The 47,988-nt window shown below is 46.5% G+C and carries 60 protein-coding genes and 1 pseudogene; 18 read left to right on the top strand and 43 right to left on the bottom strand.

Features of this window, described 5'->3' with window-relative positions; translation table 11 throughout:
* Window positions 1-104: 104 nt before the first annotated feature.
* From ACFSKO_RS16485 to ACFSKO_RS16330, 32 genes are all read right to left on the bottom strand, one after another.
* Window positions 105-353 (bottom strand): hypothetical protein, encoded by a 249-nt coding sequence (locus tag ACFSKO_RS16485; protein ID WP_380253647.1) that lies wholly within the window; start codon window positions 351-353, stop codon window positions 105-107.
* Between the two features lie 17 nt (window positions 354-370).
* Window positions 371-1,807, bottom strand: a complete 1,437-nt coding sequence (locus ACFSKO_RS16480; RefSeq protein ID WP_380253645.1) for a hypothetical protein — start codon at window positions 1,805-1,807, stop codon at window positions 371-373.
* A 98-nt stretch (window positions 1,808-1,905) separates the two neighbouring features.
* Window positions 1,906-3,717 carry a hypothetical protein gene (locus ACFSKO_RS16475; RefSeq protein ID WP_380253643.1) on the bottom strand — a complete coding sequence of 604 codons (1,812 nt, stop codon included), beginning with the start codon at window positions 3,715-3,717 and terminating at the stop codon, window positions 1,906-1,908.
* A gap of 504 nt (window positions 3,718-4,221) precedes the next feature.
* The gene (locus ACFSKO_RS16470; protein ID WP_380253641.1) at window positions 4,222-4,548 is read right to left on the bottom strand and encodes a hypothetical protein; all 327 of its coding nucleotides are present in this window, start codon (window positions 4,546-4,548) and stop codon (window positions 4,222-4,224) included.
* A gap of 3 nt (window positions 4,549-4,551) precedes the next feature.
* Window positions 4,552-4,800 carry a hypothetical protein gene (locus ACFSKO_RS16465; protein ID WP_380253639.1) on the bottom strand — a complete coding sequence of 83 codons (249 nt, stop codon included), beginning with the start codon at window positions 4,798-4,800 and terminating at the stop codon, window positions 4,552-4,554.
* Between the two features lie 13 nt (window positions 4,801-4,813).
* Window positions 4,814-6,130, bottom strand: a complete 1,317-nt coding sequence (locus ACFSKO_RS16460; RefSeq protein ID WP_380253637.1) for a hypothetical protein — start codon at window positions 6,128-6,130, stop codon at window positions 4,814-4,816.
* Window positions 6,131-6,141: 11 nt separating this feature from the next.
* Window positions 6,142-6,936 carry a hypothetical protein gene (locus ACFSKO_RS16455; RefSeq protein ID WP_380253635.1) on the bottom strand — a complete coding sequence of 265 codons (795 nt, stop codon included), beginning with the start codon at window positions 6,934-6,936 and terminating at the stop codon, window positions 6,142-6,144.
* Between the two features lie 26 nt (window positions 6,937-6,962).
* On the bottom strand, window positions 6,963-7,325 hold the full coding sequence (locus ACFSKO_RS16450) for a hypothetical protein (protein ID WP_380253633.1): 363 nt from the start codon (window positions 7,323-7,325) through the stop codon (window positions 6,963-6,965).
* Window positions 7,322-7,447, bottom strand: a complete 126-nt coding sequence (locus ACFSKO_RS16445) for a hypothetical protein (protein ID WP_380253631.1) — start codon at window positions 7,445-7,447, stop codon at window positions 7,322-7,324. Before ACFSKO_RS16445 ends, ACFSKO_RS16450 begins: the two co-directional genes overlap by 4 nt.
* Complete coding sequence (locus ACFSKO_RS16440) at window positions 7,447-8,901, bottom strand: hypothetical protein (protein WP_380253629.1); 1,455 nt, start codon at window positions 8,899-8,901, stop codon at window positions 7,447-7,449. Before ACFSKO_RS16440 ends, ACFSKO_RS16445 begins: the two co-directional genes overlap by 1 nt.
* Window positions 8,898-9,770, bottom strand: a complete 873-nt coding sequence (locus ACFSKO_RS16435; protein WP_380253627.1) for a hypothetical protein — start codon at window positions 9,768-9,770, stop codon at window positions 8,898-8,900. Before ACFSKO_RS16435 ends, ACFSKO_RS16440 begins: the two co-directional genes overlap by 4 nt.
* Window positions 9,734-10,111 carry a hypothetical protein gene (locus ACFSKO_RS16430; protein WP_380253625.1) on the bottom strand — a complete coding sequence of 126 codons (378 nt, stop codon included), beginning with the start codon at window positions 10,109-10,111 and terminating at the stop codon, window positions 9,734-9,736. The genes ACFSKO_RS16435 and ACFSKO_RS16430 overlap by 37 nt, the downstream gene beginning before the upstream one ends.
* Window position 10,112: 1 nt before the next feature.
* The gene (locus tag ACFSKO_RS16425; RefSeq protein WP_380253623.1) at window positions 10,113-10,742 is read right to left on the bottom strand and encodes a phage adaptor protein; all 630 of its coding nucleotides are present in this window, start codon (window positions 10,740-10,742) and stop codon (window positions 10,113-10,115) included.
* Window positions 10,742-11,068, bottom strand: a complete 327-nt coding sequence (locus tag ACFSKO_RS16420) for a hypothetical protein (protein ID WP_380253621.1) — start codon at window positions 11,066-11,068, stop codon at window positions 10,742-10,744. The genes ACFSKO_RS16425 and ACFSKO_RS16420 overlap by 1 nt, the downstream gene beginning before the upstream one ends.
* 15 nt (window positions 11,069-11,083) lie before the next feature.
* The gene (locus ACFSKO_RS16415; protein WP_380253619.1) at window positions 11,084-11,341 is read right to left on the bottom strand and encodes a hypothetical protein; all 258 of its coding nucleotides are present in this window, start codon (window positions 11,339-11,341) and stop codon (window positions 11,084-11,086) included.
* A 75-nt stretch (window positions 11,342-11,416) separates the two neighbouring features.
* Window positions 11,417-12,376 (bottom strand): DUF5309 domain-containing protein, encoded by a 960-nt coding sequence (locus tag ACFSKO_RS16410; RefSeq protein ID WP_380253617.1) that lies wholly within the window; start codon window positions 12,374-12,376, stop codon window positions 11,417-11,419.
* 11 nt (window positions 12,377-12,387) lie between these two features.
* Window positions 12,388-13,344, bottom strand: a complete 957-nt coding sequence (locus ACFSKO_RS16405; protein ID WP_380253615.1) for a hypothetical protein — start codon at window positions 13,342-13,344, stop codon at window positions 12,388-12,390.
* A 96-nt stretch (window positions 13,345-13,440) separates the two neighbouring features.
* Window positions 13,441-13,719, bottom strand: coding sequence for a hypothetical protein (locus tag ACFSKO_RS16400; RefSeq protein WP_380253613.1), 279 nt, complete (start codon window positions 13,717-13,719; stop codon window positions 13,441-13,443).
* On the bottom strand, window positions 13,716-14,558 hold the full coding sequence (locus tag ACFSKO_RS16395) for a hypothetical protein (protein ID WP_380253611.1): 843 nt from the start codon (window positions 14,556-14,558) through the stop codon (window positions 13,716-13,718). The genes ACFSKO_RS16400 and ACFSKO_RS16395 overlap by 4 nt, the downstream gene beginning before the upstream one ends.
* A gap of 2 nt (window positions 14,559-14,560) precedes the next feature.
* Entirely contained in the window at window positions 14,561-16,501 is a 1,941-nt protein-coding gene (locus ACFSKO_RS16390; protein WP_380253609.1) for a portal protein, read from the bottom strand.
* Entirely contained in the window at window positions 16,502-17,821 is a 1,320-nt protein-coding gene (locus ACFSKO_RS16385; RefSeq protein WP_380253607.1) for a hypothetical protein, read from the bottom strand.
* A complete protein-coding gene (locus tag ACFSKO_RS16380) occupies window positions 17,796-18,161 on the bottom strand; it encodes a hypothetical protein (protein WP_380253605.1) in 366 nt (121 codons plus the stop codon). Before ACFSKO_RS16380 ends, ACFSKO_RS16385 begins: the two co-directional genes overlap by 26 nt.
* Before the next feature lie 146 nt (window positions 18,162-18,307).
* Window positions 18,308-18,784 carry a hypothetical protein gene (locus tag ACFSKO_RS16375; RefSeq protein ID WP_380253603.1) on the bottom strand — a complete coding sequence of 159 codons (477 nt, stop codon included), beginning with the start codon at window positions 18,782-18,784 and terminating at the stop codon, window positions 18,308-18,310.
* 6 nt (window positions 18,785-18,790) lie between these two features.
* Window positions 18,791-19,096, bottom strand: coding sequence for a hypothetical protein (locus ACFSKO_RS16370; protein ID WP_380253601.1), 306 nt, complete (start codon window positions 19,094-19,096; stop codon window positions 18,791-18,793).
* A 22-nt stretch (window positions 19,097-19,118) separates the two neighbouring features.
* Window positions 19,119-19,976 carry a YdaU family protein gene (locus ACFSKO_RS16365; protein WP_380253599.1) on the bottom strand — a complete coding sequence of 286 codons (858 nt, stop codon included), beginning with the start codon at window positions 19,974-19,976 and terminating at the stop codon, window positions 19,119-19,121.
* Entirely contained in the window at window positions 19,977-20,429 is a 453-nt protein-coding gene (locus ACFSKO_RS16360) for a hypothetical protein (protein ID WP_380253597.1), read from the bottom strand. It lies immediately after the preceding gene.
* Complete coding sequence (locus ACFSKO_RS16355) at window positions 20,429-20,644, bottom strand: hypothetical protein (protein WP_380253595.1); 216 nt, start codon at window positions 20,642-20,644, stop codon at window positions 20,429-20,431. Before ACFSKO_RS16355 ends, ACFSKO_RS16360 begins: the two co-directional genes overlap by 1 nt.
* Window positions 20,644-20,862, bottom strand: a complete 219-nt coding sequence (locus ACFSKO_RS16350) for a hypothetical protein (protein WP_380253593.1) — start codon at window positions 20,860-20,862, stop codon at window positions 20,644-20,646. Before ACFSKO_RS16350 ends, ACFSKO_RS16355 begins: the two co-directional genes overlap by 1 nt.
* Window positions 20,859-21,218, bottom strand: a complete 360-nt coding sequence (locus ACFSKO_RS16345; RefSeq protein WP_380253591.1) for a RusA family crossover junction endodeoxyribonuclease — start codon at window positions 21,216-21,218, stop codon at window positions 20,859-20,861. Before ACFSKO_RS16345 ends, ACFSKO_RS16350 begins: the two co-directional genes overlap by 4 nt.
* Window positions 21,215-22,624 (bottom strand): DNA (cytosine-5-)-methyltransferase, encoded by a 1,410-nt coding sequence (gene dcm, locus ACFSKO_RS16340; protein ID WP_380253589.1) that lies wholly within the window; start codon window positions 22,622-22,624, stop codon window positions 21,215-21,217. The genes ACFSKO_RS16345 and dcm overlap by 4 nt, the downstream gene beginning before the upstream one ends.
* A complete protein-coding gene (locus ACFSKO_RS16335; protein WP_380253587.1) occupies window positions 22,624-22,968 on the bottom strand; it encodes a DUF2312 domain-containing protein in 345 nt (114 codons plus the stop codon). The genes dcm and ACFSKO_RS16335 overlap by 1 nt, the downstream gene beginning before the upstream one ends.
* Before the next feature lie 104 nt (window positions 22,969-23,072).
* A complete protein-coding gene (locus ACFSKO_RS16330; protein WP_380253585.1) occupies window positions 23,073-23,543 on the bottom strand; it encodes a hypothetical protein in 471 nt (156 codons plus the stop codon).
* An 87-nt stretch (window positions 23,544-23,630) separates the two neighbouring features.
* Between ACFSKO_RS16330 and ACFSKO_RS16325 the strand changes: the two genes are divergently transcribed.
* The gene (locus ACFSKO_RS16325; RefSeq protein ID WP_380253583.1) at window positions 23,631-23,840 is read left to right on the top strand and encodes a hypothetical protein; all 210 of its coding nucleotides are present in this window, start codon (window positions 23,631-23,633) and stop codon (window positions 23,838-23,840) included.
* Between the two features lie 10 nt (window positions 23,841-23,850).
* On the opposite strand, the gene ACFSKO_RS16320 is transcribed toward ACFSKO_RS16325, so the two are convergent.
* Window positions 23,851-24,027 (bottom strand): hypothetical protein, encoded by a 177-nt coding sequence (locus ACFSKO_RS16320; RefSeq protein ID WP_380253581.1) that lies wholly within the window; start codon window positions 24,025-24,027, stop codon window positions 23,851-23,853.
* Between the two features lie 31 nt (window positions 24,028-24,058).
* On the bottom strand, window positions 24,059-24,307 hold the full coding sequence (locus ACFSKO_RS16315; protein WP_380253579.1) for a hypothetical protein: 249 nt from the start codon (window positions 24,305-24,307) through the stop codon (window positions 24,059-24,061).
* A 119-nt stretch (window positions 24,308-24,426) separates the two neighbouring features.
* Here ACFSKO_RS16315 and ACFSKO_RS16310 point away from each other — a divergent pair, with 119 nt between their 5' ends.
* Window positions 24,427-25,134 (top strand): S24 family peptidase, encoded by a 708-nt coding sequence (locus ACFSKO_RS16310; protein WP_380253577.1) that lies wholly within the window; start codon window positions 24,427-24,429, stop codon window positions 25,132-25,134.
* Between the two features lie 284 nt (window positions 25,135-25,418).
* Window positions 25,419-25,901, top strand: a complete 483-nt coding sequence (locus ACFSKO_RS16305) for a hypothetical protein (RefSeq protein ID WP_380253575.1) — start codon at window positions 25,419-25,421, stop codon at window positions 25,899-25,901.
* A 205-nt stretch (window positions 25,902-26,106) separates the two neighbouring features.
* Here ACFSKO_RS16305 and ACFSKO_RS16300 read toward each other — a convergent pair whose 3' ends face one another.
* A complete protein-coding gene (locus ACFSKO_RS16300) occupies window positions 26,107-26,655 on the bottom strand; it encodes an HNH endonuclease (RefSeq protein ID WP_380253573.1) in 549 nt (182 codons plus the stop codon).
* Between the two features lie 184 nt (window positions 26,656-26,839).
* On the opposite strand from ACFSKO_RS16300, the gene ACFSKO_RS16295 reads away from it, so the two are divergent.
* The 13 genes and pseudogenes from ACFSKO_RS16295 to ACFSKO_RS16235 all read left to right on the top strand — a co-directional run bounded on the left by ACFSKO_RS16295 (window position 26,840) and on the right by ACFSKO_RS16235 (window position 35,501).
* Window positions 26,840-27,199 carry a hypothetical protein gene (locus ACFSKO_RS16295; protein WP_380253571.1) on the top strand — a complete coding sequence of 120 codons (360 nt, stop codon included), beginning with the start codon at window positions 26,840-26,842 and terminating at the stop codon, window positions 27,197-27,199.
* A gap of 157 nt (window positions 27,200-27,356) precedes the next feature.
* A pseudogene (locus ACFSKO_RS16290) lies at window positions 27,357-27,671 on the top strand (pentapeptide repeat-containing protein); the annotation flags it as partial.
* Between the two features lie 105 nt (window positions 27,672-27,776).
* Window positions 27,777-28,037 (top strand): hypothetical protein, encoded by a 261-nt coding sequence (locus ACFSKO_RS16285; protein ID WP_380254464.1) that lies wholly within the window; start codon window positions 27,777-27,779, stop codon window positions 28,035-28,037.
* Window positions 28,030-28,386, top strand: coding sequence for a hypothetical protein (locus ACFSKO_RS16280; RefSeq protein WP_380253569.1), 357 nt, complete (start codon window positions 28,030-28,032; stop codon window positions 28,384-28,386). The genes ACFSKO_RS16285 and ACFSKO_RS16280 overlap by 8 nt, the downstream gene beginning before the upstream one ends.
* 12 nt (window positions 28,387-28,398) lie before the next feature.
* On the top strand, window positions 28,399-29,109 hold the full coding sequence (locus tag ACFSKO_RS16275; RefSeq protein ID WP_380253567.1) for a hypothetical protein: 711 nt from the start codon (window positions 28,399-28,401) through the stop codon (window positions 29,107-29,109).
* 2 nt (window positions 29,110-29,111) lie between these two features.
* Window positions 29,112-30,020 carry a recombinase family protein gene (locus ACFSKO_RS16270; RefSeq protein ID WP_380253565.1) on the top strand — a complete coding sequence of 303 codons (909 nt, stop codon included), beginning with the start codon at window positions 29,112-29,114 and terminating at the stop codon, window positions 30,018-30,020.
* Between the two features lie 136 nt (window positions 30,021-30,156).
* Window positions 30,157-31,164, top strand: a complete 1,008-nt coding sequence (locus ACFSKO_RS16265) for a hypothetical protein (RefSeq protein ID WP_380253563.1) — start codon at window positions 30,157-30,159, stop codon at window positions 31,162-31,164.
* Between the two features lie 178 nt (window positions 31,165-31,342).
* A complete protein-coding gene (locus ACFSKO_RS16260) occupies window positions 31,343-31,627 on the top strand; it encodes a hypothetical protein (protein WP_380253561.1) in 285 nt (94 codons plus the stop codon).
* On the top strand, window positions 31,620-31,871 hold the full coding sequence (locus ACFSKO_RS16255) for a hypothetical protein (protein ID WP_380253559.1): 252 nt from the start codon (window positions 31,620-31,622) through the stop codon (window positions 31,869-31,871). Before ACFSKO_RS16260 ends, ACFSKO_RS16255 begins: the two co-directional genes overlap by 8 nt.
* Window positions 31,868-32,197 (top strand): hypothetical protein, encoded by a 330-nt coding sequence (locus tag ACFSKO_RS16250; RefSeq protein ID WP_380253557.1) that lies wholly within the window; start codon window positions 31,868-31,870, stop codon window positions 32,195-32,197. Before ACFSKO_RS16255 ends, ACFSKO_RS16250 begins: the two co-directional genes overlap by 4 nt.
* Complete coding sequence (locus tag ACFSKO_RS16245; protein WP_380253555.1) at window positions 32,198-32,446, top strand: helix-turn-helix transcriptional regulator; 249 nt, start codon at window positions 32,198-32,200, stop codon at window positions 32,444-32,446.
* Window positions 32,446-33,444 carry a tyrosine-type recombinase/integrase gene (locus tag ACFSKO_RS16240; RefSeq protein WP_380253553.1) on the top strand — a complete coding sequence of 333 codons (999 nt, stop codon included), beginning with the start codon at window positions 32,446-32,448 and terminating at the stop codon, window positions 33,442-33,444. Before ACFSKO_RS16245 ends, ACFSKO_RS16240 begins: the two co-directional genes overlap by 1 nt.
* A 452-nt stretch (window positions 33,445-33,896) precedes the next feature.
* Window positions 33,897-35,501: a sensor histidine kinase gene (locus tag ACFSKO_RS16235; protein WP_380253551.1), complete on the top strand. Its 1,605-nt coding sequence runs from the start codon at window positions 33,897-33,899 to the stop codon at window positions 35,499-35,501.
* 38 nt (window positions 35,502-35,539) lie between these two features.
* Here ACFSKO_RS16235 and ACFSKO_RS16230 read toward each other — a convergent pair whose 3' ends face one another.
* Together ACFSKO_RS16230 and ACFSKO_RS16225 are read right to left on the bottom strand one after the other, a co-directional pair.
* Window positions 35,540-36,358, bottom strand: coding sequence for a hypothetical protein (locus ACFSKO_RS16230; RefSeq protein WP_380253549.1), 819 nt, complete (start codon window positions 36,356-36,358; stop codon window positions 35,540-35,542).
* 25 nt (window positions 36,359-36,383) lie between these two features.
* A complete protein-coding gene (locus ACFSKO_RS16225; RefSeq protein WP_380253547.1) occupies window positions 36,384-37,112 on the bottom strand; it encodes a hypothetical protein in 729 nt (242 codons plus the stop codon).
* A 292-nt stretch (window positions 37,113-37,404) separates the two neighbouring features.
* On the opposite strand from ACFSKO_RS16225, the gene ACFSKO_RS16220 reads away from it, so the two are divergent.
* Both ACFSKO_RS16220 and ACFSKO_RS16215 read left to right on the top strand, forming a co-directional pair.
* Entirely contained in the window at window positions 37,405-37,632 is a 228-nt protein-coding gene (locus ACFSKO_RS16220) for a YjbQ family protein (protein ID WP_380253545.1), read from the top strand.
* 44 nt (window positions 37,633-37,676) lie between these two features.
* Window positions 37,677-38,924: a BaiN/RdsA family NAD(P)/FAD-dependent oxidoreductase gene (locus tag ACFSKO_RS16215; RefSeq protein WP_380253543.1), complete on the top strand. Its 1,248-nt coding sequence runs from the start codon at window positions 37,677-37,679 to the stop codon at window positions 38,922-38,924.
* Window positions 38,925-39,008: 84 nt separating this feature from the next.
* Here the strand turns inward: ACFSKO_RS16215 and ACFSKO_RS16210 are convergent, their stop codons facing one another.
* The 6 genes from ACFSKO_RS16210 to ACFSKO_RS16185 all read right to left on the bottom strand — a co-directional run bounded on the left by ACFSKO_RS16210 (window position 39,009) and on the right by ACFSKO_RS16185 (window position 47,857).
* Window positions 39,009-40,187 carry an iron-containing alcohol dehydrogenase gene (locus ACFSKO_RS16210; RefSeq protein WP_380253541.1) on the bottom strand — a complete coding sequence of 393 codons (1,179 nt, stop codon included), beginning with the start codon at window positions 40,185-40,187 and terminating at the stop codon, window positions 39,009-39,011.
* A gap of 209 nt (window positions 40,188-40,396) precedes the next feature.
* Window positions 40,397-42,856, bottom strand: coding sequence for a GcvT family protein (locus tag ACFSKO_RS16205; protein ID WP_380253539.1), 2,460 nt, complete (start codon window positions 42,854-42,856; stop codon window positions 40,397-40,399).
* Window positions 42,853-43,740, bottom strand: coding sequence for a phosphotransferase (locus ACFSKO_RS16200; RefSeq protein ID WP_380253537.1), 888 nt, complete (start codon window positions 43,738-43,740; stop codon window positions 42,853-42,855). The genes ACFSKO_RS16205 and ACFSKO_RS16200 overlap by 4 nt, the downstream gene beginning before the upstream one ends.
* A 9-nt stretch (window positions 43,741-43,749) precedes the next feature.
* Window positions 43,750-45,630 carry an ABC transporter permease gene (locus ACFSKO_RS16195; protein WP_380253535.1) on the bottom strand — a complete coding sequence of 627 codons (1,881 nt, stop codon included), beginning with the start codon at window positions 45,628-45,630 and terminating at the stop codon, window positions 43,750-43,752.
* Between the two features lie 125 nt (window positions 45,631-45,755).
* Window positions 45,756-46,787, bottom strand: a complete 1,032-nt coding sequence (locus tag ACFSKO_RS16190; RefSeq protein WP_380253533.1) for a quaternary amine ABC transporter ATP-binding protein — start codon at window positions 46,785-46,787, stop codon at window positions 45,756-45,758.
* A gap of 110 nt (window positions 46,788-46,897) precedes the next feature.
* Complete coding sequence (locus ACFSKO_RS16185) at window positions 46,898-47,857, bottom strand: ABC transporter substrate-binding protein (RefSeq protein ID WP_380253531.1); 960 nt, start codon at window positions 47,855-47,857, stop codon at window positions 46,898-46,900.
* Window positions 47,858-47,988 lie beyond the last annotated feature (131 nt).

Genomic DNA, 47,988 nt, shown 5'->3' with positions numbered 1-47,988 from the left:
GACGACGACCGCAACACCCATATTAAAATAGGTTAGCCATAGAGGCGTTGATATAGCGGCCACGCCAATAAACTTGTCCATAGTTCCCCCTTTTAGGTGTTCGATCATGCTGGAGCCTGCCCCGACAAAATTGCCGATTTACGCTCTTCAGTAAGAACCCCCGCCAGAACGAGCGCTTCCATTCCAACAACCAAATCGGGATGATCTAGCTGTACATCATCAGCGAGAGAGAGTTTGTAGAGCCACATATTTAAAGCTGGTGAATTAACCGCCGCAGCCATAATCTCATTTTGCTCTTCTGGCTTAATCAACTTCATAAAATCCCGACGGGTTAAACCGAGGTCTTTCTTCATTCGTTGTGCGCCCATATCTAAGCCCTCCACTGGAACGACACGCCATGAATGCGTTGTTCCTTGTCGTTGAATGTTTGGAACTTGTACTTCATAGAAGTCCCAGAAGGTTGAGCTGAGATATCAACGCCAACCGCAGAGAGCATTCGTCCCGCTGTCATTGTGTTAACCTCAACAAGCGTTACTTCTGTCCATGTTGTGCCGCCATCCCTGCTGACGTATCCCTTGAGATCAGTATTCAGCGTTACCGCGTCAACGTCCTCTTGCCAGACATAGAGATCAGCGGTTGAGGGGGTAGCATCCGCCGTGAATGCAGTAGATTGGAGGGTGATGTTTGTTCCGGCTGTTGATTCGTAGAACACCAACTCCGCACAGCGGGTCTCGTTAGGGCTTCCTATTTCAATTTTGGCTCTATGACTGCTGTAAGCTGTTGAGGTCGTAATTCCTGTTGAGTAATCCTTCGAAATCCCTGCGGCATTAGCAAAAGTGTCTGTATGAAGATCGACAATCTGCGCCGCAAATGCATCGTTAGAACCTTGCAGAGTGACGGTTATAGTTTCTGTCCCTTGGTCAAACCCATAATCTGACGTTCCATAAATTGTGTACTGCGCAATTGTCTTCGGGCTACTCCACGTCTTCCCGATGTAGCCGGTTGTAATGTTTGTCCCTGCTCTAGCACTTGCAATCGTCCCCTGAACAGTTACACCATCAAAAGCAGACGACAACCCCCCAAGGTCTGTCATGTTACCTATAGGTGTGCCTGTGCCACCTGCGATCACAGTTACAACCTTATTCGTGTAATAATCCCCGCTAGAGTCGTAGATTTCGCTAACGCTTGCGCCTGTGTCTATATCGCTATCATCCGTGAAAACGTCAGTAATCCCGTTGTCATTATCTTGACGATCAAGGCTATGTTGTGAGGCTTGCGTGAAGTCTAGGCGGGCAAGTGTGCTTCTTGCTTCTGCATCAACAGCATTGATCGTCAAGCCAGAGGCAAGTTTAGCGGCCGTAACCGCACCGTCTACAATCTCGGCAGTATCTACTGTATCCTTGGTAGCGAGTCCGCCCTGTTCAAGCACGAGAGGGTCAATACCAAGGGACACGACAGTAGGCGCAACCAGTGAGCCGCTATCAAGCACAACCGTCACAGTTGTTAAGCTGGTGTAGGCCGAAACAGTGATGACGCCGAATTTCTCAGTCGTATCCAGTAACCGAACTCTGCGCCCAACGGTATAATCTGCGGTCTGATCGCCTGTAACACTGAACTTGTCAGCCGCTACATAGGTAGGAGTATGCCCCCAATTGAACCAGCAGCCCTCCTCCGCCTGAGTGCGAACGTCGGCCATGATTTGACGCATAACATCATTAACCGCACCCGGCGTCATGCCTTCAGGCGCGCCGTTTGGCGGGGCGCCGTTGTTATTGGCCGGAGTTGTGGAATAGTTTTCAATGCCCATGTCAATTTCCCATAAAAAAAGCCCCGCCTAAAAAGGCAGAGCTTGAACGGAGTTTTCCGAGGTTGATATTAGCGGTTTTTAGGTGATCTGCAGTGTGATTAGCGAATGGATGCCTTTGGGTTCAAAATAGGTTCGGTTTGAGGGCTCAACTCTCCAACACTGTCTGCCCCAATGATGCCCCCTAATATCCCGCGCATTGGGATTTTACTCTTCGCAGGATGGGCGAGTTGGTTTTTAAAGTAAGCCTGCGCGGGCCCTGTGTTGTATATAGACTGTGCTAATTTTGGCCCTCCTAAGCTTGCTGCCATCACAGGAAGAACAGCGTACGGGTTCGCCCCTGCAACCAAAGCGCCACCACCAATACCATTGCCGCCAGTTAATATCCCGTTGATAAAGTTACGGCTTGCGGTGCCGCTATCTGGCGGAACAGTCGATCCTAGATACCCGGCTACACGCGAAAGGTTGTTTAAATCACCCCGCCCTCTGGCATACCCTTTTTTATCCGCAGATTTCACAGCCGTTTTTAAACCGGAAAGAGGTATATTCCCTGCCGCCTGATCAGCTTGCGTACCTTTGCCCAAGGCGTCCTCTATGATTGTTAGATTCCTATATCTATTACGAACATCTTTCCACGCCTCTTTAAGCCCCGGTCCTCCTGATCGGTCTAGCGCCTCGTCTAGTGCGTCAGCAAACTTTTTAAGCCCCTCTTTCGTATGTGGGTCTATCGCCTTTCTTGCTCTCGCCTTCAACGCGCTGGACAATTCCTGATAAGCCTTACCTGATATCTGTGGATTATTGCCCATTTCAGAAGCTAGTTTGGAAAAATCCGCCAAATATGACTTTATAATTCCCGCTTGGTCTGGCGTTGCTCGGCTTATGTATTCCTTATTAATATTGGCCACATCATCAAGCATTTTCTGGTCAGGCTTAATCACCGTTTGAGATGCGAGATTATCAAACTCCTTACCTATCGAAATGCGAGCTTGATCAATAACCTCCGGCCTTGCGTCGTCGGCATAAATGCCAGCCTTCTCAAGTATAGCTTTGTTGAGTTGAGTTCTTTGATCTGCAAATATGGCGCTTTGGGACTTCCCAGTAAACGGCGTCTTAGTAAGGACACTTTCAAAGGTGCGCAAAGCGTTGGACCCTGTTTCCTGTCCCGGCGTAAGTTTGATGCCGATATCTTTTGCGCCTTGGACAAGGTTCTTCTCATTGACAGATAACTGACTTGCAAAGGGCGTTATCATCTTTCTCCCTGCCGCTTTTACCAAGGCAGGAGACCCTCCAGCTAAAAGGGCCGCGCCCAGACCGACCGCACTGTTTTCAGTTGCGTCACCCGTACCGTTGCCAACCGCTCCAGCAGTCGCTTGCAGTATGGGTGCCGCAGTAACGGCCTTTGCTGATCTATTTATTAGCCCGCCCGCTTTTGAAGCCTTCGCAACAGCAGCACCAGGCACGATAAACGACCCGGCATCAGCAACGCCACGCCCTGCACCTTGGGCAAATCTCTCGGTCGCATTCTGCGGCTCACTTGACCCTAGATTGTAATCACCCGCAAATGGTGCGCTGACGGCATCAGCGTAAGAGCGAAAGCCCTGCTTTATCTTCTCAGGAAAGTACCCTTGCGGATGCGCCGGAAGTCCTACGGCGTCCATGCCTCTAGATACAAGATCAGGTAACGCGCCTATTGTCTCGGCTGCACTATCCACAAAGCCTTTGGCCGCAAGTTCGGCTGGTCGCATAGACTGCTCGAAGCCTGAGAGTTGGGGTTGCGGGGCGGTGGGTGTTTGAGGTTGGGCTTGAGTTGCCCGAGAAAGCAATTCCTCAACAACAGCCCTCTTATCTGGACTAAGATCCTGTCGAGACTGAAGCTCTTTAAGGACTGATATCTTTTCTGGTGTTAGTTCCATAATTTACCTCATAAAAAAAGACCACCCCGCAGGATGGCCTTAATTACTTTCTGGACTCTAGCTTAACCTTGTCGCAATCTATGCGCGTAAGGCGAAGGACTCTGTTTGAGCAGAATAATCTCCGCTTTATGCACCCCTTACTCAAATAAGGGGACGAACAAGGACCATTCTAGAAAAAGCCCTTGTGAGGCCGATTGCTCCCAAAGGCGGTTAAACCTTTGGACTAGGATGTCTCCGCTTTCCTTTATGGATCACGGCGCGTCGTGACTCTGGAGTCCGAAACATGACTTTAGAAGTCACTGTACATATTGACGTGGCGCTATGCCTTAAATGGCTAGTAATTCTCGCCAGTATGCTGGTTTTATAATCAGGGTGGGTGTCGTTAACAGCGGCACCCATTTACCCGCAACAACGGTATTATATTACCTCTATTTTGTAAAGGTACTATATTACCTCATAAAAAGGCCCCCGGATGGGAGCCTTAAATCTTGAACAACCGCATACTTACCTGGTTGTTATCCTGAATACCTGCATCGCCCCATAACTCTCAAGGCGCCCAATTCCACATTCATAGTCTCCACGCAAAACCATCGGGTCATCATTGTGACTGGCCAACCGCCTTATTACCGCCCTGCATTCTGAGGCATCAGATAACCCGGAGACCTCTTGGTGTTTAGACAAATTGCTAGCATCAGGGTAATAGAAAGCAACAACTTCTTCCCAAGGAGCCGCATCATCTTCAAAAAGAAAATTCGCCAAATCTTTTTTAGGAGAGCCTAGAAGCGCCCATAAGGCTATGAAGGTTAGCCCAAATACCGTTGATTTATTCAATGATTACCCCTCCCCCTCTTCCTTCTTCGTCCACGGAGGGATGATGCCCCATTCTAAACACCTTTCCATTGAGAACTCTGGCACAACACCCCTTTGCCTTAATTCATGAAAAGCTGCCCAATTAATACTCGGGTCAAAGTCCCCCTTGCATTCCCTTACGAGATTCACTTCAATCCTGTCGGTTACCTTATCTGATAAATCGACAACCTCACCGGAGGTCAGAACTATTACGGCTGCAAAAAGAATATTCATATACCTTACTTAACTACGGGATTAGCTGTATCAACTCAGAGGTGCTCATTTTCTTCAAATCAACGCTACCATCTCCCGTATCGGTTGTCACCTGTGGCGCACCTGCATCAGCTCTAGGACCGAAATTAACCTGATCCTGAGATATTCCTTTAGTAGCTACAGTAAGGATAGTTTCTAACCGCCTGCGCATCTGCCTAAGTTTATTTGCTGCCGTTTCCGCATCATCAGTAACGCCCGGAAGGTATTGCATGACCTCTTGCGTAGCTTCAGATTCACTTTTACCCGCACCAGTCAACATTCTGACAATGGCTTCGGAGCCTGACCTAATCTCTCGAGCCATGCTCCCGGCCTCATCACGACCAAGCATTACGCCAAACCCTTGATCCCATAAACCAGTTACGGCACCATTCTCAACCTTCTTAATGAAATCATCATCAAGGATACCAACCGCATCTAAGGCAAGGCCAACCTTACCAGCTGATTCGCCTGTGATTTTAATGTTCTCTGGCGCAGCAGCCTGAGCCACATCAACGCCACCGCTACCTCCGTATTGCTGTTGCGGGTTAGTAGATACTTGCTGTGTCTGCTGTGACGCTTGGTTAAAAGTAGGCTTCTTGTATGCCGACATATTCGGAGTTACTGAATACATAGAGCCTGTTTGCGGATCAAAATGCGTCTTCGGTGATCCAACATCATTGTAAGCCGCAGCGTATTGAGGGCTACTAGGGTCGCCATGTAAAAGAATATTCTGCATTTGAGCTGGCAAGCTGTTGCCCGCAAAAGTCTGATTAAGGCCGTTCGCTTCGGCTTCTAATTTTGCGTACTCAAGATCAGTCTTGGCCGCATCCTGCCCTTGCTGATACCCAAACTTGTCCGCAGCAAGTCCATAATTACGATCACTTTCAAGTACAGCCCGCTTCCTCTCCTCTTCTTTAAGGGCCGCATCCTTTGTGTACTTATCCATATCCCAACCAAACACTTTACGTTTGTGCGCCATGTCTTCGTCATACTTTGCCTTCTGCCAGCCAAAAGCTTCTTCTCGATCCTGCTGGCTCTGCAACCCCTGAACCTGATCAAAAGCGCTATTTTGCACACCTTGCAAGTTCTGCCCGAGGCCCGCCATGGCTTTGCCGGAATTACCGGGATCATATGATTTAGCGCCCGCCGCAGACAATGCTCCGCCGATAGTCAGAAGTGTATTTGTCATTTGCTGCTGCTTAATCTTGTCCACGGGAGAAGCGGCGCCGGGCGTAAACATCTTAGCCAATGGGTTTGACTTGTAATAATCATCAAGCAAGCCGGGCTGTCCCGGTATATCGTTACCAAACATATCTTTACCCCTTACCCAAACAGGCTTGCAAAGCCGGAAGCGATACCAAGTCCCGACGATGCGTTGCCTAAAAATGATTGCGTTGGGTTACTGTAAACTGGCTGTGACGAGTTTGAGGTTCCGCCAAATGAGCCGCCAGCAACAAGCGTCATGTATTCGCGCAGTTTATTGGCATCCTTGTTTTGTTCGAAGTTATAACGGTTAACCTGATCGCCGAGTTCCGCTTGTGATTGACCCTCACGAGCCGCACCTACTCGGGCAAGCTGGTTTGCATCGTTGTAGCGTGACTGAGCCAACTCTGGAGCCATAGCGCTAAACTGTGTCTGGCGGTTACGTTCATCACCGTAGTTCTGATATGCCATTTTTCCCGACAAGTCAGAAAGGCTATTGCTGACTGTCTGTTCTGCTGTGTTTCGAGCATCAGCATAGGCGTTTGAGCCTAAGCGTCCTGCCTTCGCAAATGAGCTATCAATGCCCGGCGCAATCTGCTTATTGAAATTGTCAATCATGGGCTGTGCGGCTGAATTGAACGCCTGTTGCATGTAGGGGTTACCCTCAGCAAGATAGTCACCGTTGACCGTCTTTTCCGCTTGTTCCAACCCTGCATTCTGAAGACTTGATCCATCCATAGCCATTTGTCGGGTATTACTTAACGCCTGTTGAGTTTCAGGAGAAAAGCCGACTACCGTAGAGCCGGGGTAATAGTTCGGATTATCACCGTTTAGGATCTCTTCAGCTTTTTGAAAGCCTGTCTCGAGGTAAGGCGATTGTTTGTCCCAAGGCGAGTTTGAAGTTGATTGCTGCACGTATTCAGTCTTTCCGCCGCCGCCGCTCATGATAAAGCCTTTCTCAATACAACTGATTGTTTCTTAAAATCTTTGTGAATGCGCTCCCAACCGGGGCGACCGTCTATCTCGATAAATTTACACCCGATGCTTTGCGCCCACGCTTCAAGTTCTGGCTGCATGGCTAAAAGCTCCGTCATGTCACCGCCCGCTAGAAACACCCGGCACCCTTTTGAACAGGGGTAAGACACAATCTCTGTAATTGCTGCCGATTTCTCACTGGTCCAAAATTGAAAAGAGCCGGAAATAATTCCAGCCCTGATATCATCCGTTGTGTGAGTGTTGCCCCCTCGATCAAGCGCGGGCTGTAACCATTGCCGAGCCTTCTCCCATTGGACATTTGTGATCATGGTGCCTCCAGTGCTTCAATACGGGCTTCCAGTTCTTGCACCCTTTGGATGAGGGCTTGCAGAGCTTGCGTTTGCTGTTCAGGAGTTGACCGCTTATTGACCTGCTTTAAGGGTGTCGCCATTATCTGCGCCCTCCCTGTTTCGCTTTGTAATCAATGCCTACTGCGTGGTCCCAATCTTCGCCCGCAGGAATACGCAACTTTGCCCGGTGGTATCTTCCTTCATCCCTTGCCGGACAAAACCCAATAGCGTTTTGAGCTTGATAAGGCCCATAACTCACAGCGTCATTTTGGCGGTCACGCTTTGCAACGCAGACTTCAAGCCCTGAACAAACACCATCAACCAAAGGCCAGCACTCCGAAGTTAAAGCCCTGCGCCCTGGGTAAATCTGTGCCTCGCCTGTCTCAATCGCTGCTTCCAAATTTGGACCCGTAAACGAGCATAGCTTTCTTGATCGAACGGCCCCAACAAAAGGAGTACCACCGCGCCATGTTCGGCTATCAAGTGATGCTGGAATGTCATCGAGACTTCCGGCTACCGTGTCGAGTTCTTCAAGCGTATAGCCAGCAGAAGCCAACCCGCCGATAATCTCATGGTCAAAAGCGGCATACGACCAACGATTAAGAAGTTCGTTGTAGATAAGGCATTCGCTAGGCTCACCACCGCTGCCGCCTGTTGGGTAACTGAAATAAATCAGCCCGCGCTCAACATCAAAAGTTGCACTCATCCGGTGAGAGTATTGAGCATCAAAGCGTTTAAAGAACCAATCGTTGACCTTTTGCTCTCCTATCGGGTGCGACTGCTGCCCATCAAAAAGCCTGAACCCATCATCAGCGAGGTAATAAGTCCCTCGGCGTGAGCGGATAACAGAGCCCGGCTCAAGGCACCCCTTACCGCCTTCAATCTCATCAAAGGTATAGATCAGCCCCCCACCGACGTATTCCATCCGGTAAAGACTGCGCTCCATAAGGATCACGCCATACTCACCGCCCGTTATGCCCCTGATACGACCGCCATTAGCAAGGTTCTGAAAGCCCGCCTGCGTCGTCACGCTATCAACAAAGTCAGTTACATCAGTAAGGCTCGACCACTCAACGCGGTAATCTGCGGCTTCAGTGCTTGCAACAACCAACTGAGTGCCAACAATAGCAAGGTAACGCCCTTTAGGGGCTGAGGCTGAGAGATCCGAAAACTTAGCACTTACACCTATCTGATAGGCTTGAGTTTCATCAAAGAAGTTGGCCGCAATCACCAAATCCCCGTGAGTAACAAACGAAGTACGCTCTTTATCTGCTGTCGTGTAACCACCTGTCTTACTCACATCATCCAGAGCCGCCGCTGAGAGCCTGTAAATCTTCCCGGCATCACAAGCAAAAGCAAAAGTATTTGCGCTATCATCTTGCCCCCAAATCATTCCACGGCAATAACTATCAAGCATCCCTGAGCTAACATCTGTCAGACTCTTGAAAGGTTGGTAAGACTTTGCAGCCGGGGTCACGTTTTTTGCTTCTGAACAGCCCGCCGACCCAAAGGCTGGCTGATCTGGTAGAAACTCACCAAAAGGAACTATTGTCATGCCCACCCCGTCACTTTGTTGCTTTGTGCCGCCCAGGTATCGCCGTTCACCGCTTCAGGGGTCCAAACGCCACCGGAGCCGGGATGTTCTGTCCAGTCGGTCGAGTTGTCGTTTTTTGCGTTCCAATCCGTACTTAAGCCCGCGCCACCATGCCAACCGATGAGAGTTAAGGCTAAACCACCTTTTATGGCTGACACTGCTTGCAGTGAGTTGGCACTCAGCGCCCATTTGATGGAAACAGCCGGACTGCTTGTCGCTGTATTGGATTGCAGCACATCAACAGAGATAGGGATATTGACGGGTAAAATAATTGCGTTGCTGTAAGCTGATTCCGAGTTGATTGGATTAACAGACAGCAACCAATCAACAAATAAATCAGGCGCGCTTACGCGAGATACGGATTTAACGCTATCAACGCCAAGCGCCCAACTAACGTCTACTTCCAAACTGTTTATGGTTGTCTCAGACGACACGTTATTGACGCCAAGATCCCACTTAGCACCGATCGCCGGACTGCTTGTCGTCGCGCCAGATACCAAACTGCCAGCGTAAATAGAAACACCAACCCCTAGCGTTGGGCTTGAGATTTCAGATTGACTAGCAAGGTAGCCAACAGCAAGGGCCCACTTAACATCTATTGTGGAACTGCTTATTTCCGTAAGTGTGCTTAGCGCATTACCGTGTATCGCCTCTCTATAGGTGAGGATCGGCCCGATAAGGTTATCTAAGGAGTAAGGGATATCTTCGAGCGAAGAGTAGAAAGCGTCTAGGTCTTCAAGATTTAAGCGGCCAATTTCCGTTTGTGATGTAGGCGAGTTTACGACAAGCGCGGTCACAAGACGGTCGGCGTCTTGTTGTCGATTGTCCACTCAGGGATATCAACCGACCCGCCAGAGGTGATTGCTTGTGATGTGGTTGTTGTCACAATGATCAATTCCGAGGTGCTTGTATCAACAAGAGCAATGTGCGTCGCTGTGCCGGTGGCGTCGACAGGAACGGAACTTTTAGCCGCAACCGTAAGCCGCCTGTCATCGCCGCTTGATGAAAGCGTAAAGTCGCCAGATACCATAGCAACATCAGCAAGGGCATTTGCGCCCACAGCCGTAGCATAGGATTCAGGTTGAGCGTTACACACGACCATCTTATCTGCGTTGTTTTTTGCGTAATTTGGAGAAGCATCGAGCCAGTTGTTTGAGGCATAAGCACCCATTTTATAGCACCCTTATATCTACTTTGGTTGATAGTTGGCCTGCGTTCCAAGCCTCGCGGTCATCTGCGCCTTTTACGGCCTGTATTGCCCTGTCCAGCATTGAGCCCCACATCGTTATGCGTTCGTCATTCATTAGAAACGTTTCTGCCTCTAGCATTGCACCGTAGAGATACAAATCAGGGTTATTTGTTATGATTTCGTTTGTCGTTACAGTGTCGCTCATAGGCGTCAAACGCCCGTAATAAGTGAGCTTTAATGTCGTTACGGATTGCGGCACTGGCGCAAGCTGGATTTCACCTCCAATGATTGCGTAATAAGCCGGAACGCCCCCACCAGAGTTAGCCGACCTGTTTTCTTCAAGCTGCTGCGGGGTGAGCAATTCAAGTACCCGCTGTGGGCTGGTTTCAAGTACCAGTGTTCGCGCTTCAAGAAAGTCGGAAGGTTTAGCTACTGCGCCCTCTCCCACCACCGTAGCCGCATTAGAAGTCTTTTCCATTGCCCGGATACGCAACTCACGATTAAGGCGTACTTCGGCCAAAGCAAGGAACACGGGAGTCTCATTTTCAAGATCCGAACGAGCAAGATACGACGCAACAGCAGCCTTGAGGCCGGGATAGGTCGAGAGGTCCATTAGACTGTGCCTTCTTTGGTGCGAAAGTAACGGTTGTCGGGGTCGTTGAGGAATTTGCGAAGGCGGGCGGGATCAGCAACTTCGCCATTTATACCAATAACACCCGTCTTCATAAGTTCGTGTATCTTAACCATTGGGATAGAGGCGACTTTGTGCATACCGTCGCCATAACGCCCCGTATCTTCGTTACGAATGGCCTTATTCTCAGTTAAAACACTTTCCACGTCTTGGATTGTCTCAATATCAAACCCATTACCATCGTCATGCGAATGAAAGTACTGCGACACGCCCGTGAAAGGGTCGTGGGACAGAAGACGCTTTGCCATATCTGCCACCTGCTATTATTCAGATTTAGGTTCTTTTGGCGCTCTGTCCGTTACTTGACCAAGACCTTCCAGCTGAATAAATTCTTCTTCGGAAAGCTTGATCTTTTCGCTTGGAGCCGCGCATTTTTCGCCGTTGCTATAAAAGACCCGCTTAACCGCTGCCGTGGTTTTTGCATTGCCTAGCGTGCTACAGACAAAAGCTTCCACCAGATTATCAGCGGCGGGTTGCTTCTGTGTCGCGCCTTTATCAGCGGCGGGTTGCTTCTGTGTCATAGTATTTTCCTTGTTTGTAAAAGAAAAGGGCCAGCCCAAAGGCCAGCCCTTATTGACCTTAAGCCTTTAAAAGGCTTAGGAGGTTGTGAGATCTGCAATCTTGCCGAATGCTTTCTCGTTTTTCACGCAAAGCGTAAGCTCGGTGAGAAGTTGACGCTTTTCACTGTCGCCCGTTTTGGCAAGCTTATTCCGCTTCATTGGGCGTAGAGTACGGACTTCAGCCATAGACGTATCGATGACCAGTCCTGTGCGCTCTCGATGGAAACGAGAAGGGATAACTGCGATATTGCCGAAATCAGACACATAAACATCAGCCGCGCCGATGATCGTTGCCATTTTGTTTGAGTTGACGTTGTGGCGTGTCTCAGCAATCCCGGTGAAAGCGGAAAATTTACCCTTATTCACAGGCCCAAGAAACAAGCGATCAGGGGTGCCGCCATTTGCAAAGCAGTCTTGCATTACGCTTTTAAGCTGGCTCTCAGCTAACGCGCGTTGCGTGCCGTCTGTCGGTGCTGCGACATTACCTGAACCAAACCCGCCGTCGGCATAACCTGTACCGCCTGAAACGTTTGTTTCAATCCAACTTTCAAGACCGCCCAACTTGCGGGCAGTAGATGAATTGCCCTCAACTGAGGCGTTGTTAGAAAGAAGGGCTGCTTCAATGTCGCGGTTGATTTCCTTACCTTTTTTCATCGTTTGGTAATTCAATTCAGACTTACGGCCCGCTTTATCAACGGCCTCTTGTGTTCCAGAAACCTGAACCACCTTTGTAAAAATCTGTGTGCGATTACCAACGCGAACAGTCGCCGTGTGACTTGCATTACCCGCGTCATCACCATCAACAGCCGCATTATCTGCGTTAGCCGTTGCAAGGTCGTCCTGCTGCCATTCTTCAAAGGTTGCTTTCGCTTTACCTTTCTTAATAGAAGAACGGAACGGGGTTTCTGTTGGTGCAATATTTGAGATAATGTCAGACAGGCTTTCGCGGTTGCCTACACCATCGTAACTGTCAAAAGTACCAGTTGGCTGTGCCATGGTTTCAATCCTTAATCATCAAGGAAGTCGAGAGCCGCTAGGGCCGCATCCTCGCTTCCGGTTTTACGAAGTTTGCTCATAGCGTCGCGTTGCTGTCTTGATCGGTTATTGGCTCCACCCTTAGAGGCACCTGGCTTCAATGACGAAGGGGCTTTCCTTACCTTCTTCGTCACCTTGGCATTATTAGCCTTAAGTTCGTCGAACTGCCGTGCTTTATCCAAAATTGACAGAGCAACAGGATCATTTAACTGACTGAGCCTTTCTTGGGTTATACCTTGCGATTCTGCATACCCGACGATCTTTTTTTGACCCTCAAGCGCCTTCTCTTTGGTGTCCCAATCGGGGAAAAGTTCAGGAATTCTAGCTTGCATTTGCGCCATTATTTGCGCCTGCGTAGCTTGCTGGTCCTGCTGGTATTTATGGTTCTGCTGTCCTAAACCCTGTTTGATTTGGTTTAGTTGCATCACCCTTTGATCCCATGCGGCTTTCGCCTGAACATGAGCCATTGGATCTGTCGCGGCGAGTTCTTGCCAGTCCGGTTCTTGACCTATAGCCAGCTCCTCAATCTTGCTGAGTAGTTGACCTACAACACTCCGCTCTTGGTGCGCTTGCTGCGTGAACTGCGCCTTGTTCTGCGCCAGTTCTTGAGCTTTGCGCGTGTAATCAGATTGCCTTTGATAACCAGAAATAAGCTCCGCTTGGTTGACCTTGATTTCCTCACCATCGACTTTGACAGTGTAAGTAACATCAGGTTCCTGCTCGCCTTCTTCCATACCATCGTCGTCGCCCTGATCGTCGGCGTCTTCAGAGGGGTCGCCCTCTTCGTCACCTTCGGACTCTTCGTCCACGGCTTCAGGCTTATCGCCATCCGCATCCGTATCCGCCTCTTGATGATTTTCGGGTATACCTTGAGGGCTTTCGTCCTCGTCGGTGTCCGGCATATCAGCTAGTGCGTTGAGGGTATCCATTTCAGAATACTCCTCGCCGACAGTCCCTTGACCAGGGTTGTTGTCGAAATCGTCCATTGAAAAGCTCCAATAAAAAAGGCCACCTAAGCGACCCGGTTAAAAGAATAAGTTCTTTTTCTCTTTTTTGTATTTCATCACCTTCTCGTCGACCGCCCCTTTTTGGAGAACGGCCCGCAGGTGTTCTTCGAATAACTTTCCGCAGTGATGACAACGCGCCCAATGCTGCAACTCGTCAGCTTTTGACGGGCATGCGGTTGTAAGCCCAAGAGCGTAAAACTCTTGTATTTTCGCTAGTGCCTCGATCAGCAATGGATTGCTTAGAAGTTTATCGGCTTCTTTTGCCCGGTCAGCGGTTTCGATTTCTTCTTCGCTCATAGGCTTGACGCCCCCGGTACTGAGAACGGCCCAGAGAACCACGACGGGTTCCAAGCTTGCTGCGCATAATACTCATCAAGCAAGCCCTTGTACTGAGGATCGCCCGTTGGCGCTTGGTCAAGCAAGCCTTGCGGGCGATAATACATACCATCGGGCGTTTGCGCTTGTTGATTTGGCGTGGGTGTTGTCGCTTGTGTCGGCGGGGCATATCCATTTGTCTGGCTTGGTGCGGGCTGAGTTATTCCAGAAATCCCGCCATTACCGCCATCTGGTCCGCCGTAAGAAGCGTTCCCACCGCCGCCGTACCCACCGCCTCCTGCTCCCATACCAGAAACATTACTCCCGGAAGGTGTTGGCCCAAATCCATCGAAAACATTGCCGCCTAAGTCTATTTCAGCAGGGCGATTAAACGCTTCTGACGCAACATTAGCTGCCATACCAAGGCCCGGAACCCCAAAGGCCATGCCAGCCAAATTACCAACGCCGACAGCAGGATCAAACCCCCAACCCGCATTAGGACCAGAGCCGACAGAAGGTGTTTGCTCGTTAAATCCGAACATCCCTGCGGCAAGGTTCCCTAGATTTTCGAGAAATGAATTATCGACATTGTTGTAATCGTTTAGGGCTCGGCTATAATCCTCTGCGCCTGAAGCCGCTGATTGTCCGGTATTTGTATTGTTGCCACCGAGAGTGAAGCCACCTGCATTTAAGGACGAAGCAGCTTGAGTGTATGCGTCGATTTGGCTCTGGCTTGGCTTATCGGTGCCGCCGCTTCTTGAGGGGCCTGTAGCGCCCCCGCTATCAAAGCCCCCAGATCCGTCATACGCGCCCTTTGCCATAACTAAAATCCGTTCCTGTTTATGTTACCGTTGCTCGCTTGTCCGAGTGCCATTTTTTCGCGCTCAAGCTGAAACTCCATAGCCATCTCTTCTTTACGTAAAACGAACTCTTGCTGCATCTTTTCGCGTTCTATTTGGAGTTTGCCTTGCACCTCAATCATTTTAGGGTCAGGTGGCGGCTTCTTTTCGCCCTCTTGCTCTTTCATCTGATTGAGAATTTCCTCACTTACCTCACCAAAGAAAGCCTCGTCGTTCTTAAAGCCTGCTTCGTTGATCATTTTACCGAGGGTGTGACGGATCTTATCAAGGCCGACAATTGGGTTATTCATGCCCAACATTTGCATGGCCTCTTTCTGCTCCTTAAGGATCAAGCCAAGAGTTTGAAGCTTCTCTTGTCTCAAACCAGAGCCAAGCCCTACATCAATAGAGCAGTCCATTTCGGCGTTCCAATAGCGCGGGTCAACATCTACCCATTTATTACGAAGGCGAACAGTGCGCGGCTTGTCCTGGTGCGTTACGATTACCCGCAACATTTTCTTGAAGTGTGATTTAATACCCCAAGCCAGAACACGTGAAATCATTTCAAGACGTGATTGAGAACCGGCTGAGGCTTGCGCTACCGCTGCGGCTGTTACGTTCTGAAGAATGTCAGGGTTTAACCCTTGAGAGTTACGGGAAATCCCTGTCCGCTCTTCCTTCATCTTGTCGATGTACTCAAGCATTGGGAAGGTTGCCGAGGCCGTGAAAGGCGTTGCAATCTCGCGAACACCACCTAGTCCTTTTTTAACTCTAACAATTCCCCCAATGCGGGAGTTAAGAACATCATCCATATTGACGATCTTATCCACATCGATCTCTTTCATTGGGCTGTTAGCCAGATACAGATTATCGAGCATTTGCCTTTGCAAGACCGTTCTCAGACGTTGAATGTCCTGCATCTGATCGGCAACAGCTTCACCAATGACCTTATGTGATTGCCAAGACGGTGAGGTAAGGCTGTAGGGATGCTGGTCAACGGCCTCGTTCTCCAAGATCGTGTAGGCATTGCCGCCGCACACAACGCGCCTTAATTCTGCAATGCCGTCTTGGTCGTAGTCCATGCGAAGATAAGCCTCGTAAACCGTAATCTCTCTGCGACTTGGATCTGGACTGTCTGAATCGTGATCGCCACCTTGAAAACTGTTATCGTGCCGTACATCGTTCGTGTCGTCACCGTTATCTTCGCCGCTTGGGATATCATCCAGTTTTGCTTTCGGGTAACCCTCGGCAATTAAGTCAGAGTATGTAGCGGTCCTGCGTTGGCCTACGCAATTAGCCTTGTCCAAATCATTGCGACACTCAGGAGAGACAAAGAACTCATCAGGCGGGATAACATCTGTTGCAAGTCGCCCATCTGTCCAAGTGCGCTTGATCTTGATTGACCATAAGCCTTCATGATCTTGAGCCTGTTCCAGAACTTTTATCTCGTCATCGGCGGCAACTTCCATAAGCTGCGCCTCATCTAAACCCTGATACTCTGCCTCTTCTGTTTTCTCCTCCTGCTGCCACCACGCCTTAAAAATCCCGGTCTTCTCCATCAAAGCGTCTTTGAAGGCCACATAAAGCTGTTCATCGCCCTTGTTGTCATTCACGAAACAATGATGGACATAATCGGTTGCCTGTTCGCAGAACTCCTCATCTTCTTGCTGTTGCGGCTGATACTCACCAATTTTACCCGCAGCCAGATAGGGCCGCATAAGCTCAGGCATCATAGCCTCAACAGTATCCCGCACATCAGTTGCTACAATCTTTGAACGCCCATCGACCTCATCGCCGTAAGGGTCGGCCCGATAAGCCTTTAACGCCTTTTGGCGTTCAGGGTTCACATCATCTTGGATATAACTCTCCGCCCGCTGGATCTCATACTTAACAGCGGACTGAAGCTCTGCGTCATCCATTGACATTTAATATATTCCGTTGTTTGAGTAATTTAGGGCGCCGCCATGCATTGCGCGGTCTACTGGTTCGGCTACGGCCATGTATCTGAAGCTATCCGCAGGGTTTGAGGCCCAATCATGCAAAGGGCGTAGCATGAATACCTTATTTTTTTCATCCCATTTTCGGCGATAATTTGAGAGGGCATTAACAAGTCGTTCGCATTTGGTTTCATCAATATACAAACGGTTAAACATCGTCCTCGCCGCCTGTATCCCATCATCAACAGCCAAGCGTGGAAGTACTTCGATTTCACTAGGTAGCAAGTCCTCTAAAACTTCTTTCCGGCTTAACCCTGTACCAAGCTCTCTTGAGTCCGCATCGTGTGGTAAGAAGTGAGTACCGTATACATAACCCTTGCCCGCTAACTCTTTGGCATAATGGTCGAGAGCCATTCCAGAGGCCTCATAGAAATCTATAATTCGCCTCTCCAGACCAACCTCTTGGAAGAAGATAATTACGGTAGTGTCACCTATGCCTAGATCCCAAGCTGTATGAACAGGGTGTCGCTTGTCATAATGAACACGACAAAGCCGCCCTTCTTTCCTCATCTCGGCAAGCTCACCAGTGTAGTAAGCCCCAAGGATCGCAGCATCAAAGCTGCACAAATACTCTTGGTGAAACATTGAGCGCCCAAAATCTATTCCGAATTCATCCTTATACTCTTGCTCAACCTCCATGAGTTTTTCAGAAGAAAAAACGTTTGTGTCGTGGGCAGAGAGAACCTGCGAGAACCACTTTTCATTCTTCCTCGCGCTATCCAGCATTCTCTTACAATGATTGTTACCCCTTGGTGTCGTAATAAAAGCGGCCCACCCGTCATTCTCATCAAGGATTGGCCGGATATACGCCCATGAATTAGGGTCTGCTAAAGCCCACTCTGAGAAGATCACGCCAGCAGGAGGCGCGCCAACAAGAGCGTTATAGTTATCTGACCCGATCACTTGCCAGGTTGAACCATTCTTAAACTTGATCAGCATCTCGGCCTCACGCTTCGTTGCAATCAAGTCCCTATGAAATGCCTCATCAATTCTTCGTTTGCCCGTATGCGGGTTCACAGCATCCCATATTGCCCGACGCGCTTGGGTTTGTAGTGGCAACATATGCCAATAACCACCGATACGCTCATGAGCTGCTACCGCCGCCCTGTGCAAACAAACATCATCTTTACCCGCTCGACGGTGCCAAATTCCTATTGCACGCTTCACGCCACGCTCTAAAGCACACCACAACTCACGCTGATAATCACGCGGCTCCCAATTGTTAGGTATCCGTATCGGTGTCGCCATATCTCACAATCTGAATTACCTGAGGCCCACCGTCTTCGCCTGTGTTTTCAGTTCTGGTGGAGAATTCTTTTTTGACCTTCCGTTCTAGGTACTTCAAAGCTAAATCAGGGTCTTTTTCAAGAGCATCAACAACCGACTTTCTGGCCTTAAAAACGGGCGATTGTTTTAGAAGCTCTTTCCGCTCCGAAAAATCTTCGTTGGCTTTACAATAATCATAAAGGGTTGATTCGCCGATATCAGCAGCTAAGCAAGCTTCTTTGTCAGTGCAACCAATCTTAAAAGCGTCTTCTAGCTTTCGGAGTACGTCCGCTGTTATTTTCTTCGGTCTACCCTTACCCATCTTCCGCAGTCCTTCCGGTTGTTGCGGCAACAAAAAAGGCCCCACTCAAACGAGAAGGGCCTTAGTCGCATTAATCCGAGAACGAGTTTAACTTATTAAAAAACAAAACGCAAGATGTGGTATCAATTTAAATTAAAAACACAATATCAGCCAATTCCTCGCACCTCAGCAAGCTTATCCAAAGCCCTTTGATACCCCTTAGCTTCACCGACCATATTCCGTGCCGTCCAGGCTATATTGTCCTTATCCTGAACGTGGCACATAACCTTAAGTAACCGCCAATCACAGAGATTTATCTTTCGCATGGTTTTGTTAAGTAAGGTTTTGTCGCGGTCCTCTTCGTCGGTCACCTCATACTCTGCAGAGGACGCAGTTGAGTACCCTGCAACGCCCTCAGAACGATAAACCTTCTCCATTAAATCAGTGAGCCACAAACCCACCTCTTTCCTGCGCTTGGCCTCGTTACCTGTTCCGAGATAACCATTTACGAACAACTGCTCAATAAGCGTAGGATACTCAACCGCTGCGCCTTTGCCGACAGTAAACCCGTTTGCACCGTAATGGTCTTTGATAATCATCCCGCCTCTTTTTCTGCGCTCTATCGTTCCTAAATCCTCAGCCATCCACCCTCACCCCTCCGCTTTCGTCAAATCGCCAAAGCTGCTCATCTGGCCTCGTTGGTGGCTTGATTTCACAATGCTCAACTGTTCTTCCATTTCCCGAGTTAGGATTTTCCGCACTTGATCAACTTCGTTCAGATGAACCAGTAGTTCGGACCACGTAGGCCACCACTTGTCTTTTCCCGCCTGCTTCAAAGCGTAAGCTGTGCAATCAGCCGCATAAGCTCCAAGCTCCTCGGCGTAGGTGTCTAATTGGATTTCTACCATTCCAGCCTGCTCGCTTCTGGTTGCCGTTAGCGCTCTGAGCTTCATCAAGCCTTTGATGATTTCCACTTGGCTAAGGGGTGTGGTCGATGATTTCAGGATGCCCAATGCTTCCGTTAGCTGCCCCGTCGTAGGTTTCCCACGGATTGTCACTTTCTCGATCACGTCCACTATCCCGCCGTTCTTCGGAAAGAGCGTCTTTCGCTTCAGCCCTATTGAGCACCCGAGAGTACGCTGCAAGGACGTCATTACCGCCCGGTCGTTGTCCTGAGGACTTGCTGCCAAAAGACGCGCTACGATTTTCACATTTTTTGATGACCCAACGTTTCCAAGTTCCGATCCACCCTGGGCGCTTGGTACTCTGGTCAAGCCAGTAGAGTTTGAATTCTTCCGCTGTGGTTCTGATCTCATCATCGGTCATTCCTTTTTCTCGGGCGTACTTGATGCAATCGGTGCAAAGCTTCCAATCTTCCGGTAGTCGGTAAGTTTTAGGCTTTGATTTTTCGGGATCTTTTTTGTTATCTTTTTTATCTAACTTGTTAGATTGTGGTTGTGGTTGTGGTTGCTTAAGCCCGGCTTCCATTTTGCTTCCGTTTTGCTTAGGCTTTGCTTGACCACCTTTTCGGCCCGCCGTTGATCTTTTTTCGTACATTTCTAATGACTTAGATATTTCTTCATCAATTCGGCTGTGGTGTAATTTCCCATCTTTTTGTTCGAAAAAACTCTCAACTTTTGGACGAATTTTCTTCCATTTTGTTTTAGTTTTTCTCACAATTTTTGATAAAATCGCATCATCATCAGGCAATGGCTCACCCTTAACCCAGTACTCAGAGATAAGTAAAAGGTAGGCCCCATGCTCTTCTGTAGATAGCTGCATCGTGTCTCTGAGGTAGTCGCCCCAAAACATCGGCATGAACGCACGGTTAGACATCTACGCCGCCCCCGTAACATACTCAGCATCGCCGCCAGACTTCCAAGCGAGAGACGACTTACATGTCTTACAAACCCGCTCACCTATCCACTCGCTTACAAACTTCTCGCGGCAATTAAGACAGCTTCTGGTCTTCTTTTGACCTGGATAGATTTTAGCCTTTGGTTTGGAATTAACAGGGTTTTTACCACTCACATTCGCGGGCTTTTTCTCGACGCGCTCCCGATCCACCAGAACATGAATAACGATGGTTTCAGGCTTCTTGTGCGACCCCTCAGTGCGAATTAATCCGTTTCTTTTGAGTTCGTGAATATGATTGCACCAAACCACCTTCCCCATCCCGAATGACGTTCTCGCCGTGTGGTAATTGATCTTCGGATACTGATAGTCACAAAGGTTCATAAAGACCTTGTAGCTAGATGGTCTTAATTGGATTTTGGTTTTATCCGTCATCACTTAACCTCATCCATCTCAAGCACCTTGCAACCAAACTGAATTGACACTGTGTCGTCGCTCCAAGCGCGCCAATCTGGATCCAGTTCAAGGCGAACATCGAAAATAACTTTCTCGCCCTTCATTAACCGCTTAGCGACACCGTTGCGCCCTCTGGTAATGTCCAGAGCTGCGTATCCGCTGCTTTTGATTTTGGTCTTGGTTTTATCGGTCATCACCCGCCCCTCTCTTTACCAAACAACTGTTGAAACTTGCTCATCCAGCCAACCGACTTGATAAGCCCCTCATCATTTGAGCGGTTATACTCTCTCAGGGCGTCGTGGGTGGCTTCTCTGAGTGGCGGGTATGTCTCGTGTTGCCGACGTTTATCGCCAGCCTCTAGGGCTTTGCGGTGCCGTCTGTGAAAATCGTTCCAATCGTTGCGCTGTTTCATTTCTCGCCACTCCCCACTATCCAAACAATTGTGTCTTCGCGGTCTTCGTACTCGATATCAACACCGCGCATTTTTCGGTCGTCGTCGGTTGCACCGATGGAAACAAGCACGTCAGAGATCGGCTTAACCAGGTTGTCGATATCGGCTTTTGTTACGTGCTGATTTACTCTGATTATGAGTTTGTACGGGCCTTCAATTTTACGCTTTAACTGGCCCTTGAATTCCCAAGCCAGAGCAGCAAACCAGATCTTGTATTCTTTGGTTTTAACCCGGCCCTTACCGCCAACATTCTTGTAGGCGTTGTTCAGGCTTATGGGTTTCGCTTGGGTTGTGTATGTGGCTTGGGCTAGGGTCATTCCGCGGCCTCCGCTTTAGGGGCTCGGCGCAAGTCTTCCACAGCCTGTATCCGCTCCCCAAGCCAACGCATAACCGGTTCAGGCATCGAATTACCTATAGCCTTATATCGAGGCCCATCAGGGCAAAGTTCAGCCGGCTTATTCCTGTATGGGATTTGTGTGTGGTTATCAGGAAGGCCTTGAAGGCGTTCGCATTCAACGGGGGTAAGGCGACGAACTGCCATTCCATCACGAACGTAACTGGTTTGTTTCATACCGGGATTTGCTGATAGAGCTCCTGCATATGGCATTTCTCTAAGTTCATCGCGTGAGTTTTGAGCAAAGGCGACTATGTTGGCTGATTTATCAGTACCCGTTGTCAGAGGTGCTGTTTTGTCGCCTTCTTCATATACGGCACCATCACCAGCGGTACGATAAGCAGTAATGAGATTTTCGCTTCCGGGTCCGACATCGCCACCAACTGCCCTTAGAGTGCCAATTCCTTCTGAATAGGTTCCGTGGCCTGATGATCTATGAGCAACAAATGTCTCAACTTCAAAGTCTTGTCGGCATCCTTTGGCGGTCAAAGTTGCGGCTACGTTAATCGGTCCGGAACAATTTCCACCTCCAAAGAACTCGGTGCCAACAAGACCCGCTCCACCTTGCGAAAATAACTCCTGATTACTCATAGCTATACCGCCACTCCCTCTAGCACTTTGGCATAAACTTGGGTGAGGTCCGCCTGACCAATGGCTTAACTTTGAAGTATCGGTAGTTATTGCGCCGATTGGAGTTCCAGCCCCACGGCTTCTTCCAAGGCTTGCTTCAAGCGTTCCGGCAATTTCTTGCCCCGCTTCTCTGCTCGGCGCAGAATTCCCGCACAGGCTGTGGCGCTCAAAAAGTACCGCTGCGGGATGGATTTCTTTTCCAAGATACCCGACAACGAACACACGTCTGCGGCGCTGTGGAACTCCGAAGTATTGAGCGTCAAGCACTCTGTATGCCCACTGAAACCCGAGTTCGCCCAACGCCCCGAGTAAGGAGCCAAAGTCCCTTCCTCCGTTACTGGATAAGACGCCGGGGACGTTCTCCCAAACCACCCACTTGGCCCCTGTTCGTTTAGCAAGGCGAAGAAATTCAAGGGCGAGGTTGCCACGGTCGTCATCCATTCCGCCTCTGAGTCCTGCGACTGAGAAAGACTGACAGGGGGTTCCTCCGACAAGAAGGTCAATTGATTCATATTCGTCACCTTTGATAGTCGTGAAATCGCCGTGTAATGGCACATCTGGCCAGTGGTGTTGCAGTACAGCTCTTGGGAATTTTTCTATTTCGGAAAAGAAAGCTGGCTTCCACCCCAAAGGTTCCCAAGCAACTGTTGCCGCCTCGATGCCTGAACAAACTGAGCCATATGTGAAGGGCCTTTGCATCAGATCATACCCAACGCATGTTTATAAACGTCAATAAGCTCGTCTAGCTCCAAGCGCTCTTGCTGCTCAATCTTCCGAAGACTTACAATCTTCCGCATGATTTTGGTGTTGAAACCAAGAGACTTCGCCTCGGAATAAATCTCTTTTATATCATCAGCGATTGCCTTCTTCTCTTCCTCTAATCTCTCCACACGCTCTATAAACCCACGAAGACGATCAGCAGTTACGCCGTTGATTTCTCCGCCTGGAATTGGCTCTAGTCGTGTCTCTGGACGCATTTCTTTTTCAACAAACGCCTCTTCTTGGCCTTCTTGGATATCGATACCTTGATTTTCGTCTAACATTGATTTTCCTAAAAAGCTGGCGGACCACACTCAAACCGCCACAGTTAACAGGGAGACTGCCGTTGTTTTCGGGGGAGAGCCACAACGGCAAAAGGCTTGGGGTGTTACTCGGCTACTTTCAAAGGAGCGATCCCCATAGCAACCTCTACGTCCTTAACTGCTGCGTCGATCTGCTCTCGAATATCCATAAGCTCTTTGATGACAACGGCCCCGTCGTTTTGGGAAACCCGCTCGTCACGAATTGAAGAAAAAGCACTGAGGGCCTCGCCAAATTCCATTGCCAATGAGGCCATACGATCAGAGCGATCACATGGGGTGTGTTCCGGTGCCAATGCCCTATCAATTTGCTCTTGATAAGAAGCTAAGATCGGTGGCTTACCTTCGCCTTGCGTCATTGCTGCAACGTCAATTGCTAGAGCCATTTGTAGTGACAGGTTTTTATCTGAATCTGGATCTGCTGACTGATAAACAAAGCTGGCAGACCGCCCAATAAGAGAAGCGCAACTTTCCGCGCTCAAGGCAGCTATAGCCTTAACAATTCCAGCTTCAAAAGAGTTCGGCGTTCTTGTTTTCATGTAAAATCAAACCTCTATTACACTGGATTTGTTGATCATTTTCCGCGCACTCTTCACCGCATCAGGACACACAGCGGAGTACCAATCATGAGAAACGACGCGAACTGCATCAGACGCCCGACCGAGATTATTTCTGCGGCAATGTTTGCGTTGCAGGATCTTGAAGCCAGCAGCAAAGACATTGCGGATCACGTCACGGCACACGCTGCACGGAATGCGATTAGGCAGTTGAGCGAGGCGGAACACGGGTTGATGGTTCATGCTGCGTCGCTTCCGGGGTTCTTTGGGGTTAGTTGAGGTGGATAACTCACTCACCACCCTGAACCTTCTTGCTAAGTTCACGAGCGGCGCGGATTATTTCTGCGTCCTTCGTGCCAAGGATGAAGTCGGCGTACTGACGGGCAATTTTCTCAATCTCTCGGGAGTTGCTGCTGATAGTGTTAGCCAATTTCAAGCACTCAAGGCGAATTTCATAGTCACTCATTCTGCTGCTCCTTTTGGGGTGTCGTAGTTCATTAGTGGCATTGCATAAGCACTTTTTTACGCCGCTCTTTCTCTATCCGACGAGCTTCGGCCCACGCTTCTTCGTCTGAAAAAACCTTTTGAAAGGTCTCATATGTATCAATGCTGCATCCTTTACCTTCTTCCAACTTTTTGAAGAAGCCGCCGCCATTCACAACAATTGTAGAGAGACGCGAGAGGCTTATGCCCTGTTCGGTACAGAAATTTTCAGCATCAGAAATCAACTTTTGCTTAAGATTCATCTTTCTTCCTTCGGTTAATTTACCAATAAGATGCGGCTTATTAACCGTAATGTCAATGTTAATTTACCGCATGACGTATTTTTTTAATGCGGTAAAATCGCCATATGGAAAATGAAGGTATGATTCGACGCATAGACCAAAGACTTAAAGATCTTGGCTTGTCGGAAAGGGCAGCCAGTTTTGATGCGACATCAAAACATGATGCCATTAGAAACATTAGACGGGACAGATCCCCGAGGATTGAAACCGTTATAGGCCTAGCTAAAACGCTCAAAGTATCAGTTGAGTGGCTATCGACTGGCGAGGAATCATCATCAACCCCACCCCTCCCAAGTAACGTTGTTGCTATAGGTCGCGAACCTGATATGGGTGCCGTGACAACGGTTCGAGAGATTGACGTGCGCGCGGGTATGGGTGGCGGCGGCGAGGCTGGCGTTGACTACTGGCATGATGAAAACGGTAACAGCTTTCCAAGAGACGCCGTCAAAGAGCAATGGCAGTTCCCGACAGAGCACATTCGAGTCAAACTTAGTACCCCGCCTGAGAAAGCCGTGATCATTGAGGTCGAGGGCGATTCAATGTCGCCTACTCTTCATTCTGGCGATCACGTTATGATCAATACAGCGGATACACGCCCCTCGCCTCCAGGTATCTTTGCAATCAACGATGGACTTGGGCTGGTAGTCAAGCGTTTGGAGTTCATTCCGCATTCAGAGCCTATGACTTGCCGGGTGAGTTCTGATAATAAACATCATACTGAGTATGAGCGCAGCGCAGAAGAGTTACAGGTAATTGGGCGTGTGGTTTGGTTTGGGAGGAAGGTTTAATTGTGTCTTTAGTTGATTTTAATTTTTTTGTGATTAAATTGAGTGTAGGCTAATGAAGTGGCCTGATTTTAACTTTTTAAAGATCTTTGGGTCGGACGACTATAAAATATACGCTCTCACAATCGTTTGTTTCACTTTCTTCATGTGCTACACAATTAAGCCATTATTAAAGTTTATTAAAGAAGATAGAAGCGACCGTAGACGGTGCAGAGCAGAAGAGATCGCCTACAAAGATGCCTACAGTAAGGCTAGAATCAAGTTATTTGGAGAGGAGTTAGATCTAAATGATTGAAATTGCAATAATTCTTCTAACATTACTAGGTTCTTTTTGCTTAAAAAAATATGCCAAATGGGGCTTATTTAGCGTTGCTCAAAGGCGAGAGCATCGTGAAAAATTCTACGCGATATCTTACCAACTTATTGAGTCGGAAAAGATCACACCAGAATTATTGGAACGGATCAACCTGTACTCTGAAACGCTTGGCAACAAAAGGGCTATTGACTTAGTAATTTCTGCGTTATCCGAAGTCGTGAGAGATAAAAAAACAATCCCTGCAACCCCGCGCCCGGATATCCCCCCAGAAATAGAGGAGGATTGGTCCTTGTTAAACTATCATTGGGTAAGGTCTGTCATGGCGAGGCCAAGCCTAAAAGGTTTAGTCGCCTTTGGCTTATTCCTAAAGATAACTGTTCTTGATAAGGAAATTAAAAATGCCGCCCCACATATCGCCAAGTCCTATGCTAGACAACATCTGACAGCCGCTTAAAATTAACCCCCAGCCTTTAAGCCGGGGGTTAATCACAATCAACAAAGCGTGTTCGGTTTATCCGACACGCTATTTTTTTATACTAAAACCCCCAAATCTCTAAGAGAAAAATGCGTGAATAGTTTTTCGTCCCGACCGCCAGTCTCTTTTTTTAAACTCACCTTCTTTTTTTTACTCAGATCAATACCTGAAACACTGAGTTTATTTAGTTTTTGCTCAATGGTGAGGGTCTGTGATCGTCAAAATGAATGTTGCTTTTACCCATATTGCACGTATCGCAAAGAACTTGAAGGTTGTCTTTTTCTAACGCCAAATCAGGAAATTTTGATATAGGCTTAATATGGTCCACAACTATTCTGTCATGCTCAGGGCCGGATCCGCACAACATACATTTATTGCCGTATTCTAATATCACTGAATACCTTAACTTCTTCCAATCCCACGATGCATAAAACGCCTTCATTTCCTCTCTTGTTTTCTTTGCTTCTCTAGATGCTTTTTTCTTAGCTATGGCTATTGGACACACATTTTCTTCCGTTCCCTCTAGCCACGCCACCATATCAGATACCATATCACCCTGATCGAAAGCTCTGATTTCGTCGCCCACATGCTCCAGCCACCTCTTATAAAGAAGGCCAACGCGAACATTCCTATTTGTTGTGCGTGCGCCCTCCCTACTCATTCGATTAATTATCTTTAATTTTCCATCAAAATAATTCTTAGGATAGCCGCTTTTAGTTTTCTTTCTTGCCATCGGATTATCCTTACTTCCCAAACCATATGAGGCGATCAACGAATCGCTGATAAGGGCTTTATGCCTTATGTGCGGATTATTGACAACATTAAATGCGGTTATTTGACATTATTTTGTTGACGCGGCTTTTTAACCGCATTACATTACCCTTATCGAACGAAGAACAACGATAGGGATTAGCGAGATGGTAAGCATTCAAGAAGCAACAGTACCTTTCACTTGGGATTATGATGTTGATGGTTTTTTTATAACCAGCTTTGAGGTTGTCGCGACAGTTGTTGTTGCTGATAACCGCCCTGTGATTACTGGGCTACAGATGATTGGCAATAAGCCCTATCCGAGCAAAGAGACTTCATTGAGCGACCTGCCAGACACGCTAAAGGGTCTTGCTTTTGATGATCTATCTAAAAACCGTCGCTTCCTCGCTGATGCTACAGAAAGCCTCGAAGGCGTTGGACATGTCTTTGATGATGAAAACTCCTTTGGAGCTCTGTTCGTGCAGCCTTTCTCTGAAATGTTCGGCGTTCGTGAGGCGACACAATGAAGGCCCTAGAACTCATGGCAAAGGGGGCGTTAGTCGCCTCCACTGCATTCCTCACAGTCCTAATCTTCTTCGCGTGGCTTTCGGGCATAGAAGACCCCCTTGCGTTTCTTTTGCAAATTGAACGAGGGCTTTAAGCCTCGATATTGGAGACAATCAAATGATAAGATTTGACATTAAACACCGCTTTACGGGCTCAGTCCTCTTTACCGCAGAAATCGACTGTTACGATAACGAAAGCACACTGATAAAACTTGGCCTGTCGGTCAAGTGGGCTATCAAAAACAACGCCAATCTCAGGGGTGCCGATCTCAGGGGTGCCGATCTCGGGGGTGCCGATCTCAGGGGTGCCGATCTCTGGGATGCCAATCTCAGGGGTGCCGATCTCGGGGGTGCCGATCTCAGGGGTGCCGATCTCTGGGATGCCGATCTCGGGGGTGCCGATCTCAGGGGTGCCGATCTCTGGGATGCCAATCTCAGGGGTGCCGATCTCAGGGGTGCCGATCTCGGGGGTGCTCCGAAACTAACCAGCATTCACCAAAAAGTCTTCGCCGCATCGTCCTTAGAAAACGCACTGGACATGACGGATTGGCACACATGCGAGACAACGCATTGTCGTGCTGGGTGGGTCGTCACTCTGGCTGGTAAGGAAGGCAAGAAGCTGGAAGATAAGATAGGAACACCTGCCGCAGCGTTAGCGATTTATGCGGCCTCTGATCCTGAATATTTCACCCGTGACGGAATTCCAGACTTCTACACAGATGACGAAACCGCGCTTGCCGATATGAAACGGTTATCTGATATCGAGGGTGCCAAAGCGGAAGGCTCAGCCGATGCCTAGCGTTTCTCGTGATATCGGAAACCCTCAGCCCGGTTACTTCAAGACCCGCCTTGTCAAAAATGGCCCTTGGGTTGCCGCTCGTATCTGGCGGGAATGTGAATGCACCATAGGTGGTGGCATTCCCCATATCAGCCGCCCAAGTTGTGATCGTGCAGGCTGGCTCATGGCTGAGGCGAACGGCGTAGAAGCCGACCCCTTCAAGGTTTGGATCAATACATCGATCACTAAAGAAGAATTCGAATACTTCACGGCAACAAAGCAGTGGGCCGAAGAGAGCGCCCCCTTTATGCCGGAAGCAAACCCACGCAAAGCCGTTGACCTCAACGAGTTACCTGTCCCAACATTCTAAGGATTTACAGCCATGGATTATCAAGCCGCCGAAGCAGGCCACAACAATCCCCCCTCAGATGCAGCAATTTTAACCGACCTTCTCAAAGAAAAGTACGACGGCATTGAGGGTCGCGTTGCTCAACTCTATGAAGCAGCTCACAAGGTTCCAAAAGTTGAGAGCGCAGAAGTTGCCGACAAGGTAACAACCCTTATCAAGCAGATTGCTGTTGCAGATAAGAACGCTACCAAATGCAAAGGCGATGAAAAGCGCCCTCACTTGGACGCAAACAAAACCATTGAAGCTTATTTTAAGCCGTTCGGTGAAGCTCTTAAAACTGCAAAGACCATCGCAGGCCAAAAGCTAACAACCTACCAAGTAGAGCAACAACGCCTTGCTTCTGAAGCTGCCGACAAAGCCCGAAAGGAGGCCGAAGCGAAAGCCAAAGCAGAACAAGAAGCAGCCAGCAATGAAGTCGAAAAGCAGCGTGCAGATAAGGCCGCTGAAAAGGCTTCTACGATCAAAGCTGCCGACACCTCTGTGCGCACCGATTACGGCCAGACTGCCAGCCTTCGGACAAAGACCGTCTTTGCAATCGAAGATCGGAGCAAAGTCACAGCGGTCCTCCTGCAATACCTGTCAGACGATGACATTCTAAAAGCCGCACGCGCAGCTCATGCCGATGGAATTACAGAAATTCCCGGCGTAAGCGTCACCAAAGAACAACAAGCGGTAGTGAAATAATCATGAGTGAACATCAAAATATTATTCCAGTTGTAGCTCCAAGCAATAGCCCTATGGCTGCATACACTGACGCGGGCCTGTTCACCCAGATGCAGCGCGCCGGAAATATGCTTTCAAGCTCTCAACTCGTGCCTAAACACCTCCAAGGCAAACAGGCCGATTGTACGCTTGTTTGCATTATGGCTTTAGATATGCAGATCAACCCAATTATGTTGGCCCAAAATATCTACTTTGTTCATGGATCTCCGGGCTGGAAAACAACTTACCTTATCAGCCGCGCCAACCAGTGCGGAAAGCTCGCGCACCCTATCCGGTTTGAAACCGAGGGCGAAGGCGAAGCAATGAAGGTAACAGCAATTGCAAAACTCAAGGATGAGTTTGGCGGTAACGAGATTAAGCAAACTGTCAGCTTCAAAATGGCAAAAGCGGAAGGCTGGACCAGCAACTCTAAATACAAATCGCTGCCGGAGCTTATGCTTTCCTACCGTGCCGCTACCTTCCTTATTCGCCTCAACATGCCTGAAGTTATGTTCGGTATGCACTCAAGCGACGAGCTGGACGACATGCAAGCCAACGGTGAACTAAGAGCTGATCCAAGCGGGACTTATAAGCCACAGCTACAACCTTCAACCGCTCAAAAACCAAAGAAGCCCGAGCCAAAGATGGTTGACGTTTCAGCCGAAGAAGTGCCGAGCTTTGACGAACCTGAAGATCTCTCGTGGACCGCTACGGATTGGAACGGTGAGGTTATTGAGTGCGCCAGTGAGGACGAACTGGAAGATAAGGTGATCAAACTCATTCAAGACGCGCCTGATCGTGCGACAGGCTACGCCATGCTCGAAAACCTCAAAAGTCCAGACACGATTGATGCTTACGAAGCTGCGTGGCCTCAAGAAGACGTAGCCCAATAACCAACCTCCAAAACCTCCAGCAAAGGGCGGGATGATGAGAGTTAAATGAGCAAAGAACTACAAGCCGCCTTAGCCGCAGTCTCAGCAATGCCGGAGACAGAGCGACGTGTCAGAGAAGTTTTCGAGAGGAAAGATTATGAGTAAGCAGGATGGGAAAGGTTGTTACGTCGCGCTCGAAGGATTGACCGATGAGCAACACCTTAACATTTGTAGAAAGTTTGCCGATTTAGGTGCTGATCTCACTAAGGATGAATCTAAATGGCGCTCGAATTGGAGAAAGTATAATTTTATAGGATGGGGTTCGATGTCCTCTGAAGTCTTGTATATGTCTGACGTGCAGCCTCTCGGGTGTGCATCTACGGTCATTACATACGAAGATCTTATGGCCTTGAACACCCGCACCAGCCCCGAGGGTGACCATAGTGTCGGCGTCAACGAATTAGTTGGAAGGCTCGTGTCAACAAGTGTGGATATTTCAGTAAACTTTGACGGCCCAGAGTTTGAAACTGAGCGCGAATATGGTGGGTTGATGGGTGAAGCTGTTGAGTTAATCCAAAGCCAGCAAGCCGAGATTGAGACTTTAAGGCTTGCAAAAGACATGGTCGCTTTGACTGCAAAAATATCAGACCAACATAAAAAAGAATTAGATAAAGACGTTTCCAAACTCCAGGCGCGCGTCAAAGTGCTGGAGGGGGCTTTAAAGTGTATGGTCGATAATTTCGACACGGCGTTTTGCATGGTCGAAGATGGAAAACCTGGTGAAGGGCATGAGTACATAGCTGGTGCGATGAGTATGGCTAAACAAGCCCTATCCAGCACAAAGGAACTCGCCTCCAAAGCCAGTGAAGCCAACGAGGACAGCGCGAACCTATCAACAAAAGCAAAAGTCATAGCCTTTACTTACTTTGCGAATGCCAGAAGCTCGCTGTCATTTGACCGCCCGTGGCTGATTCACCCTTCAGTATGCGACGCTCTGACTGAGCTTGTTGAGGGCGGATATATAACAAAAACTCCGCGCAACCACTATATAAATTGCCCTGTGGACTACACCCCAACTGAAAAGATAAGAGAGTTGCCGCGACCACATTTTGATTGGTTATCGGAGAATGGGGATTTCCCAATGACAATGCCGGAGGGCGAGTGATGTATAAGATATGTAGTTTTTTAAAGGCGTTTTTCTGCCTAAACCACAAAATGAAAAAGACGGGTACTGCCGATTGCATCCATTATTTCACTATCCCTGTGCTTAAGTGTGGGTCCTGTGGGTACACGAAATACATAAATAATTGCCCAAAGTGCAGGGCAGGTCGCGGAGATCGCCAATGACTGAAACGCAAATGGCGCTCGTTCCAAAAGTGGCTACGGATGAGATGCAGAATATCAAACTAAAATTCACATGTGGCGGACAGGTCACTTACCAAGATATTTACGATGCCATGATCCAAGCCAGCCCCAACGCCGGGAAGGTCACGCCGGAGAGGGTCGAGGCTATAGCTAAAATCGTCGCAAGTGTAGGCTGTAAAAATTGTCGTGAGAAGTGGCAGTTATATCGAGATGACGCCGTTGAGATCATCAAAGAACTCAGGCTGGAGGTGCAAGGTGAGTGAGTTTAATAGAGAACGAATTTTCACTTACTCCGAAACGTGGGGTCCATTTTCATGTGAAGCCCCAAACTGTAAAATTATGGCATGGTCCGTTGTTGTCTCTCAAGGAGAGTTAGACCAACTAGAGCAAGCTTACAAAGGCGATAGGTGGGAAATGCACAGAGCTGCATTAAAGGGGGAAGGCAAGGCCTTTTGCGGGGATTGTCGCTCTAATTTCATAGAAAAACAGCAAGGCGGTGCGGGATGAGTGAAGAAACACACGTCGACGACTTTATTGATTACGGAAATATATCAGAGCGTGGTCGAGAAGACCGCAACGCCTCATATGCAAGATGGGTTCTAGCACAATTCAGATTTCCTGCATCACTCAGAATGTCTGTTGATGAGTTTGTACTTCAACATAAACTGTTTTGTAATTTTGAGGGTAAGAGATACCGAGTAACTGGCGCTAGCCGCATGGGCGATATTTGGCTAACGGATAATTTCAATCAATCGCAAGGCTACCAGAAAAGAGTTGCTGTTGATGATTGTAGCAATTGGGGTAGAGAAAAAGAACAGCGGGAGGCGGAGTAGATGAAGGCATCAATCGACCCCAGGTATCTTCGCCAGACCACCGCACAGCACTATTTAAGCTGCTCTGAAGCCTGTTTGAAACGCTTGATCAAGGATGGATATATTACACCAAAATACATCCCGACAGACAAACAGCCCCGCATCGATCGCGAAGAGATAGATCAGCTCATGAAGGGGAAAGATAAGGACGCGACCAAGATTTTAAGCGCGGACGCAATCGTTGACGAGTTCTTGGAACAGATGGACTAATGAAAATCAACCTCAAGCACATACATAGGGTTAAAAAGAAGACCTCAAAGGGGCATAAGTATTACTATTACCACCGCTTTACCCGTGCGCGCCTCCCCAATGATCCGAATTCTGTTGAATTCATGGTGGCTCTCGAAGAGCAATCCAGATTTGGCCGGCCAAAAGAAGGCACTCTTGGTCAGTTGATTGAGGAGTATAAGGCAAGCCCTGAGTTTACTCAGCGCAGTAAGAATACCAAAAGCAATTACGTTACTCAGATGGAAAAATTAAAGCCTTTAACAGACCTGCCTATTCGTGGGCTAACACGGGCGCATTGTAAGAAAATTCAAACCAAATACTCAGACAAGCCTTCGACAGCAAACCTCATCGTGTCCGTCATAAGTAACTTGATGAGGTTTGCCATTGATATGGAGTATAGGACTGATAATCCGGCGCGAGGAATCAAGAAACTTGAGACAGGCGAATATCGCCCATGGACGGATGATGAATTTAAGAGATTCCTTGTGGGCGCTTCAAAAACTCTCAGTATGAGCGCTGCTTTAGGCTTGTTCACAGGGCAAAGAGTCTCTGATTGTTTGAAAATGAAGTGGGACGACTTTGCTGATGGTCTTATCTTTGTCAAACAGCAGAAAACAGGGATTGAATTGCATATCCCTTGTCACCCAATTTTATTAAAAAAATTAAGCAGCGTCCCGATAGAAGAAAGAGGCGTGTACATCGTCGATAGGACAAAGGATAAGCCTTACAGCCGTAGCCACTTCACTAATTTATTTATCGCGCATAGGAGCAAAATAGGGCTACCAAAAGATCTTCATTTTCACGGGCTAAGAAAGTCATCCGCTGTGGCCCTTGCCGATGCGGGCTGTACTGAGCGCCAAATAATGTCTATAACCGGACACAGCTCAGTTGAAATGGTTTCGCATTACGTTAAGAAATTGGACCAAAAAAGACAAGCAAAGCAGGCTATGAACAAGCTTGCTAAAGGCAACAAATTGTAAACTTTTGTATAAATACGGTAAACTCACAATATTTTTTACACTAAATTCAACGAGATACGCGATACAATGCTTAACCTTTAGTTAAGTATTAACTTTTATTTATATTTTTTGATAATATTTACTATATCTATACAATAAGCCGTTTTATAATATTCGGCACAAACTATAAAAATTTGTATTATTAATATAAATTTCAACTTTTAATCGTAATATATAAAAGCGGTCTTAAATAACTATTTCTCTATAACAGATACGGCTACCTCCTTTGTTTAAACACACACTCTCTATCAAGTTCGTCACAGGAATGATCTAGTAAAGACCTCAGTTCACTAACCGTCATTACACTTTGACAGATACGGCGGTAAGCCCCGCTTTTATAACACTCTGGTTTCTTAAACAGTTGGCATAAAAACCGAAGGATAATTATGGGACCAAATAAACATGAGACACCCATGCCAATAAAACCCAAGGATAACCATAGTAAAATTGACGATACGCTCTATTTTATAGCTCAACGCGGGTGGAAAAAATCTACCGACGACTTTTTTGTTGCTTTAGTCACACATCTAGCAGAATCCCTAAATGTTGCTTACGCATTTGTCGATAAATTCGATCCTTTAGACAATAATTCCGTACAAACTATTTCTCTTTATGCCCAAGGAAAAATAACCGAAAATGTTACTTATTCTCTTAAAGGAACACCTTGTGAGAATGTAATAGGGAAGACACTTTGCTGTTATACAGAGCAAGTACAGAAAATATTTCCAAAAGACGAATTACTTGTAACAATGATGGCTGAAAGTTACGTCGGCATCCCTCTATGGGATTCTAAAGGGGAAGCCATAGGTCTCATTGCCCTTATGGATGATAAGCCGCTTGTCGAGACAAAACTCGCTGAAACCTTATTGCAGATCGTGGCCGTTCGTGCAGCAGCAGAGCTTGAAAACCAAGCCGCAGAAAACGAGCTCCATGCCAGTGAAGAAAGATTTAAACGAACCTTTGAACACGCAGGCGTTGGCATAGCTCATATCTCTCTAGACGGAAACATATTGCTCGTGAATAACCGTTTTTCCAGTATCATCGGTAGAGATAAAGACGTTCTCGCAACCACACCGATAAGCAGTATTACTCATCCATCAGACAGAGATAAAAACAAAAATAATCTTAATAAACTAACATCAAATACCCAAGAAATATCAATAGAAGATCTGAGATATTTATGCGAGGACGGAAACATTGTTTGGGTCACACAGACCACAGTCCTTAACCGTGAAGAAAGTGCACAAGATTACTTCATTGCAATCATTGAAGACATCGGAGAGCGAAAAATTAATGAGAACCAACTGATTCAAGCAAAAAAAGCTGCTGAAGAAGCCAGTAAGGCCAAAACTTCTTTTTTACAAAACATGAGCCATGAAATTAGAACACCATTAAACGCTATTATTGGTTTTACAGAAGCAATGAGCATGGAAATATTGGGCAAAGAACCAATGCTATATCGTGATTACGTTCAACACATACATCAAAGTGGTGAACACTTGTTGGAACTAATCAATGATATGCTGGATTTGTCAAAAATAGACGCGGGATTATTGACCTTAGACTTGAGTGATGGTGATCCATTAAACCTTGTCAATGAAGCCGTAAACATGATGTCAAAAATCGCAGTACTAAATACCGTAAGCGTCGTTCAAGATATAAATATTCCCGAACATTTTCTAATACAACTTGATAAGCATCGTTTCAGACAAATCGTTATTAATTTATTGGGTAATGCAATAAAATTTTCTGAGGGTAAAGAAGTTACAATTCAACTAGATCATCAAGAAAAAAATTTAATTTTAAGAGTGATTGATCAAGGCATTGGAATGGCTTCTGAAGACATTCCAATAGCTCTTACTCCCTTTGCCCAAATAGAACGAGACCACATGAGTAAACGTTATGAAGGATCGGGATTAGGTCTTCCGATTACCAAACAGCTCGTCGAGTTACATGGTGGTAAAATGTCAATAGAAAGCGAGTTGGGAAAAGGAACAACTGTAACCGCAATATTTTAAACACTGCATCCCCGTAAGATACGACAAATATTTCAAATTTACCTAATTTGAAATTTATCTTTTTTTTGTAAGTAGAAACTACCTACCAAATGTACCAGTGAATAGTTTTTATCCACTTCTGGACAAGGTGCTATATCCCATATCCAATACTGATCTGCCTTATCAATAACCAGACCAAAAAGAGCATTTTCTCTATCTGTCTTCTTTTTACTATGATCCCGTGGGACAAAATGTTGTTCCAGGTCAGTTAATAGTAAAACTGTGGCCTTACAACTTTCTAGCCAATTCAAGTGGGAAAGAATGAGGGAACGGCAAAAGAGGTCAATCGCCTCAGAAGACGTCTCGCCCTCTAACCCCTGAATCTTATTTCTGATATTAAAAGGAAGTTGAGACATTAGATTGCATGAAATTACGAGATCTGCACCGCATAACACATCTATTGGAGGAGTCAGGTTTAATTTCTCCAGATTGATGGCCTCTCCACTTTCAAATAAATAATCAATGGTTCCTGTGACATCTCTTTCCAATAACTTTATCTGCGGGTATTTCTGAGCTCGTTTTATGATAGATCCAAGAAAAATAACATCGACGAGATGAATTTCTTTGAATTCCGAAAGTAAAAATTTAAGTGGAATATCATACCCGGAGCCTGCACCAAGAATAACAATACGCTTCCGCCCTTTGGTTTTTCTTACTGCGTTAATAATTTCTTGTTGGGATTTTTTTAAATGATCGGCCCAAGCCGATTTGCATCGTTTATGCCGGGCTTCGATCGCAATTGCTTCTTTTAAATACCCGAGACGCCTATACTTTCTTTGACACTTGGCAAAGATATAACTAAGCGCCTCGGACAACATTTATTTAACTCAAATTATTAATTTATTAAGGGTAATCACAGCGGTCACCAACAACTTGAACAAACCCTCTAGCACCAGTATTTATAGAAAAGCGGTATTCTGATTTATTAACCACAACGGATTGATGAAGTGGTAATTTTCCACTGAGTTTTACCTGTTTTCCCCCAATAATGGTAAAAACAAAATCGAGTGATTTTGCTGGATCGTACCACGCCTCAACTTTGTTTTCAGCGTTAAAAGCGGACACACCATTAGCAGTGATCGTAACCCCTCCACGCGCAAAACTGACATTATCATTCACACCGGTATAGATCGGCGTGTTCACATAGAAACGTTTCGTAACAGGATTATTGTCACATGCTTGCTCATTTTCAGCACTCGAGATCAAGAATCCCAAACGATCCAGTGAAACACCATTACTGATTTTTTCCTGTAAATTGGTCACAATCACCTTAAGCTCACCTGTTGGAACGTCACTTCGGTAGCGACCTTCCCATTCAGAAGCGATCTGTTTTGTATTCACCAACTCAGCCTTGAGCTTATCCCTCAAGTCCACCAGAGCTTGAACAGTCTGCTCGAGTTCGTTGTTTTTATCGTTAAGTTTAACAACATCTTTTTTAGCAAGGTCCTGACCAACTTTATAAGAATACCAGCCAGCAGCCCCTATCAAAATGAGTGCAATCATCCACTTAAATAGAGCCCAACGAAAATTATGTGAGCGACGGCGGCGAGTTTCACGAAGGCCGAGAGACATCGAAATTACTATCCATACAAAATGTGTTAAGGTCGGTCTGTCCCAAAAAGACAAATCCAACCGTTGATATACCTCAATAGTACGTGATGGCAACTTTAAATTATTTCCAGTTATTATCCAAGGGATCGGAATAATGGATTTTAATTTAAAAGCCGTTTACTATCAGAAATACGATTAACTGCCTTTTTATCATACCTGAATAAGAGAAAATATGCGTCAGTTGTGTCCATTCCATGGCAAATTGTTAAACATAATATCAAGCAGGTAGGTCGATGAGAATGAAGGAAACCCAATGTCAAATGAAGATATAAAAGAAGAAGTCCTTAAAAGTTTAAAAACTATCAGAGATAAATTGGATCCCGATGTCCTCAAGGAAATAGAACTAAGGATGAAGGGACAAGTCCCTTATGATAAAGAGTCGGCGCATAAAGCCGTTGAGCTATTTTTACAAGGCCGTCATGATCAAGGGGCTTTCGCAGAAAAAATAATCAAAGCCCTAAAAAACAAAGGCGAAGCCTAATTTCAATTTTATCACCGACGATAAGCCAGCTATTATAAATATGGTTGTTAACACCCATCAGTAAAACGAAACAGGTTAAGAAGATTTCCAAACATATTGTAATAATAGGCGGTGGCCCTGCTGGTTTAATGGCAGCTCATCAACTTTTAGCCTTTGGCCATCAAGTGTCACTATATGAATCCAAGCCCTCTCTAGCTAGAAAATTTCAATTAGCTGGCAGAGGGGGACTTAATCTCACACATAGTGAAACCCTCGACACTTTTGCAACCAAATATTACGAAAACTCACCTTTCTTTGCCCCCTTGCTTGATCAATTTACCCCCACTGATCTGAGGACGTTTTGTCAGGCTTTGGGGCAAGAGACCTTTGTTGGCTCTAGTGGACGAGTATTCCCCAATAAATTAAAAGCTACCGAACTTCTTCGCGAGTGGATAATAAAACTCAATGCTAATGGGTTGAAAATTTATACCCGACACCGATGGCTGGAATTTGGTGACAATAACGATCTACTGATTTTAAATGACAAAGATGTTCCCGAGAAAATCTCATATGATGCTGCCATCTTTGCACTGGGCGGCGCAAGTTGGCCACGCATGGGATCGGATGGAACCTGGGTCAATAAATTTGCAAAAAAGAATGTAGAGATTACCGCTTTACGACCAGCAAACTGTGGCTTTGAAACAAACTGGCCACCTCAGATATCTTCAAAGGTTTTTGGACACCCACTCAAGAACATATCTATATCCTTGGACGAAAAGTTTGTTAAAGGCGAAATCATGCTCTCAAATTACGGTTTAGAAGGCGGTGCCATCTATGCCCTGAGTAAGACGATTAGAGAAAAAATTGATAAAAATGGTCAAGCACAAATCCTCATTGATATCAAGCCCAGTCATTCGCCTGAAAAAATTGAACATCTACTTTCTCATCGAAATAAAAATAACTCCTTAAGCCACTTTCTAAAACAGGAACTTCACCTCTCTATCCCTGTCCTAGAACTCTTGAAGTCCTATAGTACAAGAGATGAATTCAATTCTCCAGCAGCTCTGGCAGGATTACTTAAAAAACTGCCTATCACACTTACAAAGCCTAGACCGCTGGAACGAGCGATTTCAACAGCAGGCGGTATTAAGTTTTCCTCCTGTGACAACAATTTGATGCTAAAGCAACTGCCTGGCATTTTTGTTACAGGTGAAATGCTTGATTGGGAAGCTCCAACAGGGGGATACCTGTTACAGGGATGCTTTTCAATGGCTGTACATGTCGCCAAGGCTGTAAACAAATATCTTATTTAGCAGCCCCAATCCAAAGATGCATCAACGAACAAGGGCCTGCATTTTTATGCAGGCCCTTGGCAAATTTAGTATAGAAAAAGCTATTTAGCTAAGATCGCCGCGTACAGCTTTAAGCAAGATGGAGGAATACTCTTCAGGGGTAAATTGAATTGGATTTCCCCCTGCTGAAGGATCTTGGGTTGCCAGGACACCAATCTCATCAATACGCTCTTCATCAATTCCGATTGCAGATAAAGCATTTGGAATATCAAGCGTCGTGCGAAGATCAAGAACCCACTGTAAGAAACCATCAAAAGAGGCATCTGCCAGATCGAGACAGCGTGCAAGATAGGCTGTACGTTCTTCAATTACAGATCGATTGGCAATCAGTACATAAGGCATCAAAATAGCATTCAGCATGCCATGATGAGCGTCGTAAATCCCCCCAAGTGGGTGCGCCAGCGCGTGCATGCCACCAAGACCTTTTTGGAAGGCTGTCGCCCCCATACTTGATGCAATCATCATATCAGACCGCGCGACCAAATCAGTGCCTTCTTCGACAGTTTTCACCAGTGATTTCTGGATCAAACGAATACCTTCAACAGCAATACCATCTGCCATCGGGTGGTACCCTGGAGCACAGAAAGCTTCGAGATTGTGTGACAGAGCGTCCATACCGGTTGCCGCAGAAAGCTTTGCTGGTAGGCCAACAGTTAATTCTGGATCATCAATAACAACTGATGGCATCATCTTCGCATGGAAAATGATTTTTTTAATGTGCGTTTCTTCGTGTGTAATAACAGATGCACGGCCAACTTCGGAACCCGTACCAGAAGTTGTTGGTACAGCAACGATTGGCGCAATCTTGTCTGCGTTTGCGCGTGTCCAGTTATCGCCAACATCTTCAAAGTCCCAAAGAGGGCGATCTTGGCCAACCATCAACGCAACAGCTTTAGCAGCATCTAGACCACTACCACCACCGAAAGCAATAACGCCGTCATGGTTTCCGGCGTGATAATAAGTCACACCATCGTCGATGTTTTTTCCGACTGGATTAGGCTTGATGTTACTAAAAACATCACACCCAAGACCATCAGCTTTACAAGTTGCAACAACATCAGCAACCATTGGTAAAGCAGCAAGACCTGCATCGGTAATCAAAAGAGGATTACTCATACCAAGGCTACGGCATACTTCTGCAATTTCTTTAATTCGGCCGACGCCGAAACGGACAGCTGTTGGATAGTTCCAATTGCCCTTCATATGTTCGATAGTTTCGCTCACGGTTATTCTCCGTTTAAGGTGGAAGGCGTTACGCTTTGCGCGTATTTTGCTTATGTGCCCGATCTTATGATCCGACCAAAGATATCTAAGGCAAAAAAATAAAAATACCAACAAATAAATTCATGAAATCCCTCAGTTAAACCAAACGCCCCACTAAAAAGAGGGGCGCTGGTTCATAAGTTCCATTCAAATCATTAGTGAAGTTATCATTATTGCTTCACTTTTTCCATTTTCGGATCATATAACGCTGTAAAATGTATGTCGCAAGCAACGCGTTCTGTTCCGACCTCAAGCTCATAGCTACCAGATTTCAGATACGTGCGGTCAACACCTTCTTGATTACGAACATACCCGTAGCCAATATTCTTTTGCACTGTGAACCCAAAGCCCGCCGAAGTAAGCCAACCGACCCGCTCTCCATTGCGATAAATTGTTTCACGACCAAGAAGAATAATGGAAGGGTCATCAACGGTAAAACAACAGAGGCTTTTCTTCACACCATCGATTTTTTGCAACTCAAGGGCCTTACGTCCTTTGAAATCAATTTCTTTTTTAAGTTTACAAGCCCAAGCCATACCAGCTTCCAGCGGCGTATGATCTGGACCAATATCAGATGACCATGCACGATACCCTTTTTCCAGACGCAAGCTTTCAATGGCGCGATACCCCGCATTACCAATTGAAAACTCTTGCCCCGCTGCCATAAGGGCTTGATATACATTCAAGGCAAATTCGGTTGGGATATGGAGTTCCCACCCAAGCTCTCCGACATAGGTCACACGCAAGGCCATAACAGGTGCTCCAGCTACGCCAAGAGTCTGCATTGATCCAAAAGGAAAGCTTTCATTACTGATATTATCATCTGTAATTTTCTGAAGTACCTTTCGTGCGCAAGGCCCCATAACGGAAAGGACTGAGTAACCTGAGGTCACATCAATAAGCTGAGCATTCAAACCTTCTGGAATGTTCTTTTTAATCCAGTCAAAATCATGGGTCGCATAACCAGTACCTGTAACGATATAAAATTCATCATTTGAAATACGAACAACCGTGAGATCGCATTCGATCCCCCCACGATCATTCAGCATCTGGGTATAAGTCAGAGAACCTGGTTTCTTTGCAACATCATTAGCACAAATCCAGGTGAGAGCCTTTTCAGAATCTGGCCCAACCAACTTGAATTTTGCAAATGAGGATTGATCAAAAACAGTTATATTTTCACGGGTTAATTTGTGTTCTTCACCAACATTTTCAAACCAATTTTGACGGTTGAAGGTGTAGATGTCTTTGGCTTCTTGTCCTTCTCTCGCAAACCAGTTCGGACGCTCCCACCCTAATTTCTCACCAAAACATGCGCCTTGGCTTTTAAGTTGATCATAAAGCGGCGAACGACGATTTGGTCGGCCGCTTGAATGCTCCTCAAAAGGCCAGGCCATGGTGTAGTGCTTGCCATAGGCTTCGAGGGTTCTTTTACGTACCCAGTCTGTATCAAAGTGAGCCCGACCAAAGCGTCTGATATCAACCGGCCAAAGATCATACGGAGGCTCGCCATTTACGACCCATTCAGCCAATGCCATACCAGCACCTCCGCCTGAAGCGATACCAAAGGCATTAAATCCGGCTCCAACAAAATAATTCTTAAGTTCTGGCGCCTCACCCAGAATGAAATTTCCATCCGGGGTGAAGCTTTCAGGTCCATTGATCAGCTCGCGAACACCTGCTGTTTCCAATGCAGGAACGCGACCAAGAGAAAGTTCAACCAACTGTTCAAAATGATCCCAATTTGAATCTAAAAGTGAGAATTGGAATTTCTCAGGAAAACCTTTTGTTGCCCAAGGAATACCATTGGGTTCATACCCGCCCATAACCAAGCCACCAACATCTTCCTTATAATATGTCAGACGGTCCGGATCTCTAAGGGTCGGCAAATCTGGTGTAATGCCTTCAATTTTCTCAGTGATCATAAACTGATGTTCAACAGACACCAACGGCACATTCACGCCGACCTTTTTGGCTTCTTGACGCGCCCATTGACCACAACAGTTCACCACTTTGTCGCATTTTATCCGGCCCTTGCTTGTCATAACAGCGACAACCTGGCCATCTTCAACCTCAACATCCAAAACTTCGGTGTCTTCATATATTGAAACACCGTTCATTCGTGCACCCTTGGCGAGCGAAAGCGTGATATCTGATGGATTAGCTTGACCATCCGTAGGAAGGAAAGCCGCCCCGACCACATCATCAATTGTCATCATCGGCCAAAGGTCTTGTGCTTCCTTCGGGGTCAGGAGTTGCATATCAAGGCCAAATGAATGTGCAGTAGTAGCCTGTCGCTTAACTTCGGTCCAACGTTCTTGCGTACAGGCAAGGCGTAGCCCGCCATTCATTTTCCAGCCCGTTGCCTGCTCAGTTTCCTTTTCAAGGTTTTTGTACAGATCAACCGAATAGCCCAGTAACTGGGTAATATTCGCATTCGATCGTAACTGCCCCACAAGACCCGCGGCATGGAATGTTGTTCCAGAGGTTAATTTCCCCCGTTCAATCAAAATAGTGTCGCTGTATCCCATCTTGCCGAGGTGATAGGCTGTGGAAGCACCGACAATGCCTCCACCGATTATAACGACCCGTGCTTCAGATGGCAGATCTGCTGATGGTAAATCAGTCATTTTTGTATCTCACTTTTTTGGAAGGCTCGAAGCTCTAATTTATATTTACGGAGGTTCTGTTCAGTGTATTTTTTAAAATCAAAATCAATATCTGAGTATATTTCAGACACCATGCTCCACATGGTTTCTCGGAGGAGAGAGGCACATTTCATCGCCTCATATTTCATTGTCAGCTCATCAGTTATAGGTTTTTCGTAATAAGTTTCGAGAACCGATTTTTCGACAGTCGTATCCAACTCTGAATTGGAAACCAGACCGCCGAGGTCAAACAATGGTGAATTAAATCCAGCATAATCCCAGTCAAACAACCAAAGCCGTTTACCATCATCGATGAAATTTGCAGCAAGAAGATCGTTATGGCCAAAGACCATTTCCACTTGACCTACGGCCTGTTCAAGATGTTCAGCACTTTCAAGCAACCAAGGAATTTCGCCGAGCATCCGGCTCTGCTTGTCCTTGAGGGTTGCCGCATAGTCTCTAATGACATGAAACACCCAAAACACCAGTGAAGGGCCTCTTAGAAACTTTGGTATTTCCCTATGTGCTTTGCGAATAAGGGGAATAATTTTTTCCAAATTGGCAGGCTTTCTCACTGCCGCCTCATCAAAACATTTACCCTCTATAAAACGGAGCACCATAATTCCCTGAGTGGCATATATTACTTCAGGCGAGACCCCTGCTTCATAAGCCGCTCTACTTGCTGCAAGTTCATTAAAACGCATCACGTGGTGGACAGGAATATCATCCCCAAAACGAACGACGTATTTTCCGTTTTTATCTTTCACTGTAAAATTATGATTTGTAATTCCACCGCCCAGGGGCTCTGGATTAACAAGACCGCTCCAACAAGGAAGCTGACAAATTTTTTCTATTTTAGTCGTCATAACGTTGTTCTACCCAAGACCAAGACGTTGTTTCGTTTTTTTAGATCCAGCAGCAATCATACGATCAGCAATGATCGCGATGAAGGCGATGGATAGACCAGCAACTAACCCCCTGCCGGTATCAGCTTTAGTCAGGGCGATATATACCTCTTGGCCAAGATCTCTGGTGCCAACCAACGCTGTGATCACCAACATCGATAAAGCCAACATGATGGTTTGATTGAGACCAAGAAGAATTTCCGGCATCGCCAAAGGCAACTTGATTTTGAAAAGCAGCTGACGTTTGGTACAGCCAGAAGTTACACCCGCTTCAATGAGGGGGGCTGGTATTTGTTGTATGCCGTGTGTTGCATAACGAACTGCCGGAGCAATGGCATAAAGGACCACAGCCACCATTGCTGAGAAATCGCCAACCCTGAACAACATCACAACTGGGATCAAATATACAAAGCTTGGCAAGGTTTGCAGTGTATCAATCACGACTTGGACGATACGGCCAAACCTTTGATTCTCTGCGGCAAGCACACCAACAGGAATTCCGATCGCACAGGCAATAATGACAGATACACCACAAAGATATACCGTAATCATCGCCTTTTCCCACATTCCTGTCATGAGAATAAACAGGCTAAGAGCAAGCGTCAGCGCCAACAAACGAACACCACCAAGTTGCCATGCCGCCACAGATAAAAGAAGGATCGTCCAAGCCCATGGCATTTTTAAGAGCACCATTTTGACCGGCACCATAAAGTACACAAGAACGAAGGTTTTATAACCTTCCAAAGTGTCAAAAAAATTGATGTTGATCCACTTTACAAATTCAGCAAGCGATGTCCCAACACCAAGTTCCATTGCCACTGGATAACTTTGAATAGGAGCTATTATCAAACCAAGAACAAGGGTCACGATGGCAATCACAGTAACCGTCACCAGCCAAGGATGGCGACGCACAAATGTCTGTGACGTGTCTGAGTGAACAGGGTCTGGTCTTGTCGCAAAAGCCTGACTCAAACGGTCTAGTGCAATTGCAAGAACTACAATACCGACACCGGCCTCAAGTCCCCCACCAATATCAAGACGGCGCAAGGAAGACAGTACATCGTACCCAAGCCCTCCAGCACCAATCATAGAGGCAATAATAACCATATTAAGGGAAAGCATAATAACTTGATTAACACCCACCATTAACCCAGGCATTGCTGCTGGAACCAAGACTTTCCACATCAGTTGTCTTTTAGTGCAGCCTGCCATGTTGCCAAAATCACTCAGTTCGCTCGGCACTCCCTTTAAAGACATAATTGCAATACGGGTCATTGGTGGCATTGCATAAATAATCGTCGCAATCATTGCCGCAACAGGCCCAAAACCAAACAAGAAAAGAATGGGAACAAGATAAGCAAATACCGGGATGGTCTGCATCAAATCCAATACCGGAGATATACACCTGTCAAAGGTCGGTGAACGATAAGCTACAACGGCTAGTAATAATCCGCCTATAACACCAAACGGCACAGCAATGACAATCGATGCCAATGTCACCATAGCACTGTCCCATTGACCAAATATCGCGAGATAAAGAAAACATCCGCCAACAAAAGCAGCAAGTTTCCAATCCTTCGCATAATGTCCCATAGCAACAATGACAGCGATGACCGCAATCCAGGAAAGTGGGGGAAGGATTTGAACGGCTTGACTACCCTGCCCTTCTAAGAAGCCAGTTGAAAATAGACTTGTGGCGAAAGAAAGCGGCACATCCAGTAACCATGAGAAACTTCGAGTCATTTCCTTAAAAGTAAAAAAGCCAAAATTTGCATCTTCAACCAACCAATCCATGAAACTGGAGAAGTAATTTTTAATTGGGAGTTGTGATTTTCGAGGTATTTTGAACATCCATTTAGGAAATAGCCCCTTACCTTCTATATAAAAAAATACAGATGTAATAAGTGCTATTATCCAAAAAACGTTAACACCCTTAAGCCGCTTCTCGACAGGAAGAATATTTTTGATGCTTGCAATCACAGGACGACCTCGCGCCCAACCAGTACATCCATCACCATCTCCCGTGTAAGAAGTCCTATTGGAGTTCCTTCAGGCCCTGTAATGACAAATGGCTTATTCGATTTCTCAACTTGATCAGCAACATCTGCAATAACCGCATCATGAGGTACAGAACCTGCCGTTTCGATCGTGCTATCAAAAGCAATCTTTAACAAACCAGCCGTTAACACTTTTGCTCTTGGTATGTGCTGAGTGAATTCCGCAACATAGCTTGTTGCTGGATTTATCACCAATTCTTCCGGGGTTCCAATTTGAATGACTTTACCGTCTTTCATGATTGCGATGCGATCAGCTAAACGGATCGCTTCTTCAAAATCATGCGTGATAAAAACAATGGTTTTTTTCAAGACATTCTGAAGGCGGATAAATTCATCCTGCATTTCACGTCGAATAAGTGGGTCCAACGCGGAGAAAGGTTCATCCAAAAACCAAATCTCGGGTTCAACAGCTAGAGAGCGTGCAATACCAACCCTTTGTTGTTGTCCTCCTGACAACTCACGAGGGTAAAAATTTTCTTTTCCCTTAAGCCCGACCAACTCAATAATACTTCTGGCTTGCTGTTCTCTCTGTTCTTTAGAAACACCCTGTACCTCAAGTGGAAATGCCACATTACCAAGTACAGTAAGATGTGGTAAAAGAGCAAAATGTTGAAAAACCATACCCATTTTATGGCGACGAATTTCAATCATCTCTTTATCGCTGGCTTTTAAAAGGTCCTCACCATCGAAAAGAATTTCACCCCCGGTAGGTTCAATCAAACGAGAAAGACAACGAACCAATGTTGACTTCCCAGAACCAGACAATCCCATAATAACGAAAATTTCACCGGAATTAATATCTATGTTAACGTCTCTAACGCCGCCAACCAGATTTGCCGTTTTCAGGTCATGAGAACTCGGCTTGTTATTATGTTTTTGTAAAAAATTTTCAGCATCAGGCCCAAAAATTTTCCACACGCCCTTGCATGACAGCTTCACGGATGAGTTCATAACCACAAGACCTATAGGTATATATAACAATAACTTGTAAGATTAACTTTATAAGTCAGATGTATGGTGCCCAGCAGGGAAATATACACCATACATCTGAATAATCGGGTTTAGTTTTTAACCCAATCTGACCAACGATCTTTATTGGCATCTACCCAATGATCTACAACAGCATCCATATCTTTGCCGTCCAAATCTACATCAATAATCATTTGGGACATTTCATCATTACTGATATTGAAGCCTTCGATGGCTTTATGCGCGCCGGGCCATTTGCCCTTTAACCCAGACCAAGCCACTTTCCAGATTGGACCCGTTGGCTTACCGCAATCATAAGCAACATCTTCATTTGATCCCCAAGCAGGATCGTTATAACATTCCGCAGTATATTTCGGGAATTCGACCCATTCCCCTTTAAACTTAGCAGGCGCCCAATGAGGAGAATAAACCCATAAGAGAACAGGGGCTTTTCTCTGATATGCTGATTCAAGTTCAGCAAACAGCGCAGCATCTGTTCCAGCATGAATAACTTCGAAATCCATTTCTAGAGCTTCAACTCGCTCATCATCAAATCCACCCCAAGTCACAGGCGCGCCAAGATAACGACCTTTGGGAGCCGTTTCAGGCGTCGCAAAAGCTTCTGCACAATCGTTCAGAGCTTCCCAGTTTGGAAGACCAGGGCAAACCTCTTTCATATAGGAAGGGTACCACCACTCTTCAATTGCCTGCATGCCTGTCTCACCGAGGTTTACAACTTTCCCCGTACCAACAGCTTCATCCATGGCCTCACGACCCGTGGTTTCCCAAATTTCCATAGCAACATGAAGGTCACCTTCTTTCAGGCCAGCAAACTGTGCAATATAATCTGCCTGAACATATTCGATATTGTACCCAGCTTTTTGCAGAACCGATCCCATTATTTTTGTCGTAATCAGTTGTCCCGTCCAATCATGAAGGGTCAACTTAATAGGATCATTTGATTCAACATCAGCATATGAAGCCGTAGCAACCATGCCTGTCATAGCAAGACCACCGAGCAGCGCCAAAGCGAAGCGAGACGTTTTTTTCATAAACTTCTACTCCCTGTAAGGAATTAATTATTTAGTTCTCTTTTATTTTTAATATCCAAATATATCCACAGATATCATCATAAGTCAACACAAAAGCAACATCTACATTCATCTATGTTACCAAAATAAGT

This window comes from Kiloniella antarctica (assembly GCF_042682825.1).
In the GTDB taxonomy this organism is placed as follows: Bacteria; Pseudomonadota; Alphaproteobacteria; order Kiloniellales; family Kiloniellaceae; genus Kiloniella; species Kiloniella antarctica.
Note: the sequence above shows the minus strand (reverse complement) of the source record. Positions and strands in the feature narration are given on the sequence as shown.

What these genes read in the sequence shown, in the direction of transcription:
- ACFSKO_RS16485 (WP_380253647.1), bottom strand. Translation starts at nt 353, where the DNA reads ATGAAGAAAGACCTCGGTTTAACCCGTCGGGATTTTATGAAGTTGATT.
- ACFSKO_RS16480 (WP_380253645.1), bottom strand. Translation starts at nt 1,807, where the DNA reads ATGGGCATTGAAAACTATTCCACAACTCCGGCCAATAACAACGGCGCC.
- ACFSKO_RS16475 (WP_380253643.1), bottom strand. Translation starts at nt 3,717, where the DNA reads ATGGAACTAACACCAGAAAAGATATCAGTCCTTAAAGAGCTTCAGTCT.
- ACFSKO_RS16465 (WP_380253639.1), bottom strand. Translation starts at nt 4,800, where the DNA reads ATGAATATTCTTTTTGCAGCCGTAATAGTTCTGACCTCCGGTGAGGTT.
- ACFSKO_RS16460 (WP_380253637.1), bottom strand. Translation starts at nt 6,130, where the DNA reads ATGTTTGGTAACGATATACCGGGACAGCCCGGCTTGCTTGATGATTAT.
- ACFSKO_RS16450 (WP_380253633.1), bottom strand. Translation starts at nt 7,325, where the DNA reads ATGATCACAAATGTCCAATGGGAGAAGGCTCGGCAATGGTTACAGCCC.
- ACFSKO_RS16445 (WP_380253631.1), bottom strand. Translation starts at nt 7,447, where the DNA reads ATGGCGACACCCTTAAAGCAGGTCAATAAGCGGTCAACTCCTGAACAG.
- ACFSKO_RS16440 (WP_380253629.1), bottom strand. Translation starts at nt 8,901, where the DNA reads ATGACAATAGTTCCTTTTGGTGAGTTTCTACCAGATCAGCCAGCCTTT.
- ACFSKO_RS16430 (WP_380253625.1), bottom strand. Translation starts at nt 10,111, where the DNA reads ATGGGTGCTTATGCCTCAAACAACTGGCTCGATGCTTCTCCAAATTAC.
- ACFSKO_RS16425 (WP_380253623.1), bottom strand. Translation starts at nt 10,742, where the DNA reads ATGGACCTCTCGACCTATCCCGGCCTCAAGGCTGCTGTTGCGTCGTAT.
- ACFSKO_RS16420 (WP_380253621.1), bottom strand. Translation starts at nt 11,068, where the DNA reads ATGGCAAAGCGTCTTCTGTCCCACGACCCTTTCACGGGCGTGTCGCAG.
- ACFSKO_RS16415 (WP_380253619.1), bottom strand. Translation starts at nt 11,341, where the DNA reads ATGACACAGAAGCAACCCGCCGCTGATAAAGGCGCGACACAGAAGCAA.
- ACFSKO_RS16410 (WP_380253617.1), bottom strand. Translation starts at nt 12,376, where the DNA reads ATGGCACAGCCAACTGGTACTTTTGACAGTTACGATGGTGTAGGCAAC.
- ACFSKO_RS16405 (WP_380253615.1), bottom strand. Translation starts at nt 13,344, where the DNA reads ATGGATACCCTCAACGCACTAGCTGATATGCCGGACACCGACGAGGAC.
- ACFSKO_RS16400 (WP_380253613.1), bottom strand. Translation starts at nt 13,719, where the DNA reads ATGAGCGAAGAAGAAATCGAAACCGCTGACCGGGCAAAAGAAGCCGAT.
- ACFSKO_RS16395 (WP_380253611.1), bottom strand. Translation starts at nt 14,558, where the DNA reads ATGGCAAAGGGCGCGTATGACGGATCTGGGGGCTTTGATAGCGGGGGC.
- ACFSKO_RS16390 (WP_380253609.1), bottom strand. Translation starts at nt 16,501, where the DNA reads ATGTCAATGGATGACGCAGAGCTTCAGTCCGCTGTTAAGTATGAGATC.
- ACFSKO_RS16385 (WP_380253607.1), bottom strand. Translation starts at nt 17,821, where the DNA reads ATGGCGACACCGATACGGATACCTAACAATTGGGAGCCGCGTGATTAT.
- ACFSKO_RS16380 (WP_380253605.1), bottom strand. Translation starts at nt 18,161, where the DNA reads ATGGGTAAGGGTAGACCGAAGAAAATAACAGCGGACGTACTCCGAAAG.
- ACFSKO_RS16375 (WP_380253603.1), bottom strand. Translation starts at nt 18,784, where the DNA reads ATGGCTGAGGATTTAGGAACGATAGAGCGCAGAAAAAGAGGCGGGATG.
- ACFSKO_RS16365 (WP_380253599.1), bottom strand. Translation starts at nt 19,976, where the DNA reads ATGTCTAACCGTGCGTTCATGCCGATGTTTTGGGGCGACTACCTCAGA.
- ACFSKO_RS16360 (WP_380253597.1), bottom strand. Translation starts at nt 20,429, where the DNA reads ATGACGGATAAAACCAAAATCCAATTAAGACCATCTAGCTACAAGGTC.
- ACFSKO_RS16355 (WP_380253595.1), bottom strand. Translation starts at nt 20,644, where the DNA reads ATGACCGATAAAACCAAGACCAAAATCAAAAGCAGCGGATACGCAGCT.
- ACFSKO_RS16350 (WP_380253593.1), bottom strand. Translation starts at nt 20,862, where the DNA reads ATGAAACAGCGCAACGATTGGAACGATTTTCACAGACGGCACCGCAAA.
- ACFSKO_RS16345 (WP_380253591.1), bottom strand. Translation starts at nt 21,218, where the DNA reads ATGACCCTAGCCCAAGCCACATACACAACCCAAGCGAAACCCATAAGC.
- dcm (WP_380253589.1), bottom strand. Translation starts at nt 22,624, where the DNA reads ATGCAAAGGCCCTTCACATATGGCTCAGTTTGTTCAGGCATCGAGGCG.
- ACFSKO_RS16335 (WP_380253587.1), bottom strand. Translation starts at nt 22,968, where the DNA reads ATGTTAGACGAAAATCAAGGTATCGATATCCAAGAAGGCCAAGAAGAG.
- ACFSKO_RS16330 (WP_380253585.1), bottom strand. Translation starts at nt 23,543, where the DNA reads ATGAAAACAAGAACGCCGAACTCTTTTGAAGCTGGAATTGTTAAGGCT.
- ACFSKO_RS16325 (WP_380253583.1), top strand. Translation starts at nt 23,631, where the DNA reads ATGAGAAACGACGCGAACTGCATCAGACGCCCGACCGAGATTATTTCT.
- ACFSKO_RS16320 (WP_380253581.1), bottom strand. Translation starts at nt 24,027, where the DNA reads ATGAGTGACTATGAAATTCGCCTTGAGTGCTTGAAATTGGCTAACACT.
- ACFSKO_RS16315 (WP_380253579.1), bottom strand. Translation starts at nt 24,307, where the DNA reads ATGAATCTTAAGCAAAAGTTGATTTCTGATGCTGAAAATTTCTGTACC.
- ACFSKO_RS16310 (WP_380253577.1), top strand. Translation starts at nt 24,427, where the DNA reads ATGATTCGACGCATAGACCAAAGACTTAAAGATCTTGGCTTGTCGGAA.
- ACFSKO_RS16305 (WP_380253575.1), top strand. Translation starts at nt 25,419, where the DNA reads ATGATTGAAATTGCAATAATTCTTCTAACATTACTAGGTTCTTTTTGC.
- ACFSKO_RS16300 (WP_380253573.1), bottom strand. Translation starts at nt 26,655, where the DNA reads ATGGCAAGAAAGAAAACTAAAAGCGGCTATCCTAAGAATTATTTTGAT.
- ACFSKO_RS16295 (WP_380253571.1), top strand. Translation starts at nt 26,840, where the DNA reads ATGGTAAGCATTCAAGAAGCAACAGTACCTTTCACTTGGGATTATGAT.
- ACFSKO_RS16285 (WP_380254464.1), top strand. Translation starts at nt 27,777, where the DNA reads ATGACGGATTGGCACACATGCGAGACAACGCATTGTCGTGCTGGGTGG.
- ACFSKO_RS16280 (WP_380253569.1), top strand. Translation starts at nt 28,030, where the DNA reads ATGCCTAGCGTTTCTCGTGATATCGGAAACCCTCAGCCCGGTTACTTC.
- ACFSKO_RS16275 (WP_380253567.1), top strand. Translation starts at nt 28,399, where the DNA reads ATGGATTATCAAGCCGCCGAAGCAGGCCACAACAATCCCCCCTCAGAT.
- ACFSKO_RS16270 (WP_380253565.1), top strand. Translation starts at nt 29,112, where the DNA reads ATGAGTGAACATCAAAATATTATTCCAGTTGTAGCTCCAAGCAATAGC.
- ACFSKO_RS16265 (WP_380253563.1), top strand. Translation starts at nt 30,157, where the DNA reads ATGAGTAAGCAGGATGGGAAAGGTTGTTACGTCGCGCTCGAAGGATTG.
- ACFSKO_RS16260 (WP_380253561.1), top strand. Translation starts at nt 31,343, where the DNA reads ATGACTGAAACGCAAATGGCGCTCGTTCCAAAAGTGGCTACGGATGAG.
- ACFSKO_RS16250 (WP_380253557.1), top strand. Translation starts at nt 31,868, where the DNA reads ATGAGTGAAGAAACACACGTCGACGACTTTATTGATTACGGAAATATA.
- ACFSKO_RS16245 (WP_380253555.1), top strand. Translation starts at nt 32,198, where the DNA reads ATGAAGGCATCAATCGACCCCAGGTATCTTCGCCAGACCACCGCACAG.
- ACFSKO_RS16240 (WP_380253553.1), top strand. Translation starts at nt 32,446, where the DNA reads ATGAAAATCAACCTCAAGCACATACATAGGGTTAAAAAGAAGACCTCA.
- ACFSKO_RS16235 (WP_380253551.1), top strand. Translation starts at nt 33,897, where the DNA reads ATGCCAATAAAACCCAAGGATAACCATAGTAAAATTGACGATACGCTC.
- ACFSKO_RS16230 (WP_380253549.1), bottom strand. Translation starts at nt 36,358, where the DNA reads ATGTTGTCCGAGGCGCTTAGTTATATCTTTGCCAAGTGTCAAAGAAAG.
- ACFSKO_RS16225 (WP_380253547.1), bottom strand. Translation starts at nt 37,112, where the DNA reads ATGTCTCTCGGCCTTCGTGAAACTCGCCGCCGTCGCTCACATAATTTT.
- ACFSKO_RS16220 (WP_380253545.1), top strand. Translation starts at nt 37,405, where the DNA reads ATGTCAAATGAAGATATAAAAGAAGAAGTCCTTAAAAGTTTAAAAACT.
- ACFSKO_RS16205 (WP_380253539.1), bottom strand. Translation starts at nt 42,856, where the DNA reads ATGACTGATTTACCATCAGCAGATCTGCCATCTGAAGCACGGGTCGTT.
- ACFSKO_RS16200 (WP_380253537.1), bottom strand. Translation starts at nt 43,740, where the DNA reads ATGACGACTAAAATAGAAAAAATTTGTCAGCTTCCTTGTTGGAGCGGT.
- ACFSKO_RS16195 (WP_380253535.1), bottom strand. Translation starts at nt 45,630, where the DNA reads ATGTTCAAAATACCTCGAAAATCACAACTCCCAATTAAAAATTACTTC.
- ACFSKO_RS16190 (WP_380253533.1), bottom strand. Translation starts at nt 46,787, where the DNA reads ATGAACTCATCCGTGAAGCTGTCATGCAAGGGCGTGTGGAAAATTTTT.
- ACFSKO_RS16185 (WP_380253531.1), bottom strand. Translation starts at nt 47,857, where the DNA reads ATGAAAAAAACGTCTCGCTTCGCTTTGGCGCTGCTCGGTGGTCTTGCT.